General features: G+C 26.4%; 52 protein-coding genes and 2 pseudogenes (1 of these 54 running past the window's edge). 25 read left to right on the top strand and 29 right to left on the bottom strand.

Features of this window, described 5'->3' with window-relative positions; all coding sequences use genetic code 11:
- On the bottom strand, positions 1–486 hold the 5' portion of the coding sequence (locus NGI68_RS16030) for a group II intron maturase-specific domain-containing protein (protein ID WP_251862448.1). Its footprint begins 66 nt before the window's first position; only the first 486 of its 552 coding nucleotides appear in the window; its start codon is at positions 484–486; the stop codon falls past the left edge of the window.
- Positions 474–611 carry a hypothetical protein gene (locus NGI68_RS16025; protein ID WP_251862447.1) on the bottom strand — a complete coding sequence of 46 codons (138 nt, stop codon included), beginning with the start codon at positions 609–611 and terminating at the stop codon, positions 474–476. The genes NGI68_RS16030 and NGI68_RS16025 overlap by 13 nt, the downstream gene beginning before the upstream one ends.
- Positions 612–1,448: 837 nt before the next feature.
- Here NGI68_RS16025 and NGI68_RS16020 point away from each other — a divergent pair.
- From NGI68_RS16020 to NGI68_RS15990, 7 genes are all read left to right on the top strand, one after another.
- Positions 1,449–1,652 (top strand): BhlA/UviB family holin-like peptide, encoded by a 204-nt coding sequence (locus NGI68_RS16020; RefSeq protein ID WP_251862446.1) that lies wholly within the window; start codon positions 1,449–1,451, stop codon positions 1,650–1,652.
- A gap of 109 nt (positions 1,653–1,761) precedes the next feature.
- Complete coding sequence (locus NGI68_RS16015; protein ID WP_251862445.1) at positions 1,762–3,123, top strand: TULIP family P47-like protein; 1,362 nt, start codon at positions 1,762–1,764, stop codon at positions 3,121–3,123.
- 90 nt (positions 3,124–3,213) lie between these two features.
- Positions 3,214–3,420 carry a hypothetical protein gene (locus tag NGI68_RS16010; RefSeq protein WP_251862439.1) on the top strand — a complete coding sequence of 69 codons (207 nt, stop codon included), beginning with the start codon at positions 3,214–3,216 and terminating at the stop codon, positions 3,418–3,420.
- A 153-nt stretch (positions 3,421–3,573) separates the two neighbouring features.
- Entirely contained in the window at positions 3,574–5,355 is a 1,782-nt protein-coding gene (locus NGI68_RS16005; RefSeq protein WP_251862444.1) for a TULIP family P47-like protein, read from the top strand.
- A 44-nt stretch (positions 5,356–5,399) separates the two neighbouring features.
- The gene (locus NGI68_RS16000; RefSeq protein ID WP_251862443.1) at positions 5,400–6,857 is read left to right on the top strand and encodes a TULIP family P47-like protein; all 1,458 of its coding nucleotides are present in this window, start codon (positions 5,400–5,402) and stop codon (positions 6,855–6,857) included.
- 95 nt (positions 6,858–6,952) lie between these two features.
- Entirely contained in the window at positions 6,953–12,019 is a 5,067-nt protein-coding gene (locus NGI68_RS15995) for an RHS repeat-associated core domain-containing protein (protein WP_251862442.1), read from the top strand.
- Positions 12,020–12,583: 564 nt separating this feature from the next.
- A complete protein-coding gene (locus NGI68_RS15990; RefSeq protein ID WP_353505415.1) occupies positions 12,584–12,691 on the top strand; it encodes an RloB domain-containing protein in 108 nt (35 codons plus the stop codon).
- Positions 12,692–13,051: 360 nt separating this feature from the next.
- On the opposite strand, the gene NGI68_RS15985 is transcribed toward NGI68_RS15990, so the two are convergent.
- The 5 genes from NGI68_RS15985 to NGI68_RS15965 all read right to left on the bottom strand — a co-directional run bounded on the left by NGI68_RS15985 (position 13,052) and on the right by NGI68_RS15965 (position 22,002).
- Entirely contained in the window at positions 13,052–18,097 is a 5,046-nt protein-coding gene (locus NGI68_RS15985; RefSeq protein ID WP_251862441.1) for an RHS repeat-associated core domain-containing protein, read from the bottom strand.
- 43 nt (positions 18,098–18,140) lie between these two features.
- Entirely contained in the window at positions 18,141–19,922 is a 1,782-nt protein-coding gene (locus NGI68_RS15980) for a TULIP family P47-like protein (protein ID WP_251862440.1), read from the bottom strand.
- A 153-nt stretch (positions 19,923–20,075) separates the two neighbouring features.
- Positions 20,076–20,282, bottom strand: coding sequence for a hypothetical protein (locus NGI68_RS15975; RefSeq protein WP_251862439.1), 207 nt, complete (start codon positions 20,280–20,282; stop codon positions 20,076–20,078).
- A gap of 90 nt (positions 20,283–20,372) precedes the next feature.
- Complete coding sequence (locus NGI68_RS15970) at positions 20,373–21,689, bottom strand: TULIP family P47-like protein (RefSeq protein ID WP_251862438.1); 1,317 nt, start codon at positions 21,687–21,689, stop codon at positions 20,373–20,375.
- A gap of 109 nt (positions 21,690–21,798) precedes the next feature.
- Positions 21,799–22,002 carry a BhlA/UviB family holin-like peptide gene (locus tag NGI68_RS15965; RefSeq protein WP_251862437.1) on the bottom strand — a complete coding sequence of 68 codons (204 nt, stop codon included), beginning with the start codon at positions 22,000–22,002 and terminating at the stop codon, positions 21,799–21,801.
- Between the two features lie 1,036 nt (positions 22,003–23,038).
- Between NGI68_RS15965 and NGI68_RS15960 the strand changes: the two genes are divergently transcribed.
- Positions 23,039–24,079 carry a replication initiation protein gene (locus tag NGI68_RS15960; protein WP_251862436.1) on the top strand — a complete coding sequence of 347 codons (1,041 nt, stop codon included), beginning with the start codon at positions 23,039–23,041 and terminating at the stop codon, positions 24,077–24,079.
- A 142-nt stretch (positions 24,080–24,221) separates the two neighbouring features.
- Here NGI68_RS15960 and NGI68_RS15955 read toward each other — a convergent pair whose 3' ends face one another.
- The 7 genes from NGI68_RS15955 to NGI68_RS15925 form a co-directional block, all read right to left on the bottom strand.
- Positions 24,222–24,449, bottom strand: coding sequence for a hypothetical protein (locus NGI68_RS15955; RefSeq protein ID WP_251862435.1), 228 nt, complete (start codon positions 24,447–24,449; stop codon positions 24,222–24,224).
- Positions 24,436–25,323: a ParM/StbA family protein gene (locus NGI68_RS15950; RefSeq protein WP_251862434.1), complete on the bottom strand. Its 888-nt coding sequence runs from the start codon at positions 25,321–25,323 to the stop codon at positions 24,436–24,438. Before NGI68_RS15950 ends, NGI68_RS15955 begins: the two co-directional genes overlap by 14 nt.
- A gap of 668 nt (positions 25,324–25,991) precedes the next feature.
- Positions 25,992–26,453, bottom strand: a complete 462-nt coding sequence (locus tag NGI68_RS15945; RefSeq protein ID WP_251862433.1) for a nucleotidyltransferase substrate binding protein — start codon at positions 26,451–26,453, stop codon at positions 25,992–25,994.
- Positions 26,440–26,757: a nucleotidyltransferase domain-containing protein gene (locus NGI68_RS15940; RefSeq protein ID WP_251862432.1), complete on the bottom strand. Its 318-nt coding sequence runs from the start codon at positions 26,755–26,757 to the stop codon at positions 26,440–26,442. The genes NGI68_RS15945 and NGI68_RS15940 overlap by 14 nt, the downstream gene beginning before the upstream one ends.
- Positions 26,758–27,189: 432 nt before the next feature.
- Positions 27,190–27,618, bottom strand: a complete 429-nt coding sequence (locus tag NGI68_RS15935) for a hypothetical protein (RefSeq protein ID WP_251862431.1) — start codon at positions 27,616–27,618, stop codon at positions 27,190–27,192.
- A gap of 12 nt (positions 27,619–27,630) precedes the next feature.
- Complete coding sequence (locus tag NGI68_RS15930) at positions 27,631–28,650, bottom strand: replication initiation protein (protein WP_251862430.1); 1,020 nt, start codon at positions 28,648–28,650, stop codon at positions 27,631–27,633.
- A 524-nt stretch (positions 28,651–29,174) separates the two neighbouring features.
- Positions 29,175–29,384, bottom strand: coding sequence for a replication initiation protein (locus NGI68_RS15925; protein WP_251862429.1), 210 nt, complete (start codon positions 29,382–29,384; stop codon positions 29,175–29,177).
- Between the two features lie 504 nt (positions 29,385–29,888).
- Here NGI68_RS15925 and NGI68_RS15920 point away from each other — a divergent pair.
- From NGI68_RS15920 to NGI68_RS15915, 3 genes and pseudogenes are all read left to right on the top strand, one after another.
- Entirely contained in the window at positions 29,889–30,419 is a 531-nt protein-coding gene (locus NGI68_RS15920; protein ID WP_251862428.1) for a sigma-70 family RNA polymerase sigma factor, read from the top strand.
- Positions 30,420–30,559: 140 nt separating this feature from the next.
- Positions 30,560–30,628 carry a YvrJ family protein gene (locus tag NGI68_RS17170; protein ID WP_353505414.1) on the top strand — a complete coding sequence of 23 codons (69 nt, stop codon included), beginning with the start codon at positions 30,560–30,562 and terminating at the stop codon, positions 30,626–30,628.
- A 49-nt stretch (positions 30,629–30,677) separates the two neighbouring features.
- Positions 30,678–30,794, top strand: a pseudogene (locus NGI68_RS15915) (DUF2922 family protein); the annotation flags it as partial.
- A gap of 56 nt (positions 30,795–30,850) precedes the next feature.
- On the opposite strand, the gene NGI68_RS15910 reads toward NGI68_RS15915, so the two are convergent.
- The 7 genes from NGI68_RS15910 to NGI68_RS15880 all read right to left on the bottom strand — a co-directional run bounded on the left by NGI68_RS15910 (position 30,851) and on the right by NGI68_RS15880 (position 36,082).
- Complete coding sequence (locus NGI68_RS15910) at positions 30,851–31,078, bottom strand: hypothetical protein (protein ID WP_251862426.1); 228 nt, start codon at positions 31,076–31,078, stop codon at positions 30,851–30,853.
- Position 31,079: 1 nt separating this feature from the next.
- Positions 31,080–31,565 carry a DUF3990 domain-containing protein gene (locus tag NGI68_RS15905; protein ID WP_251862425.1) on the bottom strand — a complete coding sequence of 162 codons (486 nt, stop codon included), beginning with the start codon at positions 31,563–31,565 and terminating at the stop codon, positions 31,080–31,082.
- On the bottom strand, positions 31,562–31,786 hold the full coding sequence (locus NGI68_RS15900) for a DUF3791 domain-containing protein (protein ID WP_251862424.1): 225 nt from the start codon (positions 31,784–31,786) through the stop codon (positions 31,562–31,564). Before NGI68_RS15900 ends, NGI68_RS15905 begins: the two co-directional genes overlap by 4 nt.
- Positions 31,787–32,074: 288 nt before the next feature.
- Positions 32,075–33,466 carry a DNA-binding response regulator gene (locus tag NGI68_RS15895; RefSeq protein WP_251862423.1) on the bottom strand — a complete coding sequence of 464 codons (1,392 nt, stop codon included), beginning with the start codon at positions 33,464–33,466 and terminating at the stop codon, positions 32,075–32,077.
- Positions 33,467–33,875: 409 nt separating this feature from the next.
- On the bottom strand, positions 33,876–34,148 hold the full coding sequence (locus NGI68_RS15890; protein ID WP_251862422.1) for a phage holin family protein: 273 nt from the start codon (positions 34,146–34,148) through the stop codon (positions 33,876–33,878).
- Positions 34,149–34,333: 185 nt separating this feature from the next.
- Positions 34,334–35,071: a hypothetical protein gene (locus NGI68_RS15885; RefSeq protein WP_251862421.1), complete on the bottom strand. Its 738-nt coding sequence runs from the start codon at positions 35,069–35,071 to the stop codon at positions 34,334–34,336.
- A gap of 108 nt (positions 35,072–35,179) precedes the next feature.
- Positions 35,180–36,082: a hypothetical protein gene (locus NGI68_RS15880; protein WP_251862420.1), complete on the bottom strand. Its 903-nt coding sequence runs from the start codon at positions 36,080–36,082 to the stop codon at positions 35,180–35,182.
- Between the two features lie 423 nt (positions 36,083–36,505).
- Between NGI68_RS15880 and NGI68_RS15875 the strand changes: the two are divergent.
- The 4 genes and pseudogenes from NGI68_RS15875 to NGI68_RS15860 all read left to right on the top strand — a co-directional run.
- Positions 36,506–37,426 (top strand): annotated as a pseudogene (locus tag NGI68_RS15875) (cation:dicarboxylate symporter family transporter); the annotation flags it as partial.
- A 359-nt stretch (positions 37,427–37,785) separates the two neighbouring features.
- The gene (locus NGI68_RS15870) at positions 37,786–37,920 is read left to right on the top strand and encodes a YvrJ family protein (RefSeq protein WP_251862419.1); all 135 of its coding nucleotides are present in this window, start codon (positions 37,786–37,788) and stop codon (positions 37,918–37,920) included.
- Positions 37,921–38,087: 167 nt separating this feature from the next.
- The gene (locus NGI68_RS15865; protein ID WP_251862418.1) at positions 38,088–38,309 is read left to right on the top strand and encodes a DUF1659 domain-containing protein; all 222 of its coding nucleotides are present in this window, start codon (positions 38,088–38,090) and stop codon (positions 38,307–38,309) included.
- Positions 38,310–38,332: 23 nt separating this feature from the next.
- Positions 38,333–38,560, top strand: a complete 228-nt coding sequence (locus tag NGI68_RS15860; RefSeq protein WP_251862417.1) for a DUF2922 domain-containing protein — start codon at positions 38,333–38,335, stop codon at positions 38,558–38,560.
- A gap of 84 nt (positions 38,561–38,644) precedes the next feature.
- On the opposite strand, the gene NGI68_RS15855 is transcribed toward NGI68_RS15860, so the two are convergent.
- The 8 genes from NGI68_RS15855 to NGI68_RS15820 all read right to left on the bottom strand — a co-directional run bounded on the left by NGI68_RS15855 (position 38,645) and on the right by NGI68_RS15820 (position 47,235).
- Positions 38,645–39,907, bottom strand: a complete 1,263-nt coding sequence (locus NGI68_RS15855) for an MFS transporter (RefSeq protein WP_251862416.1) — start codon at positions 39,905–39,907, stop codon at positions 38,645–38,647.
- The gene (locus NGI68_RS15850) at positions 39,900–41,219 is read right to left on the bottom strand and encodes a radical SAM/SPASM domain-containing protein (RefSeq protein WP_251862415.1); all 1,320 of its coding nucleotides are present in this window, start codon (positions 41,217–41,219) and stop codon (positions 39,900–39,902) included. The genes NGI68_RS15855 and NGI68_RS15850 overlap by 8 nt, the downstream gene beginning before the upstream one ends.
- 390 nt (positions 41,220–41,609) lie before the next feature.
- A complete protein-coding gene (locus NGI68_RS15845; RefSeq protein WP_251862414.1) occupies positions 41,610–41,825 on the bottom strand; it encodes a hypothetical protein in 216 nt (71 codons plus the stop codon).
- 412 nt (positions 41,826–42,237) lie between these two features.
- The gene (locus NGI68_RS15840) at positions 42,238–43,011 is read right to left on the bottom strand and encodes a hypothetical protein (RefSeq protein WP_251862413.1); all 774 of its coding nucleotides are present in this window, start codon (positions 43,009–43,011) and stop codon (positions 42,238–42,240) included.
- A 174-nt stretch (positions 43,012–43,185) separates the two neighbouring features.
- A complete protein-coding gene (locus tag NGI68_RS15835) occupies positions 43,186–43,947 on the bottom strand; it encodes a hypothetical protein (RefSeq protein WP_251862412.1) in 762 nt (253 codons plus the stop codon).
- 135 nt (positions 43,948–44,082) lie between these two features.
- Positions 44,083–45,273 carry an ABC transporter permease gene (locus NGI68_RS15830; protein WP_251862411.1) on the bottom strand — a complete coding sequence of 397 codons (1,191 nt, stop codon included), beginning with the start codon at positions 45,271–45,273 and terminating at the stop codon, positions 44,083–44,085.
- A 2-nt stretch (positions 45,274–45,275) separates the two neighbouring features.
- A complete protein-coding gene (locus tag NGI68_RS15825; protein ID WP_251862410.1) occupies positions 45,276–45,962 on the bottom strand; it encodes an ABC transporter ATP-binding protein in 687 nt (228 codons plus the stop codon).
- Positions 45,955–47,235, bottom strand: coding sequence for an efflux RND transporter periplasmic adaptor subunit (locus NGI68_RS15820; RefSeq protein WP_251862409.1), 1,281 nt, complete (start codon positions 47,233–47,235; stop codon positions 45,955–45,957). Before NGI68_RS15820 ends, NGI68_RS15825 begins: the two co-directional genes overlap by 8 nt.
- A gap of 227 nt (positions 47,236–47,462) precedes the next feature.
- On the opposite strand from NGI68_RS15820, the gene NGI68_RS15815 reads away from it, so the two are divergent.
- The 10 genes from NGI68_RS15815 to NGI68_RS15770 all read left to right on the top strand — a co-directional run bounded on the left by NGI68_RS15815 (position 47,463) and on the right by NGI68_RS15770 (position 57,518).
- Positions 47,463–47,810 carry a hypothetical protein gene (locus NGI68_RS15815; protein ID WP_251862408.1) on the top strand — a complete coding sequence of 116 codons (348 nt, stop codon included), beginning with the start codon at positions 47,463–47,465 and terminating at the stop codon, positions 47,808–47,810.
- A 61-nt stretch (positions 47,811–47,871) separates the two neighbouring features.
- Positions 47,872–48,420, top strand: a complete 549-nt coding sequence (locus tag NGI68_RS15810) for a stage II sporulation protein M (protein WP_251862407.1) — start codon at positions 47,872–47,874, stop codon at positions 48,418–48,420.
- A 34-nt stretch (positions 48,421–48,454) separates the two neighbouring features.
- On the top strand, positions 48,455–49,051 hold the full coding sequence (locus NGI68_RS15805; protein WP_251862406.1) for a hypothetical protein: 597 nt from the start codon (positions 48,455–48,457) through the stop codon (positions 49,049–49,051).
- A gap of 15 nt (positions 49,052–49,066) precedes the next feature.
- Entirely contained in the window at positions 49,067–49,840 is a 774-nt protein-coding gene (locus tag NGI68_RS15800; protein ID WP_251862405.1) for an ABC transporter ATP-binding protein, read from the top strand.
- A complete protein-coding gene (locus tag NGI68_RS15795) occupies positions 49,833–50,513 on the top strand; it encodes a permease-like membrane multi-spanning protein (RefSeq protein ID WP_251862404.1) in 681 nt (226 codons plus the stop codon). The genes NGI68_RS15800 and NGI68_RS15795 overlap by 8 nt, the downstream gene beginning before the upstream one ends.
- Positions 50,514–51,791: 1,278 nt before the next feature.
- Entirely contained in the window at positions 51,792–52,223 is a 432-nt protein-coding gene (locus NGI68_RS15790) for a tyrosine-type recombinase/integrase (protein WP_251862403.1), read from the top strand.
- 156 nt (positions 52,224–52,379) lie between these two features.
- A complete protein-coding gene (locus tag NGI68_RS15785; RefSeq protein ID WP_251862402.1) occupies positions 52,380–53,462 on the top strand; it encodes a tyrosine-type recombinase/integrase in 1,083 nt (360 codons plus the stop codon).
- Positions 53,463–53,466: 4 nt separating this feature from the next.
- On the top strand, positions 53,467–55,332 hold the full coding sequence (locus tag NGI68_RS15780; protein ID WP_251862401.1) for a tyrosine-type recombinase/integrase: 1,866 nt from the start codon (positions 53,467–53,469) through the stop codon (positions 55,330–55,332).
- Positions 55,322–57,157 carry a tyrosine-type recombinase/integrase gene (locus NGI68_RS15775; RefSeq protein ID WP_251862400.1) on the top strand — a complete coding sequence of 612 codons (1,836 nt, stop codon included), beginning with the start codon at positions 55,322–55,324 and terminating at the stop codon, positions 57,155–57,157. The genes NGI68_RS15780 and NGI68_RS15775 overlap by 11 nt, the downstream gene beginning before the upstream one ends.
- Positions 57,138–57,518 carry a DUF6262 family protein gene (locus NGI68_RS15770; RefSeq protein WP_251862399.1) on the top strand — a complete coding sequence of 127 codons (381 nt, stop codon included), beginning with the start codon at positions 57,138–57,140 and terminating at the stop codon, positions 57,516–57,518. Before NGI68_RS15775 ends, NGI68_RS15770 begins: the two co-directional genes overlap by 20 nt.
- Positions 57,519–57,671 lie beyond the last annotated feature (153 nt).

Here is a 57,671-nt window from a genome sequence, read left to right as displayed (position 1 = left end):
ATTATTTAGAGTAGTTTGTAAAATAGGACTATTAGCTATACGCCAGTATCCTTTTCGGGTATTGGCATATTTTATTGCTTTATAATGATTAAAACCTAATTGCTTTAAATTTATATATCTGGTTTTAACCTTTTTCCATTGTTTCCATATACACATTCTTAATCTTTGTTTAGTCCATATTTCAAAGCTTTTAATTACTCCATTACAGTTTGCTATTCCATAATAATTTATCCATCCTCTGTTCAAAAGATTAAGTTTTCTTATTCTTTCCCTTATAGTAAATGGTTTTGACCTACTAGTTATTTTTCTGACTCTATCTTTATATCTATTAATTGCTTGAGTGGATACTCTAAGCTTAGCCATATATCTAGCCCAGTAGAATGAAAATCCTAAAAATTTTCTTCTCCATGGTCTATCCACTTCACTTTTGTCTTTATTTACTTTTAATTTAAATTTATTTTCAATAAATAAAGTTATACTTTCCATGACTCTATTTCCTGCTCTTTGGCTTTTGACATAGATATTACAATCATCAGCATATCTGCAACTGTCATTCTATCAATACCTGATTTACCTTTGTTGGCAACAACCTTTTTATAGGCTAATTGCATATTTTATCTTGATAATATCCTTTCTAAGGAACCATATTCAAACACATTGGTTTCTCCACTTGTAATTACCGTAGTTACTCTATGCGCTCCGCACTTATCCTTAGATTCCATCTCACAATGGACACCCTTGTCATTAGCTAGTGGTTCCCACTACTAAGCCCACAACGGACTTTCACCGTCAAGTTGTTGCCCATGCTAGGCACACTAAAAAAGGGGCTATCGCACTAAAAAATTAGTGCGATAGCCCCTTTCACTTATTATAGTATAAAAAAATATATATTTATATATATTTTTTTACTAGGTAAATATTACAAGAATGTCCTTAATAATGTACACTTTAACATAATAATTGTTTACTAGTAATTACTATTTATATATTGACATTATTCTAAAAAAGTATTTATAATTATAATACAAGATAATAATCAGAATATTATAAATATTAACAATAACCATTTATTTCAATGTAATAAATGAAATAAAAACAATCTTTTCATAAGCTTGTATAATTTATGAATATCCTTATTAAGTTAATTTAGCATAAATGAAAAAATATCATTACTCTACATGACAGACTATTCTTTTTTATGACAAGTGTAAAATTACATTTAGCTCATTAATTCTTACTAGTTAATTCCTAATTTCTTAGTTGTGATTCAGATATAATTTTAGTAGTATTCCCTGTTATATAATAGAACCTTTCTTTTTAGATTCTAGTGCAGATGTAGCCTTTTATAATAAAGTGGTTAGTGATAGAATTGCTAACTCAATAGTTAAAGGAATTACAGGACAAGCAGTTAGCAAATAAGTAAATATGACAGAGGAGGTGATTATATATTGGAAGATCAAATATTAAAAATAATAGCATCTCAAGGAGCATTTGCAATATTATTTTCTTATTTATTATTTTATGTATTAAGAGAAAATAGCAAAAGAGAAGAAAAATATCAACAAAATCTAGAAAAATTTTCAGAATGTATGAAAAAAATTGAAAATGATATAGAGCATATAGAAGAAATTGTGGATAAGCACATAGGATAAATTTTAATTATTTAAGTTTAGACCTTTATATTGATTAAATAATTATTATTTAATTGAATCTTTATAATTAATATCTATATAAAAATATTAAAAAGGAGTGATTTATAATATGGACACAAAAGGTTGGGATGTTATTTTTGCTTGTTCTGTGGATGTAGCTAATAAACAGTTATCAAAGCATATGCAACAAGCAAATCTTGTTTTTACCTACGAAGATGATAATATAAGTATAACAGGAACATTTGGGATATGGGAAATTATCACAGGTGGTTCTGCAAAGTTGTTGCATTTTCAGACACCAATAACACAAGGAACAATTCATATAAAAAAAACTAATGCAGATCTAGATATATCAGGCATTTGCCCTATTATGGAACTTCAATTAGACTTTATTCAAAACTCCTCTTTACCAAATATGAGAAATTTACAATTTAATTTTAAAGAAACAGGATTGGCACCTGGAGATACAAAAAGTGGTGCTGTTACTGTGGTTAATCCAGATACCACTGGTAAAATCTCTTCAAATATTATTGAAGTAGGATTAGTCCATAACTATTTACCAAAAATATTTATTAATAATAAAGATAATTTATCTTATGTTTTTGCTGAAATGAATTTAGTTCCCCCCTCATCATCAAGTTGGCTGGCACCTAAAAAATTTGATTATATGTATGGGGCATCGGAAACAGGTAAAGATGTAATATGTATCTTAACAGTAACTAAAGATAGAGATATTTCACAATTATCTCATAGTATAGATGGAAATTTACTTGATAACCAACATGATATGTTTATTTTAACATCTGATGGAATGTTTTTAGAACATATTATTTTACCTACACTTCCAAATGTTTATGGGAATGGAGCTACGGCAAGTAATTTTATATATGAAGGAAAATCAAATACATCTGGAATTATTAAAAATAGAGGAAATCTTAATTGTAATACTGTTAAAGTAGGAGCAATTTATTATTATCCTAAAATAACTTCTTTATCTATACATGTGGAAAACAACAAAATTGTTACCTCTGCACAGGGGAAGTGTGATATTTCAGGACTTGATGGTGCTTATATTTCATTTTCTATAGATGGAAAAAATGAATTTAAATATGATAATAGTTCGAATACAATAACATTTTTACCTGATAATAATCCACATGTAACTTCTTCTAAACATATACCTACCGAAGAGGAGATAGGTATAGATATTGGTGCAGCGATTCTAGCCTTCTTTACTTTTGGTGCAACAACAGTAGTACTACCTACTTTAATAGGTATTGCAGAAGGAGTATTACAAGGTGTTACAGATTCCATTAAAGAAGATGTAAAAAATGAGCAGTCTATACAATTTACTAATAATTTTTTTACATCAGATAAAATAGTTGTGAAATGGAATGGTGTAGATGATTTTATAATTCAAGATTGTGGATTAAGCCAATCTTTTTATGCTCGTGGTAATTTTAATCTTTAAGAAAATAATACCTCTTCTTCAAGAAAAATAACAATTCCTGAACTTGGAGGAAGTATAGAAGTAGTATCCTATTATGATGAACCCATTAATATGGGTTATCACAGGGATGGAAGGGTAGAGATAGGTGATTCATCTCATGTAAGAATAACACTGGCTTATATTAGTTGGGATGATTATAACATAGCACATATAGGATATATAGAATCCTCAATAACGTTACACACATCTTCACATGAGGGTATTCTACAAATGAATTCAACTGATGGTAAAATACAAATAACTTTAAAAAGAGAGTAATATATTACAATACTAAAACTTGTATCAGAAATACAATATATTAAAATATTCTAAAATTAAATATGGTATTTCTGTTCATTATAAACTTATTTTAAAGGTTACTATAATTATCTATATTCAAAAATAATTTATTTTTATTAAGGAGGAATTTATATGAATAATGTTAATAATGTTCAATTTGATTTGTTTGGTTGGGATACAGTTCAAGGTATTTCTTTCTCTGAGGTCAATAGAGCAATTGAAACTCTAGGTTCAACGCCAAAGGATTTTGATTACAAATTTTACAAGAATAATGATCCAAAAACTAATGATTTAAGAAGATCTATTAATGGAGAATGGTCTCCTTGGAAACTCACACTTAGTGGTGATGGTAAAATCTTATCACTTCAATGTCCAATTAAATCTGGAAGTTTTTATATGAAAACTGTTGATGGAGGTATTAACCTTGATTTTGCCAATGGGGATTATGTAAATATAGAAGTTAGACTAGAATATATTAATAGTTCTCAAATAACTCATCAAGATCCAACATCAAAACCTAATACAGGACAGCAAAAAGATCTTATAGTAAAAAATACCAGTGATGATCAACATGTTAATGCAGTAAGTATAACTGGTTATAACTTCTCTTCTTTCACAGATGAAAATTCATATGGGGACTCATTAATAGCTAAGAGTACATGTAAAGGTTCATTTGAAAGTTGGTTTAATAATAAAGAAAATTTAGAAAAATTTAAGCATGTTTTTGCAACTATCAGTGTAAATACAACAGCAAATAAAGGTCAATTTCAATGGTTGAAGCCAACAGATGTTAGTTATGCAGTATCAACTGCAGAAGATCTTGATAAAAGTATATTTGGTATTTTGTGTATGACAGAAAATCGTACTGCTTCTCAGTATCATGAAATTGATCACCGATTGCTTGAAAATATAAATGGAAATTCCGCATTTGGAATTCAATCAGATCGATTTTTAGAAAAGTGGATTTTACCAGGTTTATTAGCAATGCTTCCAGGAACTACACCAGATGATTATGAGTTGGATGGATTATCTTACACAAATAAAAATCAAATAAGATGGGGTACTTTTAAAAATGAAGATGGAGATACTGTACCAGCAACTATTGATAGTAAAAAATTAATGCTTGGACTTTATGGTAATAATATTAGATTCGATGTAGTGGATCTTAGGTGGGAAGCCAGAGATGGAATAACTGTCCATGTTAATTATACTGAATCGTATAAATTGGAATTAAAGAGCGGAATAGATAAAAATGGGAAACCTTATAAAAACATTGTGACAGCCAAACCAGTTTATGATAAGCCAGTGCTTACTATGTCCTATACTGTTTCAGATGCATTAAAATACAAAGAGTTATTTACTTCAATTGGTGTTGCAATAGTAGGAGCCATTGTTGGAGGAGCTATTGGAGGTCTAGCTGATGGTATAGGTGCAGCAGTGTCAAAAAGTATAGGTGAAGTTGCTGGTGCTGGTGAAAGAGCTACAGTAGAATTAACAGAATTTGTTACTCCTGAGGCTATAAGTATAGGGGAAAGAACTGCTATTGATCAAGGTTTAGAAGGAGAGATAACTGCAATTGATGATTTAATTGAACAGGGTGCAACTAGTACTGAAATGCTAAATGCAATTGCCACCAAACCAACTAGTTTTTGGCAACGCTTAGTTAATAATAAATGGAAAACTTTAGGTTCTATTATAGGGGGAGTTGTTGGTGCAGCTGCTGGATCTACTTGGCAAATCATTGATTCTTTGGCACAAGAGAATTTCTCAGATTTACCAACTTTAGATGAATTTACTGCCAATTGTGTTGAAACTGTTAAGTGGCCAGATAATAGTGGATTTGAACTACAGTCTGTTTCTCTAAGCGATGGAGGATTTAGACTTGGTGGTAAATTGACAAAAACCTCCGAATAAAAAATTATATTGTCTACATTATATTAAAAAAGGAGATGATTGAAATGAGTTCTCATCACACAGATACTTTAAATTGGGATACGGTGTTTGCTATACCTATTTCAAAGGTGAATGAAGCAATAGTCCATCAACATACGTCACCTAAAAGTTTTAATTATATAAGCAAAAGTAATGATAAAATTAATGGTAATTTTGGAGATTGGCAAATTGTAAAAGGAGGAGATGGATCTTTAATTTATTTTTCTATCCCAGTAAGCAATGTTGTTGGAGAGAGTCCTTTAGTTGGAGGTTTCGCTTGGGAAAGATTTTCTTTAACAGTAGAAGTTAAACTAAAATTTTTAGAAGAACAGATGGGTGAAGATAGTAAAATGCATCTAAAAATAAGATCACAAGGTTCTAACAATGATCCCGTTGCAAGTACAAAAGGCATAACTATAGAAAAGAATACCGTAACAGGTGAAAATATAGAACCAACAGGAGATTGTGTAGATATGCTTGGTACTGAAGGAACAGAATCTATTATTTCAGAGTTTATTAGCTATTGGTTAAATGATAATATAATTGAATTTGACCACATATTTGCTACTGTTAACTTAAATAATTATATTGATAAAGATGCAGAATGGGCTTGGTGTAAGCCAACAGATGTAGATTATGCTTATGTAGATAGAGACACTGAGGAGAGCTTACTAGGTATTCTATGCATGACAGGGGGAAGAAAAGTAACGGAAAGTAATCTACAACAAATTGATCCATATGTTATTCCTGAAAAAAGCATAGCTGGATTTATTATAGCAGAAAAACGAATATTACAAGATTTAGTACTACCTACACTTCCCATGAAGTGGAAGAAATCATCTGTAGAGGATTATGAGATTGTAAATGATGCTGATACAGATACAGGTAAGTATCAATACGTACTACAATTAAAGGAAGGAAAAAATATTGAATTGGATCCTATTTCACATGCTGGATCAACCTATACTCCTTATATGAAAAAAATGAAAATTGCTCTTGAAGAAGATCAATTAATCTTTGAATCTTATACTGAGACCAATGTGGGAATGGGAGTTACAGCTTGGTGTCGTACTACTCATTGGTACACAATTTCCCTAAATACAGATAAAAATGGTAAGCAAACTTTAATTTATGAAAAACACAAAGATCCTACTGTTGAGCATGGTACATCCACAAGTAGTACAACAGAGGTTTTAGAAGGACTAATTATTTTAGCTGGGGTCATAGCTACATTTATTTTAGGTCTTTTAACAGATGGGGTTGCATTTGTAGTAGGAGCTATAATAATTGGAATTTTAACAGGAGTTGCAGCAGCTTCTCCAAAGATTATTGAAATTGCAAATAGTGATATATCCCCTGATATTGATTTGATGATAACTAATGCTACTAGCCCAATCCAATGGAATGGCAGTGGAGTGTTTAATTTAAATTACGCAGGACTTGCAGGACCACTACAATTAGGAGGTATGCCTAATTTTAGTTAGCTATTCAAATAATTGATTTTTATAAATGTGAAGTTAATCACTTATAAGTGATTAACTTCACATAAATAAGATTTACTATAAAAGGAGGATTTATAATGACTAATTCCAGTTTTAAATCAGACGTTTTTTCTTTTTCTAATTATACTCGTGGATCTGTAGATAACCGTACAGGTTCATATAATTTTGTTCTACCTTTAGCAAGATTAAAAGGAAATAATCAAATGGGCCCTACTATAGATTTATCTTTGAAATATAACTATATTTTTAATAAGGATAGTGATGAGGGTTTTGGAGCTGGATGGCATCTAGGCCTTACAAAATATATTAGAGGTTCTTCCCAGTCTACACTCTATCTTAAAGATGGAAGAACTATTTATTTAAATGAAGCTTCTAATGGAACAATTACTATTAATACTGTTACTTTAAATGATTTTAAATTCACTAAAAATGGTGACTCTCAATATAAAATTGAATATAAAGATGGTTCAAAAGAACTTTTGAGTAGTTTACCACAAGTGGGGCAAGATGGAGTATTCTACTTAACAAAATTAACTAATGAAGCTGGATATGGGATGTATTTTAGCTATGAAAGATTAGGTGGAGATCAATGCAGGCTTTATCAAGGTAGAAATGCCAATGACAATAAAGCTGATGCAACTGGTGAAGGTGGTGAAGTATTATTAAGCTTTGATCTGGATCCTAATAATGGATATGTTATAAATATGAATTTATTTCCACAACAAGACAATTTAAAATCAACACTTAGTATGACTAAAAATCAATATGGATATTTATCTTTTTGTACCACACCTGACACCAAGGACTTAGGTAATATTTATATGTTTAACTATATTTCTAAAGGAGATAAAAATGAATTTTCTTTACTTTCTCAAGTAAGTAATTTAGGGAAATATAAAGAAGAAATAACCTATAATAAGCAAGCATCTTTACCAGCTAACGGTCCATATAAATATTTTCCAGCAGTTAGTAGTTATAAGTTTACTATGTTTGCTCCAGAAGATAACATATACACAGAAAGACATGATTATGAATACACACCTAATAATTTTACGGGATATACTTCTGGTGCTACATGGGATTCAAGTGATGCTGTAATAGATAATAGTTATTTAAGGAATTCAAATTTTAACTATGGTACTACAGAAAGCCTATATGTTGAGGAAGTTTTACAATTAAAAAAGACACAAACATATAATAAATTTCATTTATTAATTCATGAAGAAATTGATTCATTGGATGGGAAATTAATAACACATAATTATACTTATTACGCTGATACAGCAACAGAATATAAAGATCAAGTATCCCAATACACCTGTTTAAAAAAGAAAGAAACCCATTATACAGATAACACCGATTTAAGTTATGTGAAAATATATACAGAGATAACAGATTATGAATATGATGAATATGGTAATATTCTCAAAAGCCTTGCACCATTTAGAACAAAAGAGTACACCTATGTGGATCCACCTTTAGGTTTAAATCCATTTGTACGACATATCTCCAGTATTAAAGAATACAATAAAGATGTAAATAACTCAAGGGTAACGGAATACAATTATAAAACCCTATTTAAGTTGGGAAGCCCATTTACCATGACAGTAATAGATAAAATTAAAGAAGCAAAAGTAATAAATGGAGTGAAAACTTATTTTAGAGAGACAGATTTAGATTATATAGAAAATGTTCAATACCCAATTGATTATTTACCTAGATTACAAAAAGTATTCTTATCTGGGAAACAAGTATCAACACAAGCAATTAATTATGATAACACTGTTGATGGTGAATTAAAAATTACAACAGAAATTACCACCACAGATAATAAAACTTTAAAAACAATTAAATCTATTTCTACTTATACAGGTTTAACTACTTTAGATGTAGATCCTACAGGAGTAAAAACAAAATATTCTTATGATTCAATGGGAAGAATATTATCTATTACAACAGGATATGGGACAGGAAATGCAGTTACCACAAATTATAGCTATAACTATAGCGATGATAATAAGGGAATAGAAATGGTTAAAGAAACCCATCCTGATGGTATAGTAAAGGAAACATATTTAGATGGATTTAATAACGAATGTTTAATTAAAATTAATAACGAAGTAAGTACTAGAAAATATTATAATACTTTAAACCAATTATTATTAGAATCTGTATATGATACTAATGTTTCTTCTACAGAACAAGGGGAAAAAATTAATACCATCAGTACAAATAAGTATTACTATGATAAATGGGGAAGAAATAATAAGGTTGAATATAGTAATGGCACTGTATTTCATTCAGATTATAATATGATAGATTCTATAGCTACTGAGTATTTTGATTATGGAATCCCAAGGAATCAATCAGGAAACTATGCAAAACATATAGTTACTTATGATACATTAGGTAGGATCATTTCAGAAAAGTATTCAGTTGGAAAAGACGTGATATTGAAGACAATTAATAATATATACGATGAATTTAATAATTTAGTAAAACAAACTATTACTACAAAAAATAGTAATTTTAAACCTTTAATAAGGCAATATACCTATGATGATTTTGATAGATTAATAATTTTAAAAGAAGGAGAAGATGGTAGTACAAATCCTAGAAAAATTTCCTATGAATATTCACAATATACAGATGAACCAATTAAGACTTCCATATCTGTAAATGATAAAGTTATTGGCACTAGAAGATATGATGGATTAAATAGACTTATAGAAGAAAAAATTGGAAATAATAAAGCAGAAACATATGAGTATGATGAAGGATACTTACAACCTAAAACAATGATAACATCAAAGAATAAGGAAATATCATATAAATATAGAAATGAACTGAATTATGTTCCAGATAGAGTTGAAGTGGATAATTTAAAATATATATATTCTTATGATATTCAAAATAAATTAGTCAATAGGCAGGATTATATGAATACTACTAATGATGTTAAAACTAATACTAGTAGTACTTACATCCCTCATTATAATTCAAATCATAATATAATTGGAGAGACCTTTGTTATGGACGGGAAAACATATAGTTCCAACTATGAACGTGGAAATTTAGGAACTATAAATAGTATCATAAATCCTAATGGTATGAAGAAAATTTATGGATACAATGAAAAAGGACAACTTATTCAAGTAAAAGAAGATTCATTAACAACTACTCTTTCTTATATAAATGATTTCCCAAATGAAGTGAATTTCAGTTTAAATAATGCTAATATTAAATGCAGTTTTGGTTATGATGAACTGGGGAGAGAAACTGTTCGAACATATAGGAATACTAATGCTGGCCAAAATTTCAGTGGAGATATTTTCATAATATATAATGAAGATGGTAAAATTTCAGAGAAACACATTGAGTATGGTCCTCGAAGTTATGCTTATTACTATGATTATGACATATTTGGAAGGTTAATTTCAGTAAACACAGATGATGATTCAAGTACTTTTCCTAAAGATCAATATTCCACTAATATTAAAAAGTTTGAATATACCTATGATGATTTTGATAATATTGTGTCTGCTACAACCACTTTTACAGATGAAAGTACTAATACAGCTAATTTTACTTATGATAGTATAAATCCTTGTAAATTATTAAAGGTTGAAAACTCAAAATCTAATTATCCAAAACAAATAAATTTTCAATATGATGATGCGGGTAATATTATATCTATGGGAGAAAGAAAATTCGATTACGATGATTTCAATAAACTTTACAGGGTAAATTCAAATTCAGACTCAGGTAGTTCATATTATAAAAATGATTATAATGGAAATCAATATAAGCACGAGTATTTTGCAGCTAATGGACAAAAAGAAGTAAATAATACTACATTATATACTGGTGATAAATTATTTACATCTATTGATGAAAATATGGATAGTATAAGAAATGTTACTTATGGACTTCCATATTACACTATATCTGAACCTAGTGAAGATTCATCAGAGATTGAAACTTATTCATTCTTAGTATCAGATGCTTTAGGAAACAAGTATGGTGAAATAAGTTTAGGTGATATTACAGATAATAATTATTTTTATTTATACACTCCATATGGTTATTCATTTTATGCCCAGGAAGATAAAATACAATATGCAGGAGAAAGACTAGATTCAATTAATAACTTATACCACTTAGGGAATGGAGAAAGAGCTTATGATCCTATATTAATGAGATTTTTACAGCCGGATAATCTTAGTCCCTTTGATGGTGGGGGTATTAATCCTTATGCTTACTGCTTAGGAGATCCAATTAACTTTACTGACCCTTCTGGGCATATTAGCTTTAGCACTACAATGAGCTGGGTAGGTATAGGACTAGGAGCTATTGGAACAATAGCATCTTCTATAGCAACCTTTGGTATTGCAGCGGCGGCTGCAGGCGGAATATTGGCTGCTCTTAATACAATAGGTGGCGTGGTTGCAGCAACCAGTATAGTATTAGACTTAGCTTCAGTTGCTACAGGAGCTGCTTCTCTAGCAATTAGCGGTAGCGATTCTGAAACATCTAATAATTTAAGCATAGCCTCTTTGGCATTAGGATTAGGAGCATTTGTTACAGGAACAGGTGTTCCAGCAGGTATGGTTACTCGTTCACGTATGATTTCTAGTAATCGTATCCTTTCTGGAACCTTTGACAGTATAGATTATACAATTGGAGACATGAATGCTTTCTATACAGCAACATTCAGGCCAATAAATCCAGGATTAGAACCAGGATCCCTTGTTACATCACATGGTAAATATCTTAAGATAACATCAATTTTGGAACCAGAAATACCAAGTATAATGTATCCAGGTAAGCTTAAAACTAATTTTCTTGATCCTTATGAGTTTGCTAGACAATTACAATCACTTCCAGGATATAGTTCCGAAGGTCCTCTTTATCTTATATCTTGCAGTGCAGGTGTAGGAGGGAATTTTTCAAATGCTCAAAAAATAGCTAATGCTTTACAAAGACCAGTTTATGTATTTCCAAATAAACTTACTTATATTGCTCCAAATATGCGTCGTATAACCCAAGGACCCTTTAATCTAAGACGTGTAAATGAGACATTAAACTTTATGGGTTTGCCGACATTTAGTAAAATAAAGCGTTTTGAACCTAAACTATTATAAAGATTTATATAAAAGTTATTTTAAATATTAGAAAATAGTAACTAGTTTAACTAACTTATAAAGATTCTTTATTAACACAAAAAAGCATCCTAATATTTTTATAATATAGGATGCTTTTTATAATAAAAACAATCTTATTTATATGTTTTTTATTATAAAATTTTTTATTTATTCCTTAAAAATATTTATTACCATATTATTTACTTAAATTTTAGAAAATAGTAAAATTCCTAATTGAGCTTTAAATGTTGCTACTTCATACGGAGTAAATGCCTCAGAAAAAATTAATATTTTAAAAGCGATGAGTTTTGTAAGTTTTTTTATAAATAAATCTCATGAAATACAGCAAGGAAAAATTGTTCCAAGAATACCTTTTAAATTAGATAGAAGTTATATAAAAATAAGGCTCAGCTTGTGTTTTCAACCCATGATACTAATCTTTTAGATAGAAACATTTTAAGAAGGAATCAGATATGGTTTACTGAAAAAAAGAAGGTAAAAGCACAGATTTATATTCATTATATGAATCTAGATGATTAAGAAAAAATGATAAAATAGAATAAAATAATACTTAGGATTTCAAATCCTTGTTTTGAATTTTGGTATCTATTACATTTTGAATATACTACAGCTAACTTAAAAAATTATAGTTCAGTAATAACTACAATATAAATGTAAGGGATTTTATAGAAAGTAATCCTTATACTAATATTTGTGATTTAGTTGGATATATAGATAAATTAGGTAGCAAATATAACAATAAATGTACTGGTTCTATGTTTCCTACATTCCTAAAGCTTCATAAATAAGATCCATGTGGGATTACATTAATTTTCAAGAATTTAAATAAACAAGGAAAAGTCATAGAATATACTAACCCTATCTTTATTAGTATATCTATAACTTTTTTATTTAATATAAAACTGTTTAAAAATTTTCATCCTCATTTTAAAGAATAAGTAAAATATTGTTATAGTTATCTTTCTATAATAGGTTTGTTTTACTTATATTAGATTTTTAATTTAATAATTTTTATACTATACTAATTGTAGTATTATTACGTGGTATAGGATCAAAACGTTGTAATCTAGAGATTCCTGGATAACCAAAACTTCTTATTGAATAGTTGTTTCCTATCATAACTGGTGTAGTAGTTCTAGTATATCTATTTAAAAATGCATAAATTGAATATTGTGAAATATTAGCGATGGTTTGAGCATTTTCCCCTCCGCCACAGGACATAAGATAAACGGGACCTTGATAATTATCTCCTATAAGGGTTGTTAACTCATTAGCAAACTTTTCAACAGTAAGTCTTCTATACTTTCTCAAAACTGAATGAATTCTTCCAGGCCTGCCATGGGCAGCAACCCAAGGACCTGGTGTTAAGTCTAATGATATTCTTACGCTGTCGTTTGGTGTAAATAAGGGCGAATAATATCTTGAAAATGTTTTACTTCTTACAGTTATATTTTCTAATTCTCCATAAAGAATGTTCCCTGTAGGTTGCTCAGGAGTAGAAGATGATCTTAACATTCTACTTATACGTGCACTTCCAAATGTTCCTACTGCAGAACCTATACCAGTGATAAATGATCCTAATCCTAATGCAAAAGAAGCTATACCTAAATTATTAGCTGTTTCAGGAACGCTAACTTTTTCAGAAGCAATTAAAGTGGCAAGGGAACCAGTTTCTAGTAGTACAGAAATAGCTCCTAGTTTACCTCCAACTGTTCCAAGGGCAGCTAATACTCCTCCTGCTGCAAATGCAGTAGCACCAAAAGTGGCTATAGAGGCTAATAATCCAATAGATCCAAATACAATGGCTGCAATGCCCCAACTGCTAATATGCCCAGAAGGGTCAGTAAAGTTAATTGGATCTCCTAAGCAGTAAGCATAAGGATTAATACCCCCACCATCAAAGGGACTAAGATTATCCGGCTGTAAAAATCTCATTAATATAGGATCATAAGCTCTTTCTCCATTCCCTAAGTGGTATAAGTTATTAATTGAATCTAGTCTTTCTCCTGCATATTGTATTTTATCTTCCTGGGCATAAAATGAATAACCATATGGAGTGTATAAATAAAAATAATTATTATCTGTAATATCACCTAAACTTATTTCACCATACTTGTTTCCTAAAGCATCTGATACTAAGAATGAATAAGTTTCAATCTCTGATGAATCTTCACTAGGTTCAGATATAGTGTAATATGGAAGTCCATAAGTAACATTTCTTATACTATCCATATTTTCATCAATAGATGTAAATAATTTATCACCAGTATATAATGTAGTATTATTTACTTCTTTTTGTCCATTAGCTGCAAAATACTCGTGCTTATATTGATTTCCATTATAATCATTTTTATAATATGAACTACCTGAGTCTGAATTTGAATTTACCCTGTAAAGTTTATTGAAATCATCGTAATCGAATTTTCTTTCTCCCATAGATATAATATTACCCGCATCATCATATTGAAAATTTATTTGTTTTGGATAATTAGATTTTGAGTTTTCAACCTTTAATAATTTACAAGGATTTATACTATCATAAGTAAAATTAGCTGTATTAGTACTTTCATCTGTAAAAGTGGTTGTAGCAGACACAATATTATCAAAATCATCATAGGTATATTCAAACTTTTTAATATTAGTGGAATATTGATCTTTAGGAAAAGTACTTGAATCATCATCTGTGTTTACTGAAATTAACCTTCCAAATATGTCATAATCATAGTAATAAGCATAACTTCGAGGACCATACTCAATGTGTTTCTCTGAAATTTTACCATCTTCATTATATATTATGAAAATATCTCCACTGAAATTTTGGCCAGCATTAGTATTCCTATATGTTCGAACAGTTTCTCTCCCCAGTTCATCATAACCAAAACTGCATTTAATATTAGCATTATTTAAACTGAAATTCACTTCATTTGGGAAATCATTTATATAAGAAAGAGTAGTTGTTAATGAATCTTCTTTTACTTGAATAAGTTGTCCTTTTTCATTGTATCCATAAATTTTCTTCATACCATTAGGATTTATGATACTATTTATAGTTCCTAAATTTCCACGTTCATAGTTGGAACTATATGTTTTCCCGTCCATAACAAAGGTCTCTCCAATTATATTATGATTTGAATTATAATGAGGGATGTAAGTACTACTAGTATTAGTTTTAACATCATTAGTAGTATTCATATAATCCTGCCTATTGACTAATTTATTTTGAATATCATAAGAATATATATATTTTAAATTATCCACTTCAACTCTATCTGGAACATAATTCAGTTCATTTCTATATTTATATGATATTTCCTTATTCTTTGATGTTATCATTGTTTTAGGTTGTAAGTATCCTTCATCATACTCATATGTTTCTGCTTTATTATTTCCAATTTTTTCTTCTATAAGTCTATTTAATCCATCATATCTTCTAGTGCCAATAACTTTATCATTTACAGATATGGAAGTCTTAATTGGTTCATCTGTATATTGTGAATATTCATAGGAAATTTTTCTAGGATTTGTACTACCATCTTCTCCTTCTTTTAAAATTATTAATCTATCAAAATCATCATAGGTATATTGCCTTATTAAAGGTTTAAAATTACTATTTTTTGTAGTAATAGTTTGTTTTACTAAATTATTAAATTCATCGTATATATTATTAATTGTCTTCAATATCACGTCTTTTCCAACTGAATACTTTTCTGAAATGATCCTACCTAATGTATCATAAGTAACTATATGTTTTGCATAGTTTCCTGATTGATTCCTTGGGATTCCATAATCAAAATACTCAGTAGCTATAGAATCCATCATATTATAATCTGAATGAAATACAGTGCCATTACTATATTCAACCTTATTATTTCTTCCCCATTTATCATAGTAATACTTATTTGTACTGATGGTATTAATTTTTTCCCCTTGTTCTGTAGAAGAAACATTAGTATCATATACAGATTCTAATAATAATTGGTTTAAAGTATTATAATATTTTCTAGTACTTACTTCGTTATTAATTTTAATTAAACATTCGTTATTAAATCCATCTAAATATGTTTCCTTTACTATACCATCAGGATGGGTTTCTTTAACCATTTCTATTCCCTTATTATCATCGCTATAGTTATAGCTATAATTTGTGGTAACTGCATTTCCTGTCCCATATCCTGTTGTAATAGATAATATTCTTCCCATTGAATCATAAGAATATTTTGTTTTTACTCCTGTAGGATCTACATCTAAAGTAGTTAAACCTGTATAAGTAGAAATAGATTTAATTGTTTTTAAAGTTTTATTATCTGTGGTGGTAATTTCTGTTGTAATTTTTAATTCACCATCAACAGTGTTATCATAATTAATTGCTTGTGTTGATACTTGTTTCCCAGATAAGAATACTTTTTGTAATCTAGGTAAATAATCAATTGGGTATTGAACATTTTCTATATAATCTAAATCTGTCTCTCTAAAATAAGTTTTCACTCCATTTATTACTTTTGCTTCTTTAATTTTATCTATTACTGTCATGGTAAATGGACTTCCCAACTTAAATAGGGTTTTATAATTGTATTCCGTTACCCTTGAGTTATTTACATCTTTATTGTATTCTTTAATACTGGAGATATGTCGTACAAATGGATTTAAACCTAAAGGTGGATCTACATACATATACTCCTTTGTCATTATGGTATCACCATATTGTTTTAATACATTCCCATATTTATCGTATTCATAATATGTGTTCTCGTTATAGTCCTTAGGATTATTCACATCGGTTTTATCTACATAATATGTTATTTTATGAGTTAAACAAGTGTATCTTTGGTCTTGATCTTTATATTCCTTTTTTGTGTCATCATAATAAAGATAAGTATGGTCAATTGATTTCCCATCCAATGAATCAATTTCTTCATGAATTAATAAATGAAATTTATTATATGTTTGTGTCTTTTTTAATTGTAAAACTTCCTCAACATATAGGCTTTCTGTAGTACCATAGTTAAAACTTGAATTCCTTAAATAACTATTATCAATTACAGCATCACTTGAATCCCATGTGGCACCAGAAGTATATCCCGTAAAATTATTAGGTGTGTATTCATAATCATGTCTTTCTGTGTATGTGTTATCTTCTGGAGCAAACATAGTAAACTTATAACTACTAACTGCTGGAAAATATTTATATGGACCGTTAGCTGGTAAAGATGCTTGCTTATTATAGGTTATTTCTTCTTTATATTTCCCTAAATTACTTACTTGAGAAAGTAAAGAAAATTCATTTTTATCTCCTTTAGAAATATAGTTAAACATATAAATATTACCTGAGTCCTTGGTGTCAGGTGTGGTACAAAAAGATAAATATCCATATTGATTTTTAGTCATACTAAGTGTTGATTTTAAATTGTCTTGTTGTGGAAATAAATTCATATTTATAACATATCCATTATTAGGATCCAGATCAAAGCTTAATAATACTTCACCACCTTCACCAGTTGCATCAGCTTTATTGTCATTGGCATTTCTAATTTGATAAAGCCTGCATTGATCTCCACCTAATCTTTCATAGCTAAAATACATCCCATATCCAGCTTCATTAGTTAATTTTGTTAAGTAGAATACTCCATCTTGCCCCACTTGTGGTAAACTACTCAAAAGTTCTTTTGAACCATCTTTATATTCAATTTTATATTGAGAGTCACCATTTTTAGTGAATTTAAAATCATTTAAAGTAACAGTATTAATAGTAATTGTTCCATTAGAAGCTTCATTTAAATAAATAGTTCTTCCATCTTTAAGATAGAGTGTAGACTGGGAAGAACCTCTAATATATTTTGTAAGGCCTAGATGCCATCCAGCTCCAAAACCCTCATCACTATCCTTATTAAAAATATAGTTATATTTCAAAGATAAATCTATAGTAGGGCCCATTTGATTATTTCCTTTTAATCTTGCTAAAGGTAGAACAAAATTATATGAACCTGTACGGTTATCTACAGATCCACGAGTATAATTAGAAAAAGAAAAAACGTCTGATTTAAAACTGGAATTAGTCATTATAAATCCTCCTTTTTTAATATAATGTAGACAATATAATTTTTTATTCGGAGGTTTTTGTCAATTTACCACCAAGTCTAAATCCTCCATCGCTTAGAGAAACAGACTGTAGTTCAAATCCACTATTATCTGGCCACTTAACAGTTTCAACACAATTGGCAGTAAATTCATCTAAAGTTGGTAAATCTGAGAAATTCTCTTGTGCCAAAGAATCAATGATTTGCCAAGTAGATCCAGCAGCTGCACCAACAACTCCCCCTATAATAGAACCTAAAGTTTTCCATTTATTATTAACTAAGCTTTGCCAAAAACTAGTTGGTTTGGTGGCAATTGCATTTAGCATTTCAGTACTAGTTGCACCCTGTTCAATTAAATCATCAATTGCAGTTATCTCTCCTTCTAAACCTTGATCAATAGCAGTTCTTTCCCCTATACTTATAGCCTCAGGAGTAACAAATTCTGTTAATTCTACTGTAGCTCTTTCACCAGCACCAGCAACTTCACCTATACTTTTTGACACTGCTGCACCTATACCATCAGCTAGACCTCCAATAGCTCCTCCAACAATGGCTCCTACTATTGCAACACCAATTGAAGTAAATAACTCTTTGTATTTTAATGCATCTGAAACAGTATAGGACATAGTAAGCACTGGCTTATCATAAACTGGTGTGGCTGTCACAATGTTTTTATAAGGTTTCCCATTTTTATCTATTCCGCTCTTTAATTCCAATTTATACGATTCAGTATAATTAACATGGACAGTTATTCCATCTCTGGCTTCCCACCTAAGATCCACTACATCGAATCTAATATTATTACCATAAAGTCCAAGCATTAATTTTTTACTATCAATAGTTGCTGGTACAGTATCTCCATCTTCATTTTTAAAAGTACCCCATCTTATTTGATTTTTATTTGTGTAAGATAATCCATCCAACTCATAATCATCTGGTGTAGTTCCTGGAAGCATTGCTAATAAACCTGGTAAAATCCACTTTTCTAAAAATCGATCTGATTGAATTCCAAATGCGGAATTTCCATTTATATTTTCAAGCAATCGGTGATCAATTTCATGATACTGAGAAGCAGTACGATTTTCTGTCATACACAAAATACCAAATATACTTTTATCAAGATCTTCTGCAGTTGATACTGCATAACTAACATCTGTTGGCTTCAACCATTGAAATTGACCTTTATTTGCTGTTGTATTTACACTGATAGTTGCAAAAACATGCTTAAATTTTTCTAAATTTTCTTTATTATTAAACCAACTTTCAAATGAACCTTTACATGTACTCTTAGCTATTAATGAGTCCCCATATGAATTTTCATCTGTGAAAGAAGAGAAGTTATAACCAGTTATACTTACTGCATTAACATGTTGATCATCACTGGTATTTTTTACTATAAGATCTTTTTGCTGTCCTGTATTAGGTTTTGATGTTGGATCTTGATGAGTTATTTGAGAACTATTAATATATTCTAGTCTAACTTCTATATTTACATAATCCCCATTGGCAAAATCAAGGTTAATACCTCCATCAACAGTTTTCATATAAAAACTTCCAGATTTAATTGGACATTGAAGTGATAAGATTTTACCATCACCACTAAGTGTGAGTTTCCAAGGAGACCATTCTCCATTAATAGATCTTCTTAAATCATTAGTTTTTGGATCATTATTCTTGTAAAATTTGTAATCAAAATCCTTTGGCGTTGAACCTAGAGTTTCAATTGCTCTATTGACCTCAGAGAAAGAAATACCTTGAACTGTATCCCAACCAAACAAATCAAATTGAACATTATTAACATTATTCATATAAATTCCTCCTTAATAAAAATAAATTATTTTTGAATATAGATAATTATAGTAACCTTTAAAATAAGTTTATAATGAACAGAAATACCATATTTAATTTTAGAATATTTTAATATATTGTATTTCTGATACAAGTTTTAGTATTGTAATATATTACTCTCTTTTTAAAGTTATTTGTATTTTACCATCAGTTGAATTCATTTGTAGAATACCCTCATGTGAAGATGTGTGTAACGTTATTGAGGATTCTATATATCCTATATGTGCTATGTTATAATCATCCCAACTAATATAAGCCAGTGTTATTCTTACATGAGATGAATCACCTATCTCTACCCTTCCATCCCTGTGATAACCCATATTAATGGGTTCATCATAATAGGATACTACTTCTATACTTCCTCCAAGTTCAGGAATTGTTATTTTTCTTGAAGAAGAGGTATTATTTTCTTAAAGATTAAAATTACCACGAGCATAAAAAGATTGGCTTAATCCACAATCTTGAATTAAAAAATCATTTACACCATTCCATTTAACAACTATGGGGGCTGAAGACGTTAGTTTTTCATTGGCAGTTCCGTATTGCTCATTTGCCACAGATTTAGATATAGCATCTGTGATTACTGAAGTTGCAACATCCACAACCAGTGCAATGATTCCTCCTCCAATAGCTGCAAATAGATAATCATACCAAGGTACATGTTTATCATAATCGTTTGATGGATTAGTATCTTTTAAAAATTTTATTGTATTAGATTGTGTATCATATTGTAATTCATTTTTTACCGTTGTAGAAAAAGTAACATAAGCATCTAATAGTCCTGTAATATCGAACTCCCCATTTGCAGAGCTAACAAGCTTATTGTTTTCTATATTAATTGTTAAAGATGTTATTTTAGGATAATAATTAATAAGACCTACTTTAACGGATGGGCAACTAAGATTTCCTTTATTCTTAATGCTACCGGATGTATTTGATTTTGGAACATATATAAAATTACTTGCTGTGGCTCCGTTTCCGTAAGCGGATGGAAGCATAGGTAAAACCATATTTTCTAAAAACATACCATCAGATATTAAAACAAACATATCATGTTGTTTATCAAGTAAATTTCCATCTATACTATGTGGCAACTGTGAAATATCTCTATCTTTTGTTACTGCTAAGATACATATTACATCTTTACCTGTCTCCGATGCCCCATACATATAATCAAATTTTTTAGGTGCCAGCCAACTTGATGATGAGGGGGGAACTAAATTTATTTCAGCAAAAGCATAAGATAACTTATCTTTATTATTAATAAATATTTTTGGTAAATAGTTATGGACTAATCCTACTTCAATAATATTTGAAGAGATTTTACCAGTGGTATCTGGATTAACCACAGTAACAGCACCACTTTTTGTATCTCCAGGTGCCAATCCTGTTTCTTTAAAATTAAATTGTAAATTTCTCATATTTGGTAAAGAGGAGTTTTGAATAAAGTCTAATTGAAGTTCCATAATAGGGCAAATGCCTGATATATCTAGATCTGCATTAGTTTTTTTTATATGAATTGTTCCTTGTGTTATTGGTGTCTGAAAATGCAACAACTTTGCAGAACCACCTGTGATAATTTCCCATATCCCAAATGTTCCTGTTATACTTATATTATCATCTTCGTAGGTAAAAACAAGATTTGCTTGTTGCATATGCTTTGATAACTGTTTATTAGCTACATCCACAGAACAAGCAAAAATAACATCCCAACCTTTTGTGTCCATATTATAAATCACTCCTTTTTAATATTTTTATATAGATATTAATTATAAAGATTCAATTAAATAATAATTATTTAATCAATATAAAGGTCTAAACTTAAATAATTAAAATTTATCCTGTGTGCTTATCCACAATTTCTTCTATATGCTCTATATCATTTTCAATTTTTTTCATACATTCTGAAAATTTTTCTAGATTTTGTTGATATTTTTCTTCTCTTTTGCTATTTTCTCTTAATACATAAAATAATAAATAAGAAAATAATATTGCAAATGCTCCTTGAGATGCTATTATTTTTAATATTTGCTCTTCCAATATATAATCACCTCCTCTGTCATATTTACTTATTTGCTAACTGCTTGTCCTGTAATTCCTTTAACTATTGAGTTAGCAATTCTATCACTACCAACTTTATTATAAAAGGCTACATCAGCTCTAGAATCTAAAAAGAAAGGTTCTATTATACAACAGGGAATACTACTAAAATTATATCTGAATCACAACTAAGAAATTAGGAATTAACTAGTAAGAATTAATGAGCTAAATGTAATTTTACACTTGTCATAAAAAAGAATAGTCTGTCATGTAGAGTAATGATATTTTTTCATTTATGCTAAATTAACTTAATAAGGATATTCATAAATTATACAAGCTTATGAAAAGATTGTTTTTATTTCATTTATTACATTGAAATAAATGGTTATTGTTAATATTTATAATATTCTGATTATTATCTTGTATTATAATTATAAATACTTTTTTAGAATAATGTCAATATATAAATAGTAATTACTAGTAAACAATTATTATGTTAAAGTGTACATTATTAAGGACATTCTTGTAATATTTACCTAGTAAAAAATAAAAAAGGGGTATATTAAATATTCCTTTAATGTTAAATTTCTATATATCATAGAATATATTAAAATCATTAATTTTAAAGAGGTACCCATTTTAATGATCTATAAACATAATTTTTTATAGAAGTTTATATATAAATTTTATGTACTATAACAACAACCATCCTTTGTTGTGGATGTTTTATACTTGTTTTAATCTTGTTTTATACTTGTTTTCCGTTATTTGAAAGCCAGTGTTTTCAGGGGCTGTAGCATTTGAAAAACGACATATTGAATGCTAATGACGACAATTTGAATGTTAAGCACGACACATTGAATGCTTTAGACGACAATCTGAATGTTAAAAGACGACATATTGAATGCTAATAACGACAATTTGAATGTTTAAAATATTAAAATTAAATTTTATAACAACGACAGATTGAATGCATATAAAACGACATTGACAACATAGACGTTAAACATATAATATATATTATGAGGTGTTTAAAATGGGAAAGGGATACAATAAAGAAACTGCATTGGTATGCAAGCATAATAATCTTATTAACGCCAGTTATAAATTAAATTTAGGAGAGCAAAAGATTATATTAGCAATTTCATCTATGGTAAATCCAAAGGATGAAGAATTTAAAGATTATTACCTATCCGTTAATGAATTTGCAAAATTAATGAATATTAATTTAAGTAAGAACACAGCTCTTTATTCTAGATTAAAAAGAAAAAGTTCCATGCTTTTAAGTAAAAGAGTAACTATTCATGAGCCTGATGGAGATCTACAAAGTACCTGGTTTGCCAGTATAAAGTATTTTGATAAAGAAGGTAAAATGGCTTTTTGCTTTGCTCCAAGATTAAAAAAATATTATCTACAATTACAACAATATACTAAATACAGACTTAAAAATATTTCCAATTTAAATAGTGAATACAGCATAAGGGTTTATGAATTATTAAAGCAATATGAAAAATTAAAAATTAGAATAATGGATATGGATGAATTTAAAAATGCTATAGGATTAGATAAGGAGCAATATCCTAGATTCTATGATCTAAAGAAAAGAGTTCTATTAGTTTCTGAAAAGGAACTTAAAGAAAAAACTGATATAAGTTTTGATTTTGAAGAAATTAAAGTAGGCCGGAAAGTAACAGGTATAAAATTTTATATAACTAAAAATAAAAAAGATGAAATATTAGATGAAATGGCAATATCTTTAGAGGATAATTCTATAGATGATAAATCTTCAGTAGAGAAAGATTACATAAAAAAGGTTAAGGACATATTTCATGAGGACATAAGGACTTCTGATATAATTAAAATATATAATATGGCTAAGGGGGATATTTCATTAATTAAGGAAAAATATGAAATATCTAAAAAATATGAAATAAACAGCATTGTAGGCTTTATGTTAAGTGCTTTAATGGATGATTACCCAGAAAATATTCCTAGCCCTAAAAAGGACACCTTTAATGATTTTGAGCAAAGAACCTATGATTTTAAAAAGCTTGAAGAAAAGCTTTTGGGAATTTAATAAAAAAGCCATAGAATATCCTAGTAAAAATGAATGTAGGTATTCTATGACTTTTATTTATATACTCAAAATTATCTAAGAAAAATACATATATCCGTTAAATTTATATATATTCTTAATATCTATTATGGTATATATACATTTACAGATTCAAAATATTATCTACTTCACTTTTTACATCCAGATCTATGGCTCTTTCAGATTCTTTAAGATTTTTTTCATCCTTTGGTATTTCTATATTTTCAGTGTCCTTATTAATTAAGTATGTAAGATACATTGAAAAATTACCAGAGAACATTTTTTCGCACTTAATTTGAGCCCTTTCAAACACCTCTTCATCAATACTAATATTTTTTCTAATTCTCGCCAAACTTTTCCACTCCTATCTTATAAAAGGCCTTTGAATTAATATATATAGTATCTTTATCTAAATCCTGTTTTAAATATTTAGAAAGCCTTAAAGCTCCTCCCCCCACATAAATATGTTTACTTATATTATATTCCTGGATACCTTTTAATCTATTAATTACTAAATTTGTATGTTTTTCTAATACGTCATCTATTAAATTTTCTATGTTAATTGATTCATTGTTACGTACTATACTTTTACTGTCTAATATATCATCCACTTTAAGAAGATCATAACTTACTCCATATTCACTTTTTATCTTTTGAACTAAAGTATTTCCCATAACATTCATACCTAGCTCTAAAGTATCTAACTTTCTAAGCTTTTTATTATTAAAGTAACTTATATCTACAGTAAAGCCACCAATATCTATAACACAGGTATCTCCATTTAATTTATTTGGTTCTAAAAGAAGTATTCCTGCAGATTGTGGAAATACAATAACATCTGTTATAGTAAATCTTTTTGGAGTTTCATTTAAAGATAATGTAACCTTTTTATTTTTTAATTCACTAATCAATTCATCCTTTTGACTTTGATAATATTGGGCTGGAAGGCCTGTAACTAATTTAATATCATCTACATTATCATTTTTCATAGCCTTTGCTATGGCAGTATAAAGACATAATTTAAAATTAAGAGAATGTATTTTATTTATATCCGTAGCATAAAGTCCATTATTTTCTCCTATGGTATAGTTTTTGCCATTATACTCTACTTTAATACTATTAGATATGTCTAATACTTCCTCTTCTATGGTGGATTTAAAACTAAATTCTAAATCTTTTCCGTAAACTTTTGTATGGGAATATCCTACATCTACACCTAATATCATAATATTACCTCCTGCACACGTTGTGTGTATAATATACACATGTTATGTGTATTAATTTATTTTTTTCATTATATTTATATTATATCATACACATATTATACTTACAACATGTGTATGATGTGTGTATCCCAAATAATGGAATAAACCTGGAAATAGCTTATTTTTTATCCAAAAATCTTTACTATTCACCTGGAAATAAATAACATATATTTCCATAAGTAACGAATTTTAAAATTTAGGGAATATGAGGATTTTATATAAAAGTTTAAAAATAAATGGATAACTAAATATGTAAGACATAAAAATCCATATACAGTTTAAAGCACCTCTTTATTAGAATTAAATAAACCCTTTCTAGCCTTAAATTTAATTTTAAGTCTTCGCTTTAATGTACTAATATAATAAAATTCAACCTTAAAATACTTGTCTTGGGCATTTTTTGTTTTAAAAAAAATATCCATATAACCTAGTTATATGAACAACTGGCTTTCCGTTGAAAGTTTTAAATTTTACCTATAATTTTAAAGGTGTTACTTTAAAATTATAAAGTAACACCTTGGTAACTATATTATTTAATTAGCTTTTATAATAATAAGATTACTACTGTGGTTTAGTAGTAGCTTTTGTACTTTAATTATATTTTTCACTATTAAAAAGTTATGTTTAAATTATAAAATCTCTTCCATTTTATTTAATAATTTTTCTAAAAGATTAACATGATTTGATTTTATACTATTATATATTTCTATAGCTGTACTTTCATCATATACATGGGAAGTTTTGTTTCTATCTATCATCATATTTATCCATGGATCCCCATCTTCTATAATTCCATATTTAAATGCTGCTCTTATTGTACTTCTTGGACTTTTAGCTTCTTCTATACCTTCGTATTCTAGATAAAGCTTCATAAGCTTCCAGCTTTGTTCAAAGGTAAATTCAAATCTTTGAATAACACCATCTATAAGTAGAGAGCCCAAATTTTTAATTTGGTGCGAATCACTTACTCCTACGTTAGTAGGAGTTTCCTTAACAATATCATTTTCTACTTTCAAGTCAGTGCTTTCTTTCAATTTTTTAAAAGCTTTTTTAAAATCCTCTAGTCTTTCTTCTAATCTATTTTCTAGCATATATTAAAATACCATCCTTTTCTATATTGTTTTTAAGGCCCTCTTTAGATATTTTATAAAAATATACTATGTCAAAATCAAGGGGTGTATCAATTTCCTTAAGGCTATCTTCTAAAAGATTTATCTCTATGTTTTGTATGTCCTTACCATATATACAAATATCTATATCAGAAGTTTTTTTATAATCTCCTCTAGCACGGGATCCAAAAATAACTGCTTTATTTATTTTAGAATTTTTTGATATAATATTTTTTATATCTTCAAATAGTTGTAAACTGATTCCCATTTCATTGTGGTCTTTCATAAAATTCACTCCTAAAAATTAGAAAACATTAAAATCACATTAAAGTCCATTAATTAAATCATATTTATATTATATCATACACACCTTATACTTAAAACTTGTGTATAGTATAAATATGTAAAATAATGGATATGCTGCAGATATTATTTTTATTACCTATAATTTAAAACACAATATGTAATATAATTAATGTATTCATTTAATGCTTTATCAATTTAATACGTTAGTTCACCCCCCCCCCGTCCTTTTTACAGCACTTTTTATATTTTGAAAAAACACCTTTAAAACATAGCAATATAAATATGTTCTTATCCGTGAAAATTTCCACAAATAGTAAAATAGTTACAAAGGTGTTACTTTAAAATAACACCTTTGTAACTATTTATTATTAAATATCTGTTTTAAATTGAATAGAAAAAAGTTAAAAATATTTTATATAACAAAATATTTTGTTATAGCCTTATAAAAATCTTTTGATATTTTAAATCTATAAGTATCTCCATTACTCTCTATGGATTCTATAAATATAAGATTGCTTTGTTTTTTAAAGTTTATATCCTTCATATAATCTATTCCTGTTAAAATTTCCATACGAATGGACATTAATAAGTTAATATCATTAACTATGGGATCAATATTTAAATCAATAGTTAATTTCTTTTTATCTAATTTTCTTAATATTAATTTTAATATCATTAAATGCTTTTCATTTACTTTTTCTACAAATTTTAAATATATCATGGTATAAGGATCTTCAATAAAATCAAATATTAAAAATGGAATTTTACTTTTATCAGTTAATGCACCGTTATTAAAATTTATTTCATCTAAATCTCTTTTTTTAAATTCTTTATCTTCCATAATACTCTCCTTTTACTCTTTCCATCCTAATAATTGACTTTCCAGCTTTTCAAAGTTATAACTTCTTTGGGGAAATTCATTAAATCTATCTACTTTTTTAATTTTTTCTATAGGCTTATCATAATTAATTAAAACAGCTTTTATAAGCCATCCTACTATATTTTTTATAGGCTTTCTATTAAACTCAGCACTGTTATATTTTTCTTTTATTAAATCAATATTTCCCCCTGCAGCGTCATATATTTGTTTAGCTTGAAGGCTAGTTATTTCTTCATGAAGTATTGATTTTACTTCGTTTATGTAATTAAAATCCTTATCTTCTTCTAAAGATAGAACTCTTTCTTTTTTAGCTTTATTATCCTGATTTGACTTAATTAAAAATTTAATAGAAGTTACTTTTCTTCCTGTTTTTATTTCCTCAAATTCAAAACTTATATCAGTTTTTTCCTTAAGTTCTTTTTGTGCCTGTAATATTATTTTTCTTTTAAAATCAGCATACAAAGTATAAATTTTTTCTGCCTTTAAAAGTTTTCTTAATTCTTCAATTTCAATGTCAATATATCCTTGTTTCTTAAATTTATTACATTTTAAAATTTCATATATACGAGGAGAATATTTACTTTTCATACTTAAAATATTAGCTAATTGGTATTGAGTAAATTTTTCTTTTAATTGAAGCATATAAGGCTTCAAATCTGGATTAAACTTAAGGGTTACCATCCCTGTACCTTTTTCATAAATAACACCACTTACCCATGCAGTTTGAATTATTTTATTTCCCTCTTGGATTTCAAAAACTTTTTTCATTAGCTCTTTAGTTATTTTAGGTATTTCAGTATATTTAGTTTTAGTTTCAATTCCTAATAATTTCATGAAATCAGCTATCTTAAATAAATAAGGCTTAAATTCCTCATCATTAGGTTGAACCATACTAGCTAAAGTTAATATGATTTTTTGTTCCTCTAAGCTTAAATCATAATTACAATTCATAATAAAATAATTTGATTTAGTTACTAAATAATTTTTATCCATACAACCACCCCATAAGAATATGTTACTAATGAAAGATTATTATGTCAATAAGTATGTTGTAGTCATATTTAGGTACGAAAAGGTCATATTTAAATCAAATTTCGGTACGTAAAAGTCATGATTAGGTACGGAGAAGTCATATTAAATCCACTTTTCAGTACGTAAAAGTCATACTTAGGTACGAAAAAGTCATATTTGAAATTTTAAACCATTGATATGACTAACTTAGAGGCATGTTCAAATCACTTAAAACAATAGTTATTAAAACATATAAAACAACTACTGTCCTTAAGTAGTCCTATATATATTTTTTTCTCTAAATTATTGAAATTTATCTCTTTATCATTTAAACTTGTAATATACATAATATCACCCATTTCTGTATAGTTTATACAACTTTCCCTTTGCTACATCATATATCTGTTTTGCTTGAAGGCTTGTTATTTCTTCATCTAATATTGATTTTATGTAAAATTTTATGTATATTACCTTTCGACTTTCTTTTAATTATTCATAATCAATAATCAAATCAGTATTTTTATTAAATCCTTGGTTTTAAATTTATATTCTTTAAAATCAGTATCATCTTTTTTTATCATACTAGCTAAAAGTCTAATTAATTTTTGCTCTATTACAGTTAAAGTATAAGAGGCTTCAATCAATCTATTACTTTGATATACCCAGTTTTTTAACTTCACTATCAAAAGGTTGCCTTTTAATTTTTTTACTATCATTAAGTTACATTTAATCTTTAAAATTTGAAAGCCTTCATATTACTAGTCTACAGCCTTCCGTAAAACTATTAAAACTATAGTTATAAAACAATATAAAACTACTACTGTGTTTTAGCAGTAGTTTTTTCACTATCATTTACTCCCTTTTATTAAAAACATTCAATATAATCTACAAGCTTTTTTATATATTTTTTAATTATAGTTTTACTATAAATCCTTTAATTTTAACTTTATTTTTTACTATGAAAGCCTGGCCTTTTAATTCTATATATAATTTTACTATCAAAAGATTATATCTAAATCATTTTATTATTAAATTATCTTCAACCATAAAAAATATATAGACAATTCAATAAAATTTCCTCTCTTTACTATTTACCAAGAATTTCAACTTACTGAACAAAGTTAATTAAATCTAGTAATATGAATACCTTTCTTTCCTTTCATTTTCTATATATTACATGTATAATATTGGTAAATACACTTTAGGATGGTGATAACTTAATGTATCAACTTGTTAAAAGGTACAGGCAGGGAGAAACATATATTTTAAAAGATATTATAGAAATATTCATACCTATAATATTAAAAGAAGTATCTAAATATAAAATAAAATGCTACGATTATGAGGATTTAGTTCAACATGGATATTTATCAGTTATAAAGGCAGTTAATATGTATAGGGGTAATGGAGATAGCTTTAAATTTTATTGTATTAAAGCTATAAAGCAAAACTATAGAGCCCTTTTAAAAGGGGAAATAAAACATCATAGAGAAATACCAGAGGAAAAGGATATATACCCTTATGAATTCACTATAGAAGATGAAATATTAGCCTATGAAAAAACAAAAGAGCTATATAAGGCTTTAGACAGGCTAAATAAAGAGGAAAGAATTATAATAGCGGATTTTTACCTTAAAGATAAAACTTTGCAGATAATGGCTGAGAATAGCAATAAAAGCTATAACCATATAAGATATGAAAAGGATAAAATAATAAAAAAACTACAAAATGCTTTAAAAGGGCATATATAAAAATGAGTAGAGATATAAATGATTTTACATTTCATATAAGGAAAATATTTTACAAAACATAAAAATTTATAAAAAGCATTTATATAATATATTTAATTTTTCCTATTTAAAATTAATTCTCTACTTAGGGTGGTGGAAAAATGTATGATAATTTAGGATTTCCCATAGCCATTAGTGTATATCTTTTAGTTAGAGTCGAAAAAAGATAGATGATTTAATTAAAGCTTTTAACAACTATACTAAAAGATAATAACTATTTGTGGAAAAGCTATAGTGGATGAAAACATATTCCAAACTAAAAATGGAGATCTTACAAACTTAAAAGCTGCTAGAATTATAACTACAGATACAGAAGAAATTGAAATAGAAGAATAAATAAAAGCTCTCACTATTGTGGGAGCTTTTTAAAAGATTTTAAGTTTAAACTGTTATCATATATTTTTTTCACGCTCTAATTCATCATACAAATAATTAATACCTTCATACCATAATTTTGTATCTTCTTCTTCTAGAGCTGCATAAGTTTTTGAATTATAAAACTCTAATAAAGCCTGCTTTTGAGATATACCATGATTTTTAGCAAATCTTTGTGACACTTTTGAAGCTTTTAATGGAATAAATATGTGTACATTATCTTGAGTTATTTTAGGTAGTGTCATATTATACCTCCTCATATCTTATAAAATTTAAATACTTTAAAGATTCTTTTGTATGAAAGGAAATTTGGTCACTTAATTTATAAGTCCTAAGTTCTTTAATAGCCGTATTAAAATCCATAAATTTGTTTTCAAAAGCATTTAAACAGGCATACACTCTATCATCTGCCACAGATCCTTTTACTATATCATAATTATGAGTATATCCTTCCTTCATTCTATTATCTAAAACAAATTGAAGCCAACTTTTGCTAGCCCCATTAAATTCTTTAATATTTAATGTATCTTCATGAAATACATTCTCATGTATTTCATATACACTTATAATTCCCATCTTTACATTTTCTCTTTTACTTTTTATTTTAGCCCATTTTACTGATTGATCATAGCTTGTAGTAGTATAAAAACCATATCCAAAATCTAAAGTTCTAGTAGATTTCATAATTTTAGGATCCTCTACTATTACATTACTTCCATGATAAAGTATCATAACTTATAACCTCTATTCTTTAAATATATTTCTATTTCAGATAAAATATAATCCTTACCCTGAGTATGAAGTAAATCATAGCTATCTATTAAAAAATCAGTAACTCCACTTTGGAAAAATAAATTTGCTACATCCTTTCCTTTCATTTTAAATTTAACCTTAAAATTTTCTATACAAAAGGATATAAATTCAAAGACTTTCTCATTACTAGTTAAATTCATAATCTACACCACCCTTTTATAGAATAGTATTAGCTATAAATAATACTATATCAAAAAATATATTTAAACTAAAGCCCCATAATATTTTATAAAATTATCTCCCATTTAGAATTATTTTAATGTATTTTCCCTGTTATATTGTACCACTATAGTTTTCCCTTAGTTATACTCTTAATTTCTTGATTAAGTATTAAAATTATAATAAAAACCCTAAATAAAAAAACTTAAAAATTAAAAAGGGAGACCCAGGCTAAAGCCCCATAATATAATACGAACGTTTCATGCAACTCATAAAAATAAATGGCCATAAGATCTAATTATTGTGCTTTTATTTAAATTTAATTCTCTTGCTACTTCTGCTTTATTAAAACCTTTATTTATTAATTGTTTTATTTTATTCTCTTTATTTAGTTTTTCCTGCTGTCTTTTAGTTACCCCCTTTTCATTTCTTCTTTTAGCTTTTTGTCTTATTTTATTTTTCTCATTATCTCTTCTTCTAATTTCTTTTTTACTTATTATGATTTCAAGAGTTTTCATTTCTTTATCCAATATATTAAGCTTTTCTATTAAAGTTTCATTTTTATAATTATATCCTGCACGTTTATATGTACCACTGGGTCTATCTTTAATCCAAGCATTATAGGCTTTTTCAGCAGACTTTGTTGCCCTTTCTAGTTCTCTATAATCTAAAGGTACTTTGAATCCATTATTAAATTCTAGTGTGTTTTGGAGAGCTTTTTCTTTATTAGCCTCATAACAACAGCTCCAATATCTATATAAAAAACACATAAATTCCCTTTGGCCAGATTTAACTAAAGAACCATTTTCATTTCTACAATAGCCTTGTCTAATTTTTTGAAGAGCTACTATATCTCTAAGTCTTCCATAATGAAGACTATATACTGTTAAAAGGTTAACTAGTTTTGATTTTCTCCCCTTGTGTTTACAATGTGGATTTTTAACATAAGGCGTTAATACTGGAAGATAGTTTTCTTGTATTTCCCTTAATATATATCTATCTTTATTATAAACTATAATATCCACATTTTTACCACTTTTTTGATTTATAGATCCAGCTAGCCTCATAACCCTTGAACTATCTATAGATTTTTCATCTGCTCCTATATCTTTAAGTTCTTTTAGAAAATGCTTTTGTATTGTATTCCAAAGGGGTAGAGCCTTATAGGGAACAGGTTCAATTAACCAATATATAGCTATTCCTCTACCTGTTAATACTATAAAGTTTGCCGGTGGAACTTTATTTTTAAAATAATCCTGTTCTAGTTGCCATATTATCTGCTCTGGGTTTAAATTTTTAAAATTTTCTAAAGAATAGTAATCTAAATCTATGTATAATGAATTTAATTTTCTTATATTTTCAATACGTCTAAAAGGTTTATAAAAGGAATTGGCACTTAAATATATATTTATTCCATCTGTATTGAGTATTTTACCTATATTATCTTTTAATTCATCCTTTGAATAATGATGCTGTATCCATTTATCCTGTTTTTTTACAGCTATAGTTATAAATCCATCATCCTTTTCATGGAGCATGCTTATATGTTTTTCTGCTTGTCCAATATTGTAAAGTACATTATTTATAGAAATTTCTACTGTGGTTAAATTTTTAACTATATTCTGCAAATAATATGTACTTATATCAGTAGCCAATTGCATAAGATCATCCCCTTCGTTTTACATAAATTTTGTCATATATTTGAGCTAAATTATAACATATTAGCATTAGTATAAATAGATTCTTTATAGTTTTGTTAACATATTGTCATAATATAAATTTATAAAGTCTTTTTTAGATAAAAATTATTGTTTATCATTGTATTATACTGAGTATTATTTAAAATATTTTATAATAATTCAATATATTTTAATTAGGAATTCTCTAATATAAAAAGTAAGATTAAAAATAATATATTTTTAATCTTACTTTTTATAAGTTATCTTTTATAAAATTTATATCATCTAATTATTATAATTTTAATTTTGTATATATGAATTTTCTAGTTTATCAATTTTATTAAAAAGGGTTAAAAAGTACTAATTAAGAAATTAAGGATATCTATTTATTTTACATTTGTTCTGATTTTTTCTTTTTTGTATTTTGTTTTATTAATTGATTTGTATAAACTGCAGCTCCAGTACATAATACTCCTTGTATTATTGATTCCATTTTTAAACCACTAATAATCATTGAAACTATTATTGAAATTACTAATAAAATCCAAGGGATTGTCCAATCCTTTATTTTATTAATATCCTTTAACATTTTACCTAGTATGTATAATACGGGTATTAATTCAAGTTCCTTATCTATTATATAGTTTATTAAATTAATTTCCATAATTTTATACTCCTGTCTCATATTGTGAAAAAAGTACACTATATAGAATAATAGCTATTTTACAGGATACGCTAACTTTTACAACTCCCATTTACTAATAAATATAAAATATACAAATTTATTGTAAGATTGTTTTTATTTCATTTATCATATTACAATAAATGTTAATATTATTAATATAATGATTATAAATCGTTGTATCTCTTTATACTTATAGATCTTCCAAGTATAAAAGCAACACCTAATTTACTTACTAAAAAATAACATCTATTTTCTTCACAATCAGAACCTTTTTCAGCCAAACCTTTATTAACCAAATCATCCCACTTTTCATCATTTGAGCTACAATAAAATTTATTTCTATAAGGTTTCTTTTCATGGTTAAGACCTAAAGCATGTTTCATTTCATTTATTTGTTCCTCAGAAACTTCAATTTTCTTCTTAACTATCTTTAAATACTTATCTAATTCACTTTGTATTATATAATAATTTCCAAGTTGTTTCCCAGCTGGTACAAGTATTCCATTCTTTATATCAGTTCTAAGTTTTGTTACTTTTATTCCTTGGTTATGTTCTATGTCTTTTAGTGTATAGACTGTTTCCCCTAGCATTGTTGTTGCCATGCGCTTCATTTTTAACTCTCTATCACAATATTCTATTATTGCTTTAGAGTGTAAATTCCTAATGTTATTTAATAATTCTTGTTTAATTTCATTTTTAGTTTTATCATTACTTGTACCATAGTAATGCATTTTATTATCATATTTAAATATAATATCTAGCTTATCAATTATCCCTATTTCTAAAGCTTTAATAATCCAATTCATATCATCAATCATATTTGCTTGATTTTTATATTGTTTTTTTAAGTTGTTATTTTTAATTAATTTGATGTTTTTAAAATCTATAATTTTATTTTCCAAAATATCACCCCTTGTAGTTTACAATTATTTCATACTGTGTTATAGTTTCTTCAAATTAAATTCCTTTATTATATGAATATTACTAAAAATTTTATTTACAGGGTTAGTTTAATTTCCAAATAAAGATTTTAATGCACGTCTAATTTGATTTAAATTATTATTAAACCAACATTTAAATAAGTTAAGTGCATAAATATTGATCATTTCATGTTCAAGAATATTTTCTGATCCAGCTATGAAAGAAAAATAATGAGCACCAAAATCTATTACAGCATTATTCATTTGATCTTCATTAAGATCTTCTGGTTTAACTGATATATTAATATAATCTCCATGTGAAAATTTATAAGTATCATTATCAAAACTTAATATACCTGATTCAATTGGACATTTAACCATTATTTTTGTATCATATACATATAATATTTGCCAATTATCCCAGTTTCCTGTAATATTGCATCTTTGATCTTCTTGATTAAAAGTTTCCGAGGTTAAATTTAAAAATATAATTTCCTCATTAACTTTTTCAATAAATAAAGGGTTTAATACACCTTTTATTTTATCTAAATTATTATTGAACCAATCTTTAAATAAGGAAATTATTGTACTATTCATAATTTCATGTTTAAGAATATTACCTACTCCAACTGTAAAAGAAAAATAATGAATACCAAAATTTATTACAGCATAGTTTATTTGATCTTTATTAAAATCACCTGGTTTAACTGATATATTAATATAGTCTCCATGTGAAAATTTATAAGTATTATTATCAAAACTTAATATACCTGATTCAATTGGACATTTAACTATTATTCTTTTATCATATGTAGATATTATTTTCCAATTACCCCAATTTCCTGTAATATTGTATTCTTTACCTCCTTGATTAAAAGTTTTGGGGCTTAAATCTAATGCTATAATTTTCTTATTAATTTTTTCTAGGTCTACGTTAATATCTATTTTAATTATTGGTTTATATTCAGTTGTAGTATAAACAGTTTTATTCATTATAAATTCATCCTCCCATATAAAATTATTGAAAAAACATACTATAATAATAACTTCACTTTTATTTGTTTTAGAGAATATATTAATTTTTACAATTCCCATTCATTAATAAATATTTATTAGCATTATTTCAAATGTTTAGAATATTATTAATTTTATTTTTTATTATAATTATAATTACTTTCTTTTAACAATGTCAATATATTAACAATATTCATTTAATAATAATTATTATTAATATATTGATATTATTGAAATTAATGGATGAATAGCCCATTATAGATTTGATGTTATTAATATTAGTTAGTCATTAATTCACTGAAACTAATGGTATAAATTATCTTTACAAGGTCATAAAAATACCACCAGCTTAGCTGGTGGATTCTTATTGTACTTCTTGGACTTTTGGCTTCTTCTATACCTTCATTAATTGTAGGTATATCAAATGTAGGCGATATAAAAAAAGTTGGAAAACTTGGAGGTAAAACACTTATATACTTCGAATTTGTTACCACTATTGCAATTTGTATTGGTTTAATAATAGGTAATTTATTTCATCCAGGAACTGGTATAAACATGAATTCACTTGTAAAAACGAATATTTCAAGTTATATAAATACTGCCTCAAGTGTTCAGAATCATAGCCTAGCCAACGTATTTACAAATATTGTTCCAACCAATATATTCCATTAATTAGCCAATGAAGGCATGCTTTCAATTATCTTCTTCTCAATTATGTTTGGTTTAGGAATTGGAGTAATTGGAGAAGCCGGAAAACCAGTCATATCTTTTTTTTAAGGAATTTCTCAATCAATGTTTTGGATAACTAATCAAGTAATGAAAATTGCTCCTTTTAGTGTATTTGCATTAATTGGTATAACAGTATCTAAGTTCGGTCTTACAGCACTTATTCCACTTGCTAAATTAGCTATAACTACTTATGGAGCTATGATATTTTTTGTAATTGTTATATTAGGATTAATAGCTAAAATAATTCATATAAATATATTTCTATTTTTTAAAATTTTAAAAGATGAATTAGTTCTCTCTTTTAGTACTGCTAGTTCTGAAGTGGTTCTACCAAAGCTCATAGAAAAAATGAATAGATTTGGATGTCCAAAATCAATAGCTTCATTTGTTATACCTACAGGATACTCATTTAATTTAGATGGATCTACTTTATATGAGTCTATAGCTGCACTTTTTATTGCACAACTATACGGAATTCACTTACCATTGCTTACCCAAATAGATCTAATGATTGTATTAATGGTTACTTCCAAAGGTATAGCAGGTGTACCTGGAGTTTCATTTGTAGTTCTTTTAGCTACACTAGGTTCTATTTGTTATAATTTTATCTATAATAATATATTTTTAAAATATATTTCTAATTAATTTATATAATTCAGATTTATCCATATTAATACTTGTATTATTAGGTTAATTTCTAGCAACTTTACCTACTAGAAGAAGTATATTTTTTAGTTTCTCATTTAAATGATATGAAAAGGATAAAATAATAAAAAAACTACAAAATGCTTTAAAAGGGCATATATAAAAATGAGTAGAGATATAAATGATTTTACATTTCATATAAGGAAAATATTTTACAAAACATAAAAATTTATAAAAAGCATTTATATCATATAATATATTTAATTTTTCCTATTTACAATTAATTCTCTACTTAGGGTGGTGGGAAAATGTATGACAACATAGTAAATCTTATAAGTAATTTAGGATTTCCCATAGCCATTAGTGTATATCTTTTAGTTAGAGTTGAAAAAAAGCTAGATGATTTAATTAAAGCTTTTAATAACTATACTAAAGGATCATAACTAGCTACAAATCACAAAAAGAAAGGTCTTATTTAGGATCTTTCTTTTTTTATTGTAAAAGAATAAATTCTAGGAAAGATAAGTTAAAATTTAAAAATTATCTGCTACACCCCTTCTTTAATCATATATATAGGTGAAATGAAAATTAAAAATAAGGAGGTAATATTATGGCAGCAAGCAAAAATCTTTTAGAAAGAAGTCTAGCTATATCTTATGAGGATGGACTAGATGAGAAAGGAAAGAATATCATAAAGAAATCTACCTACAAAAATGTAAAGTTTGATGCAGAACCAGAGGCTCTTATGACAGTGGTAGATTCCATAGAGCCATTAATGCCAGAGGGTATATCAGAAACCACAGTATTAGAAAACTATGCATTATTAAAATAATAAAAGGAAAGGAGCTGTAAAATATGAGTACGAAGAAGTATCTAAATTTAGTGTTTAGAACTGCAGAAAATACTAGTTCAACCCTAAGAATTCCAAAGGTTAAAGAAGATGTAACAGAAGAGGAAATAAAAAGTTGTGGTAAAGCTATAGTAGATGAGAACATATTTCAAACTAAAAATGGAGATCTTACAAGCTTAAGAGCTGCTAGAATTATAACCACAGATACAGAGGAAATTGAAATAGAAGAATAAAAAAAAGCTCTCACATTATATTGTGGGAGCTTTTCAAACTAATACTTTCATATGCACTAATTAATAGTTAATAAATGAAATGTACTAAGAAATTTTATTATATTCTAAATCATTTTGAAAAAAATTTTTCAATAATAATATTGTTAAAACCAATATTATAACGGCAATAAGCAAACATATAGATGTAGAAAAATTATCAAAAAGTAATCCAAAAATAATTTGTCCTAGGGGAACAGCAATGGTTCCAAACATATTAAAAACACAATTAACCCGGCCTAATAAATTTATAGGCGTTTCCTTTTGATAAATTGTAGTAAGGGCTAAGTTTCCAGTAGATGATACAATTGATAATAAAGAGCTGATTATTATTAAATTTATATATGGAATAAAATTAGATTTAAATAACTTAATATAGAAAGTACTATTAACTATAGATAATATAAAAAATAATATGCCTATACAACATATCTCTAAGAATAATATTTTATCTAATTTAAATTTCTTAGATAAGATATTGCAAAGTATTGGTGCTAAAAATATGGATAAGATTGATATTGAGTTTAATATTCCTAACTGAGAATCTGATACAGATAAATTTATTTTACCCATATAATTGAATCCAATTGAGACTATTGGATTATATACAAAATTTATAACTAATGCAAGGATAGCAATATTAAACAATATTGATTTATTTTTTAAAAATATAAAACCTTCTTTAAAATCTTTTATAAATTGGTTTGTAGTAATTTCCTTATGAATATAATTTTTAGGAATATTAATAAATACTTCACTTATAGAAGATATAAGAAAGCAAATAGAGTTTAATATTAAAATTATTGAAATCCCATACATGCCAAATAAATAACCTGCTATCAAAGGCGCAATAAAACTAGCCATGCTTCTAAATATGTTATTAAATCCATTGGCACTTATTAAAAATTCTTCTTCAATAATACATGGAATTATTGTGCTTATAGCTGGATTAAACATTGCTGATATTATTGAAAGAATTATCACAAGTAAATAAATACTAGAAATATTTAAAGAATTATTTGCATAAAAATATAAATAATATCCTCCCAATATAAGAAAATTTATAAAATCTAATGTAACTATTAATTTTTTCCTATCACTCCAGTCTACTAATACCCCAGAAATTGGAGTTAATATCAATGTGGGAATAATAGAAATAGCTAATACTGATGCAAATTTAGCAGCAGATCCAGTTATTTTTAAAACATAAAGACATAAAGAAAATTCTAAAGCTTGTGTTCCTAATAGTGATGTGAAATTTCCTAAAATTAAGAGTATAAAATTTTTATTCTTTAATAATGCATTATTCATTATAGCTACTGCTTAAGGTGTTTTTAAAATTATCATAAGAAATATGTAATTTTTCTTTTAAACTCATAACTCTAGGATCACAACAGGGTTTATTATTATATAATCTAGCAGAAGGGCAGCCCCCCTTACACATAGGTACTAAATTACAGGTTGAACATTGTTGAGGAATATCCAATAAAAGCCATTTACAGCGTTCACTATTTATTGATATTTCATCATCAAAAATACTACCAATTCTTTTTTCTTTAATTCCTATGAAATCCCAACATGCATATAAAAAACCTTCTGGATCTATAACAAAGGAATTATTACATACAGCTGTACAGAACACAGAATTATGCATAGGATCTAATTTATATATTGAGTCTATAGCTCCTTTATTATACAATTTATTAATTAAAGTAGCCTCAATATTATCAAATTCTTTAGCATTAATGCAATGTTTTTCTTCTACATTACAAAAGTCAGTATTTTTAACTACTATTGGATGAAAATTTATTTTAACCTTATTTCCTAAGTTTGTATAATCTATTAAGTAATCAATTAACTTATGCATTTCCATTATGTTTTTTTTATCTATATTCACTCTAATTATAATATTAAGAATATCATTAATATCATTAATATTTTTAATAATAATATTAAAACTATCTTCATTATTTTTTAATCTTCTTCTTTTATTATGCATAATTCTTAATCCATCAATAGTAATCTGGACATGATTAATCTTACATTGATGTTTTAATATTTTAGCTGTATTTACATCCAGTAATACTCCATTAGTAACAATTGAAGAAGAATATTTTATATTATATTTATTACATAAAAGAATTATTTTACAGGATATTTTTTTTAACAATTCTATACAAAGTAAAGGTTCTCCGCCATACCAAACTAAATTAATTTCTTTTAAATTATTTTTAATAATTTTTTTATTTATAAAAGTAATCAATTTATGAATAACATTATTATTCATAAATTGATTACTTTTAGCCTCATAACAATAAGAACATATCATATTACAGGACATTGTGGGAGCTATTGTAAGATTTAGAATGGAATCATCAAACCTGTTAACTCTCTCTTCAACACATAAACGTTTAAATTCATCAATATTATGATCTACAATAAATCCATTCTCTTTTAAAAAGATTATATCTTTATTATTTTTATCATATTCTGATTCTATATTATTATATAAATCTTTTAAATCCAAATTCAGCACTCCTAAGGCTGTAGAATATGTATTAAATATTAAAGTTTTACCATGAGATTCTTTTATTAATATATTATAAATTGATTTTTTAAACATCGGTACTCCTCCCAAATAATTGAAATGAGGTAATAAAGCATATTTATAATTATATACTTTACTACCTCCTGTCCCATTAACCTATTTGAACGCCACAAGTTCTATTGCTATCAACATTTGGCTTTAAAATTAACATTTTAATTCCCCCCTTTTAAATAAATAGGTTAATAATTAGTTAACTAATTATTTGAATATTCTGATATAATTAAAGCAATAATAATCCTTTTTTATATAAAAATCAATATATTTCGATAAATTTTTCCATAAAATAAAATAATTAATTCACAATATAACTATAAATTTTATTAATAATGCTTATAAAAAAACTACCCATAAAATAGGTAGTTTACTTAAGTTTTATATATAATTAATTATCTATTATATATTTTTTTAACGCTCTAATTCATCATACAAATAATTAATACCTTCATAGCATAATTTTGTATCTTCTTCTTCTAGAGTTGAATAAGTTTTTGAATTATAAAACTCTAATAAAGCCTGCTTTTGAGATATACCATGATTTTTAGCAAATCTTTGTGACACCTTTGAGGCCTTCAATGGAATAAATATGTATACATTATCTTGAGTTATTTTAGGTAGTATCATATTATACCTCCTCATATCTTATAAATTTTAAATACTTTAAAGATTCTTTTGTATGAAAATCCATAAATTTAAGCTAGAGCCTCATAATATAATACCAACGTTTCAGTAAACACTATAAAAATACCTACAGATAAAGAGATTATATTTTTATATCTATATTTAAAATTTCAATAAGAGCAACAAGTCTAAAGCCCATTAGTATAATAGTGAAATTTCAGTTTACACTAAATAATTCTATGTATGTAAATTAATTGATTAAAGTATATAATATATTACTAACATTTCATGCAACTTTTATATAAATAAATATCTATAACTTTCAGTATTAGTATAACCTACTATGTTCTTATTAAAAAAGGAGTACCAGGCTAAAGCCCCATAATATAATACGAACGTTTCAGTAAACACCATATTAATACTTATTATTTTTCACTCTAGATATTACACTAACATTAATATCTAATATTCTAGATATTTCCCTTACTCCAAATCCTTTGTTTAATAATTCTTTTATTTTATTCTCTTTATTTAATTTTTCTTGTTGTCTTTTAGTTAACCCATTTTCATTTCTTCTTTTATTTTTTTCATTATCTCTTCTTCTAACCTCTTTTTTACTTATAATAGTTTCAAGAGTTTGCATTTCCTCATCTAATATATTAAGCTTTTCTATTAAAGTTTCATTTTTATAATTATAACCACCACGTTTATATGTACCACTAGGGCTATCTTTTAGCCAAGATTCATAGGCTTTTTCAGCGGACTTTGTTGCTCTTTCTACTTCTTTATAAAAAGGTACTTTAAAGCCATTATTAAACTCTAATGTGTTTTTGAGGGCTCTTTCTTTATCTGATTCATAACAACAGCTCCAGTATCTATATAAAAAACACATAAATTCTCTTTGGCCATATTTAACTAAAACTCCATCTTCATTTCTACAATAGCCTTGTCTACTTTTTTGAAGAGTTACTATATCTCTAAGTCTTGCATAATGAAGACCATATAAAGTAAAAAAGTTAACTATCTTAGTATTTCTTCCCTTAGATTTGTGATATGGATTTTTAACATAGGGAGTTAATACTGGAAGATACTCCTGTTGTATTTCCCTTAGTATATATCTATCTTCACTATAAACTAAAATATCTGTATTTTTGCCACTCTTTTCATTTATTGATCCAGCAAGACGCATAACTCTTGAGCTATCTATAGACTTTTCATCCGCTCCTATGTATTTATATGTAAATTTACCTATATTTTTGTTTTTATTTCGCGAAATTTACTATTTAGTTAAAATTATTTTAGTTATACTTCATAATTTTAACTAAATAGTAAAGGAGTATATTTTATACTCCTAACTTAAAATTTATCTATTATATTTTTTTATAAATTCAAGTAATGCTATAGCTATAAGATCCTTTTGTGATTCATTTCTTTTTTTGCAGAATTCTTTAAAACCATCTAGCACATATTTATAGGTTTTAAAACTTCTACTACATATTTCACCCTTTAAATCATAATTTTCAAGATCAATTTTAGGAATTTCAATAATATTGTCTTTTCTATTTTCATCTTCTCTATATTTATTAAAAAGTAAATTAATCTGCTGTTTAATCATTTCAATATCACTTTTCATATTTTTAAATTCGTCTAACACTAAATGTGTGGTTACTTTTGGTGACTTAGGTAACACCCCTTCAATTCCTTTTATTTCAATGAAATCACTTTCCTTATCATCTAAATCATTAAAAATTACTTTTGAGTTACTCTCTAGTTTATTAATAGTATCTTTGGTTCTACTTTTAAATTGATTATTGGAGTTAATTTGGTAACTACTTAGAGTTTCATCATAGTTACTTTTAGGTTCCTTTAGTGTTTCTTTATACTGTGTTGTTATTTCTTCTAAATTATTTTGGTGTTTATTTTGAGTTACTTTAGTGTTACTTTCTATATTAATATCATATCTTTTAGTACCATTATTATATTTTATAGGTGTATCCTTTATTTTCTTTTGCCAAGTTCTAGCTGACATATTATATTTATCTCTTAAAAAGTTATCTCGCCTATTACCTTTAAGGCCATTTTCATTAAGGGTCTTTGCTATATGAATTAATTCTTCTAATTGCATTTTCCCACCTCACTATAATAGTTACTTTATAGTTACTATTTCTATTTATTTATGTTTTTTCCTCTAATATAAAAAGTAAGATTAAAAATAATTTATTTTTAATCTTACTTTAATGTACTTCTTTTAAAATTTACATTACTTGTAAATTGCTTTTATAGGATCAAGTCTTGAAGCTTTTGATGCTGGAATTATTCCAAATATTATACCTATTAATATAGATGTTATTGATGATCCAATAAAAATTTTAAAAGTAAATATTGGTTTCAATGGGCATATTAGTCCAACACTTTTAGATAAGCCATATCCAATAATAATACCTAATAGTCCTCCTAGTAAAGTTATTAATATAGATTCTATTAAAAATTGTGATAATATTGTTTTAGACTTTGCTCCAATTGCTCTTCTTATTCCTATTTCCATTTTTCTTTCTGTAACTGACACATACATAATATTCATAACACCTACACCTGAAACAAAAAGAGATATTCCAGATACAACTGCTATAAATCCTGTTATTCCACCAATTATAGACTGAAATGCTTTTGTCATAGCTTGTGGATCAGCCTTTACATACTCCCCATTTATATCTGGATGTAATCTTTCCAATTCTTCTTTAATATCTTTAAATACATCATCTAATTTATATCCTTCTTTAACTTTAGCTTTTATACTCATAATTTCATTTTCTGACTTAAAAGATTCTTTTAAAAAACTTGGTATATAATCTGAACCACCTTCAAGAGAAGTAGGTAATGGATCTTTTATAATTCCTATTACTTCTAAATATACACCATTTAATTTTATAGCTTTACCTAATCCTTCTTCATAATTATCTCCAAATAATTCTTTTGCATGCTTTTCTGTTATTAAACTAACTGGATTTTCAAAATCATTATCATTTTTAGTTATACTTCTACCTGCTATAATATTTACAGATTGATTTTTATATTCTTTAAACATTAAATATGTACTTTTATCAAAATAAGTCGCTTGTCCTCCTAAATTTAAGAATCCCATAATGCCATCATTATCAGCAGCAATATCAGCAACTCCATCTATACTTTTTAATTGATTAAAATCACTTTTATCAAAAGGTTGTGAACTGTCACCAGTATTAATTTCTTTACTTTCAAACATTATACTTAATGAATTAACATCTGTAGTATTAACTGATTTAGAAACATTATTTTGTAAACCAGCACCTATAGATAAAATAACAACTTCTGTACTTATTCCTATAATTATACCAATCATAGTTAAAAATACTCTTATTTTATTGGCTTTTAAACATAAAAGAGCACTTCTTAATAACATATTAAAGTTCATAACTATAGTTCCTCCTCTTTAGCAAAGACACCGTCTTTTAAAAATACTAAATGTGAAGCATATTTCTTAAGATCTTCATCATGAGTAACCATAATTATAGTTTTTCCTTGCCTGTTTAACTCAATTAAAAGATTAATGATTTCTAATCCTGTTTTACTATCTAAAGCTCCTGTAGGCTCATCAGCAACGATAATATCTGGATCATTAACTATAGCCCTAGCTATAGATATTCTTTGTTGCTGTCCTCCCGATAATTGATTAGGAAAACTTTTACTCTTATCAAAAAGTCCTACTTTTTTAAGTGCTTCTTTTATAAGTTTTTCTCTTTTACTTTTACTATTAATACCCTTATATATAAGAGGCAATTCTACATTTTGAGAAATATTTAAGGATTCTATTAAATGAAACTGTTGAAATATAAACCCTATATTTTTATTTCTAAAATCTGAACGTTCATTATCAGTCATTATTGTAACATCGGTACCATTATAAATATACTTACCTTCATTAAATTTATCTAATAATCCTAAAACATTTAAAAATGTAGTTTTTCCACTTCCTGATTTACCCATAATAATAACAAAGGAACTTTTTTCTACACTAAAATCTAATCCCTTTAATATTTCAAACCTATTATTATCCTGTTGATACCACTTACGAAGTCCTTTAACCTTTATTAGATCATTCAACCTTGTCCCCTTCTTTCATAGTATCCTTAACTTCACGAACAATTTTATCATTAAAATTTACACCATTTTTAATTTGTATATATTTATCATTCCAATCGGATGCTTCTATTTTTTTCTTTTTTAAAAATCTATCTTTAACAACCCAAACATAACTTTTGTCCTTATTTTTAAATATGGCCGTTTTAGGAATCTTAGGAATATAATTTTTAGCTTTAGTTGATACTTGCACATGAAATCCTGAACAAATGTCTTTAATATTATCTATTTGGATAATAACTTCATAAGAATTAATTGTTGATAACTTTGGGGAACTACTTTGAGATCCTGATCCTTGCTGTATTGCTCCTTGAGATATTGTTACCTCCGGTGAAGGTTTTTTATCTATATTTTTAATCTTACCATTAATAGATTGTCCTGTTCCTAAAATGGATACTTTTACAGTTTGCTCTTCAGTTAATTTAAGTATATCCTTTTCCGAAACTCCACACACAACCTGCATATTTTCACTATCTAATGTTAATATAGGCTTAGAAGGTTCTATTTCACTATATCCACCAATTTTAACAACTCCATCAAAAGGTGCTTTTATGTATACATTACATTTATCATTAATATTCTTTATTTTATCATTTAAATGATTTTGTTGTTTAATATTATCATTTAGTTCACTCTGTAATTCATCCTTAGATTTTTCAGCTAAAACTTTTTGTTGCTCTAAGTCAGCAGTATCTATTTGTTCTTGTTTATCTTTATTTTGTAAAATTGATACTTTTTGTTCTTCTGTTTTTTGCTCTTGCCCCTTTTGTTTTTGTATTTCTTGTTTTTGTTGCTCTTGCTCCCTTTGTTTTTGTTGTTTTTGTTGCTCTTGCACCTGATTAGCCTTATCGCTAACCGAATTTAATTCTTTTTTAGTTTTATTATATTTATCTTTCAAAGTGTCTAATTCATATTCTAAATCATTTTTTTGATCAATAAATTGATTATTCTTATAACTAAATAAAATATCTCCTGCTTTAACCATTTGCTTATCTTTAACATTTATTTTATCTACAGTACCTTTAGCTGTATCTGCTTGCAGAACCACACTTTTAGAACTTTTAATTTCTCCCTCAAAAAATACATTTGGCGCTTCCTTTACTGTATATAAAGATACTTTCTTAGCATTGTTTTTAGTATTATTTTTAAGTTTATTTATTGTTATCACTGTAAAGCCTATTAAAGATATAGTTACAACTATAATCAGGCTAACAATGATAACACGTTTTTTTTTCATATGATCCCCCACTTTAAGCATTAATAATATGAGTATATTTAATACATACTTATATTATTCTACTTTATTCTACCAATTATTTCAATATTTTATTTAAATACTATAATAAAAAGATATTCACCTTTAATATACCTTTATTGACAATTAATGTGATTTTATGGTAATATTTTCATGGTTGTACAACCTAGGGGATATTTCCAAATTATTTTAATTGGGAGGACTAATACATGAAATCTTTAAAATCTAAAATTCAAACAGGGACATGCATGGGAGTTGCTGCCCTTTCATTAAGTCAAGTTTCAGGTTTAAATGCTATGTGGGCTGCTGGAAAAGCAACAACTAATCAAGTAGGAACTGCATTGATTGCTGCTGTAGTAGCTTGTGTACCTGGTGGTAAGATATCATCAAAAGCTGCTGTAGCAATTCAAGCACTTTTAGGTAAAGGAGCAAATGCTCTTTCTAAAAATTGGTACGATTTGCTTTGGTCAGTTACAGATATAGCACTAGCTTTTGTACCTGGTGCTGTGGCTGGGAAAATAATGTATCAATTAGTAAAGCTTATACCCCTACTTTAATTATTATGAATACTATTGCAGTAATATTACTGCAATAGTATTTTACTAAGGTGTGTTTTATATGTTTAAAAAAAAATACTTATTTATTTCTATTTTTATTGCAATTACCTTATTAGTTTTAGGATATAGTATATCTTCTAATTTATATACTTATCAAAATAAATTTATTCCTCAAAGAGGATATTTATCTTTCTTTCAAATTTTTATTAAAAATTTTTCATCCTGTATGTTGGTATTAATACTATCATTACTTGGTCCAATATCCTCATTAATTATAATGAATTTATTTTTTTCATTAGGGATAGGTATACATATGACTAAAATATCTTATTCAACTACGCTTTTTAAAACTTTAATAGGTTTTTTAGGGCATTCACTTGGAGAAATAATTGCACTGATTATTTTATTACTTATATCTATTCATATAACTATAGGTTGGATAAAATACTTATTTGGAAAAGATGGTATTATTCTAAAAAAATTATATAAATATTATTTTGTTGAAAAAATTATTTATATTATTACTTTTATTGCAATTATTTTATTATTGTCTTCTATTATAGAAGTTTACTGGTCAGCTCCATATTTCGAAAAATTATATATTAAATAGTAATTATATAAAAATTAATATTAGAGGTGAAAAAATGAATTTTGAAAATCAAATTGTAGCAGAATCTAATAAAGATTCTATAACTATTAAATCTATATTGTGCATTTTTATTTCAGCTCTTATTACATGTTCCATAGGTTCTTTTTTTACTAAATATTTATTAAGAGATGTAGATAAGCAGCAATCATTAATAAGTAATATATTAATTGTTTTTACATTAATACAATCAATTATTCAAATTATATCATTTATTATAACAATGTTAATATTTTATTATCTTCTAAAACTTATTTTAAATGGAATTGATTTTGGTTACAAAATTACTCCTAAAAAATTTATAAATATATCTGGATACTTTTGTTTAATTAAAGGAATAAGTGTTTTTATACTTACGTTAATTACGTCTTATATATATAATTATACAAATTTACCTTTTGAAAATATGATTAATAAATGGACGTATAATTCAAATATAATTAATATTATTTCTAATTTTATATTTTTAATTTTTATGTCTATATATTATGGGAATAAAATATTTAATAATAAAAATAAAATTAAAATTTCTTTAGCATTTTTAACTCCATATGTAATAATAACTATACTACCATTCTTTATTAAATTAATATAATTGGAGGATAAAAATATGTTTATTATAGAAACAAATAATTTAAATAAAGTTTATAAAAATGGAACTAAAGCTTTAAGCGATATAAATATACATGTTAAAAAGCGATCAATTACTGGATTAATAGGAGAAAATGGTGCTGGTAAAACTACATTAATGAATATACTAGTTTCATTAATAAATAAAACTTATGGAAATATAACCATATTTAACTTAGATTTAAATAATAAAAATATCTTATCTATAAAAAAAAATATTGGATTCGTAAGTAATGAAATACTTGCTTATGAACACTTATCTGTAATAGAATATTGGAATTTTATAGGTACTATTTATAAATTAAATAAAAATGATATAAAAAATAGAATAAATGATTTATTAGATGTATTAGATTTATCTAAAGCATCTAACAAACTAATAAGAGAATTCTCTAAAGGAATGAAACAAAAAGCTTTGATAGGAGGAGCATTAATACATAATCCTAAACTATTAATATTAGATGAACCGTTAGATGGTATAGATCCTACTTCCAAAATAGTTATTAAAAATATTTTAAAACAATTTAACCAAAATGGTGTATCTATACTTTTAAGTGCTCATGATTTATCTTTAATAAATGATTTATGTACAGATCTTATAATAATAGATAATGGAAAAGTTAAATTTCAAGATAATATACAAAAATTACATAATAAATATAAGGATTTATCCTTAGAAGAAATATTTATAAAAATAACTAACAAAACTGATAAAATTAATAAAAACTTATCATGGGGTGAAAATAATGATTAACATAATGATTAATGATATAAGAATATATTTTAGACAAGATAAAAAAACTTATATTTATTTCATAATAAAAGTATTGCTTTTCATCATTATGTTCATTAATATAGGGTCTAATTTAAAAAAATATTCTGATAATGTTTTTTTACTCTTATTTAGTGCAATATTATTTCAAGGTATCTATTCTATAAATATTTTATCAGTATCTAAACACGAAATAGATAACACTAAATTTTTATTTACACTGCCAATCAGTACAAAATTATTTATACTATCAAAAAATTCATTGGCTTTTATTATTTTGTTTATAGAATTTTTAATAATTGAACTAATATTTATATTAAATGGTCTTTTGCCCATAATACATATAAATAAATGTTTATCTTTTATTACTGCAATAATATTTGCTATATCAATATCTAATATATTATTCAAAATAGATCATAAAAGAGATGATATTAATGAAAACTCAACTATTAAATCAATACAAGAAGGTTTTAAATTTCTACTTACAGTATCAACATTTACAATATTAATACTATTTGTAGTATTAAATTCTTATATAAGTTTTATTTTAAAATTTGTTATAGCAATTGCTTTTTATATTTTCTCTTTTAGAATTCTTGAAAAAGATATTATACATCAAACAAAATTTATTGAAGAGATTGATTTAATATGATAGATACTATATTATGTTTAATTAATTTTTATAAAAATAAAAATTGTATAAATTCTAAAAACATATTTTTTATAGTATTAAATATAATTTTAGGTATAACATTAAATATTGCTACATTACTTTCATTTAATATATTAAAATTAGAAATTAATAAAAATAATAAAATATTAAGTGGATACTTTATAATTATATCAATATTTTATGTTTTATCTACAGTAAAAGAAAAAATTTCAAATCTAAAATGTATCAAAGATTTGTTTGTTTTGCCAATTTCATATGAAGAATTGTTCTTTAGTATATTTAGTTATCATTTTTTATCATATACTAATATTTTATATATGCATTTATATTTTATACCTATATATTTTCTATATAAATCATTTTCAAATTTCATCATTTTATTATTAATAAGCTTATTAATAGGGATTTTCGTAGAATTAATTACATTAATTCTATGTGAATTGTTAATAAGTATGTTGTATAGTACTCTTTTTACTTTTTTATCTATACTAACTGTTACACCAATAATATATGTTATTTACTTATACTACAATAACATTATTGAAAGCTTTTCAAATATCTATATTTTTAGTCCTCATATATTATTACTTATATTACTTATATTACTTATATTACTATATAAAATTTCAAAATATTTATTTTTCATTTATGAATTATTATTAAAAAAATATGATAATTAGGAGAAATCTATGAATAAGATAATTAATAAACAAACTAAAAAATCAAGACCAATAAAAACATTCATAATTCTTTACTCTTTTTTAATACTTACATTATTAACAACATTAGGCTATCTTTCATCTATTAAAAATACTGGACAAATTCCATCTGCTTTTATTTTAGCTATGTATTTATTAAAATTAATAGGCTTAATATTTTTAATTAAATGGAGAAAATTAGGCTTATATATCTTTTACATATCTTATATATTATTAATAATATACAACTTTAATCTTTCATTATTACCGAATATTATTATTGGAATAGGCGTTAATATCCTATTATTTTACATAGCATTAAAAAAACAATGGAGTTTATATAAATAATAAAATGCAATAATTAACTATTGCATTTTATTATTTATATATTAATTTTACTTAATATAGTTTTTGACAAACCGACGAAATAGGCCCTATCCATTGATATAATTAGGTTCATCTTAATTATACTAATGGATTTTTTTATTTTGTGCTTTTCAATTTGTCATAGTTTCTATTATAATATTATTATGACAAAGTTAACTAAGGAGGAGAATTTATGAATAACGTAGGTCCTATTAGGGATAAAAATAAAATTCAAGATGTGAAACTTTATCTTAAAGGAAAAAACTTAAGATCCTATACTATGTTTATTGTAGGAATTAATGTGGCCCTTAGAATTACAGATCTTTTAAGTTTAAAGTGGAGTGATGTTCTTAAGGAAAATAAGAAAACTTTTAAAGACATCGAAATATTTGAGGGAAAAACAAATAAACATAGAAAGATTAAACTAAATAAATCTGCCACAAAAGCTTTAAAGGAATTAATTGAAAATATTCCCTACATTAATATAGATGATTTTATATTTAAAAGTCGTGAAGGAGAAAATAAACCTATTACAAGACAGCAGGCTCTTAATATTTTAAAGGAAGCAGCCATTTCTGTTGGAGTTGAAGAAAATATAGGAACCCATTCACTTCGTTATCTGTAGGTATAATATATAATATGAATTACGTAAACCACGTTAATGACGGGGCTTTTTTTATACGTAAAATAATTATTAACCATAGTAATTCTATTACGTATACGATATAATCAAAGTAAATAAATCAATAAGAGATTTTAATACTAAATAAAAGGAGCTAATATGAAAGTTCAAATTGTTAGAATACCTAATAGTAATAAAAAATCATGGATGGTTATAGGAGACAATTTTCTACCTATAGAACCTATATCAGAGTTTATAAAGTATATGGAAAACATAGAATATTCACCTAATACAATACGTTCTTATACGTATCATCTTAAGCTCTATTGGGAATATCTAAGAGCTGCTAAATTAGAATGGACTAAAGTTCAATTAAATGAAATTGCTGATTTTATATCCTGGCTTAGGAACCCACAGTTAGGAGTACACTTAATCTATGAACAACAATCTAAAAGAAGTGAATCTACGATAAATGCTATATTAACTTGTGTATCAATGTTTTATGAATTTCACGAAAGAAATCATACTAGCGTTCAACATCTTAACATCAATCGTTATCAGAATGCACCCCATAAATATAAGGGTCTATTATACCATATCAACAAAGGAAAACCTGTAAAAAGCACTATGATTAAATTAAAAGTGCCAAAGAAAATACCTAAAACATTAACTAAGGAACAAATAATGCATATAATAAATGCTTGTAATTGTATAAGAGATAAATTTTTAGTAAGTTTAGTTTATGAAACAGGTATGCGTATAGGTCAGGCATTAGGCTTAAGGCATGAAGATATCCATTCTTGGGATAATACAATTTATGTTATTCCTCGTGACGAAAATATTAATAATGCTCGTTCTAAATCTAAAGATCAAAATATTATTCATGTATCTAAAGAGTTAATGGCATTATATACAGATTATATTGTTCATGAATTTGGTGAAACAGATAGTGATTATGTTTTTGTTAACTTATGGAAAGGGAATATAGGTGAACCCATGAAATATGAAACAGCAGTTGATATATTCAATAGATTAAGTAAAAAAATCGGTATCCCCATGCATTGGCATATGTTACGCCATACTCATGCTACTGAATTAATTAGAAATGGTTGGGATGCTGCATATGTGCAGAAAAGACTGGGTCATAAAAATATACAGACTACTATGAATACTTATACTCATTTAACAGACGAAGATATGAAAGAAGCATATAAAAAATATTCGGATAAGATAAAGAGGTAATTTTATGAATGTAGGAAATACATTAACTTTGTATTCAGAAGAAAAACAAAAAAAATTAATGGAAGAATTAAAAGACTTTTGGAAAGAAGATATATGGAATATTAATAATGCTCCTGTTAATCAAAACAAAAAAGCTCCATCTGATTATAAATTATCCTTTAAATGTAGAGCAAACAATCTAAAAATAGAGATAAAATATGCTTGTATGTATAAATTTAGAAATAATGAATGGGTTATTAGAAATACTTCAAGATTAAGTAATATTAAAATTATGGTTAAGTGGATTGATAATACCGAGAATAATATTAAATCATTTATGCTAAAAAATTTAAATGAATGGGAAAAATCATTGTCCAACTATTTAAAAGAAAATAATTTATTTAAACAATACAAAAAAGAAAGGATTGATGCTAATCAAAATAAGAGAATTTCAATTGGGGTAGATCCTACTATTTCAGTTTTACGTCAAATCTATCGTACAATTGTAGATGTATATGATGAAAGAACTGGATATGATAGAGATGTATGGGATTTAAGAGAATTAGGTATTGAAGTTGATAAATCAAGATCAGCTTATAAGTTAAACTTTTCTAAAATAACTCAATCATGGCTTAATAAAGCTGCAAAAAAATTTATGGCCTATAATTTAATTATTAATTCCCCTGCTCATTGTATGTATCATATACAAGGATTAAATTATTTTTCAGCATTTATTAAAGAGAAATATCCTCAAATTACTCCATTAGAAATTAACAGAAAAATTATTCTTAATTATTTATATTATCTTTATAATACTGACTTAGCTAAAACTACAAAACAACACCATATTATAAACATCAGAAGTTTCTTTGAAAAATGTAGTCAGGAACATTGGTTAGATATTACTGATAGCCGTTTAATATATAGTGAAGATATTCCACGTAGAGATAAAAATTTACCTCGTTATATTCCACAGAATGTTGTATTCCAACTAAATCAACATTTAGATTCATTACCTGAAGCTATAATTCGTATGGTATTAATTATTCAAGAATGTGGAATGAGAGTTACTGAACTTTGTAATATGCCCTTTAATTGTATTATGAAGGATAATTATGAAGATTATTTTCTTAGATACTATCAAGGTAAAATGAAAAAAGAACAGAGCATTCCTATTACTAAAGAAATATCCAAAGTTATTATGGATCAGCAAAAGTTTATAGTTTCTCGAAATTTACAATCATATGATCTACTTTTTTGTAGTGAAACCGGTGAACCTATAAAACAAAGATATTTCAGTACAATCTTAAATAAACTGGCATATGATAAAGGAATTAGTGATGATAAAGGAAATTTATATAGATTTGAATCTCACCAATTCAGGCATACAGTTGGAACTACAATGATAAATAATGGAGTTCCTCAACATATTGTTCAACGTTATTTAGGGCACGAAAGCCCTGAAATGACTAATCATTACGCTAAAATTCATGATATAACTATGAAAAAAGCATTTGAACAGTATCAAAAGAAAACTATAAACATACTTGGTGAAATAATTGAGAAAGAATCCTATGTTAACAATACAGATTTACAATGGTTAAAAAAGAATATATTAGCTCAAGCTTTACCCAATGGATATTGCTCAATGCCTACAGTTCTTGGGACATGTCCTCATGCTAATGGTTGTTTAACATGTGACAAATTTAGAACAGATATAAGTTTTTTAAGTCAACATAAATGGCAGTTAAATGAAACTAATAAAATAATATCTGAAGCTAAGAAAAATAATTGGCTACGTCAAATTGAAATGAACCACCGTGTTAAAAAAAATTTAGAAAAGATTATTGCTACATTAGAAAAGAAGGGAGTTATTGAAGGTGATAACTAGTTCAGTTGCATGGTCTAGAGATAAGCATCTAAATTTAAAAGATACCCTTCATGGTATGTGGAAAGAAGATATTTGGGTATTTCCTGATCCATACCATAAAAATGAAAAATGGCGTATTAAATTTTCTTGTAAATCTAATACAATAAATGATGAATTAAAATTTGCTTGTAGTTATAGGTTTAAAAATAATGAGTGGTCTCCAAAAACTAGACCATTAGCTACATTTATTCATAGGATAATCAAATGGCTTAATACACAAAGTAAAAATGATATAAGTTTAATGGATAAACCTTATGAGCAATGTATTATTTCACTTCGTACTTTCTTGATTAGTGAAGATAGATGGCATCCTAAAAACAGAGTAGTTATAAACAGTAATCAGGAATTAAAGACTTATGAAAAAGAAGATTCTTGTATATATATTTTCAAGGGAATTTATAGAGTACTGCAAGAATACTATGATGTAAGGACAGAATATGAAAAAGATATTTGGGATTTAAGAAAATTAGGATGTGAGATTAATAAAGCTAATTCACATTACACATTGAATTTTAATAAGATTCACCAAAAGTGGTTAAAGGATATTATAAAAATATATTTAAAGTATAACTTATCTAAAAATTCTGTAGCAAATACAATTAATAAATTAGTTGCTTTAAACCATTTTTCAGCTTTTTTATATGAAAATTATCCATTTATAAAAGCAGCTAATATTAATAGATCAGTAATTATAAAATATCTTGCTTATATATCAAGTAAGAACATATCATCTAATTCTAAAAATCAGTATGTTATAAGTGTTAGAAAGTTTTTAGAAATCTGTGGCAAGCAAAGATGGGGAAATATTACTTCAGATCCACTTATATATGATGCAGACCTTCCGCGGCGTACAGAAAAGCAACCACGATTTATACCTGAAAGTGTTCTAAAACAGCTTAATGAGCACTTAGAAGAATTACCTTCTTATATTATGAGAATGGTATTAATTATTCAAGAATGTGGTATGAGAATTAGTGAACTTTGCACAATACCATTTGATTGTTTAGAGCAAGATTTAACTGGAGATTGGTTTCTTTTATATTATCAAATTAAAACTAAAAATGAACATCGTATTCCTATAACAAATGAGATAGTGTCAATTATTCAAGAACAACAGCATGAAGATATAAAACAATTTACTAAAAAACCTCAATATCTTTTTTGTTATTTAAAAGGAAGAGCTATAACTAGACAGACATTTTCAAATGCCCTAAACAGAATGGCATATAATAATAAAATCTGTGATAATACTGGTGAACTTTTTAGGTTTAAATCACATCAATTTCGTCATACATTAGGAACTCGTATGGTAAATAACGGTGTACCTCAATATATTATACAAGGGTATTTAGGCCATAAATGTGCCAAAGCTACCAGTAGATATGCACATATTTTAGATCAAACATTAAAAAAACAATTTGCAGAATTTAAAGGTAAGATGGTTGATATAAATGGTAAAATAATTGATGACAATTCTTCACCAGATAGTATTGAACTGCAGTGGCTTAAAAAGAATGTACTGATTCAAACATTACCTAATGGATATTGCTGTTTACCAGTATCATCACAAGAATGTCCTCATGCTAATACATGCCTAACCTGTACTCATTTTCGTACTGATCTGTCATTTTTAGATATGCATAAAAAACAGTTAAAATCTACAGAAAAAATATTAAAAGAATCTAAAGATAAAGGATGGCAGCGAATATTAGAAATGAATGAAAAAATCAAAGAAAATCTACAACATATTATTTTAACATTAGAAGGTGATAAAAATAACACATAAACGTAATATTGAAGGATTAATTAAAAGTGCCCAAAAACGGCGTGATGAAGCATTAAAAAGAGCTGATGAAGGAATTAAGAAATTGATTAAGGAAGAAAAACCTATTAACTTTAAAACAGTGTCTGAATCATCTAATGTTTCCACAGCATGGCTTTATAAACAGTCTGAAATTATGGAAAGAATTAAAACCCTTCGCAGTCAGCAAAAAGGAAAAGCTATTGCAAAACCTCGAATAAAAACAAGTGATGCTTCGAAAGATACAATGCTTACAACTTTGAAAAATAGAGTTAAACAACTTGAAGAAGAAAATAAAGAGCTTAAGAAACAGATTGAGGTTTTATATGGACAGATATATAAATAATTAAAAGTATGATTAACTTAAAAGAGATGGTAATTATATATGAGAAAAGGTAGAAAATATGAGGATTAATTCCTTGATTTTCTACCTTTTTCAATATGTTTCATGAGCCTTGTTTTTTTATCTAATCATAAAATGTTAATATTGTAATCCAGT

Origin of the sequence: Clostridium sp. Marseille-Q2269, assembly GCF_943736985.1 — a bacterium.
Classification (GTDB): Bacteria; Bacillota; Clostridia; order Clostridiales; family Clostridiaceae; genus Clostridium_F.
This window is presented reverse-complemented; position numbering and strand designations above follow the sequence as displayed.

Coding starts and splice junctions, on each gene's coding strand:
- NGI68_RS16025 (WP_251862447.1), bottom strand. CDS start 611: ATGCAATTAGCCTATAAAAAGGTTGTTGCCAACAAAGGTAAATCAGGT.
- NGI68_RS16015 (WP_251862445.1), top strand. CDS start 1,762: ATGGACACAAAAGGTTGGGATGTTATTTTTGCTTGTTCTGTGGATGTA.
- NGI68_RS16010 (WP_251862439.1), top strand. CDS start 3,214: ATGGGTTATCACAGGGATGGAAGGGTAGAGATAGGTGATTCATCTCAT.
- NGI68_RS16005 (WP_251862444.1), top strand. CDS start 3,574: ATGAATAATGTTAATAATGTTCAATTTGATTTGTTTGGTTGGGATACA.
- NGI68_RS16000 (WP_251862443.1), top strand. CDS start 5,400: ATGAGTTCTCATCACACAGATACTTTAAATTGGGATACGGTGTTTGCT.
- NGI68_RS15995 (WP_251862442.1), top strand. CDS start 6,953: ATGACTAATTCCAGTTTTAAATCAGACGTTTTTTCTTTTTCTAATTAT.
- NGI68_RS15985 (WP_251862441.1), bottom strand. CDS start 18,097: ATGACTAATTCCAGTTTTAAATCAGACGTTTTTTCTTTTTCTAATTAT.
- NGI68_RS15980 (WP_251862440.1), bottom strand. CDS start 19,922: ATGAATAATGTTAATAATGTTCAATTTGATTTGTTTGGTTGGGATACA.
- NGI68_RS15975 (WP_251862439.1), bottom strand. CDS start 20,282: ATGGGTTATCACAGGGATGGAAGGGTAGAGATAGGTGATTCATCTCAT.
- NGI68_RS15970 (WP_251862438.1), bottom strand. CDS start 21,689: ATGGACACAAAAGGTTGGGATGTTATTTTTGCTTGTTCTGTGGATGTA.
- NGI68_RS15960 (WP_251862436.1), top strand. CDS start 23,039: ATGGGAAAGGGATACAATAAAGAAACTGCATTGGTATGCAAGCATAAT.
- NGI68_RS15950 (WP_251862434.1), bottom strand. CDS start 25,323: ATGATATTAGGTGTAGATGTAGGATATTCCCATACAAAAGTTTACGGA.
- NGI68_RS15945 (WP_251862433.1), bottom strand. CDS start 26,453: ATGCTAGAAAATAGATTAGAAGAAAGACTAGAGGATTTTAAAAAAGCT.
- NGI68_RS15940 (WP_251862432.1), bottom strand. CDS start 26,757: ATGAAAGACCACAATGAAATGGGAATCAGTTTACAACTATTTGAAGAT.
- NGI68_RS15935 (WP_251862431.1), bottom strand. CDS start 27,618: ATGGAAGATAAAGAATTTAAAAAAAGAGATTTAGATGAAATAAATTTT.
- NGI68_RS15930 (WP_251862430.1), bottom strand. CDS start 28,650: ATGGATAAAAATTATTTAGTAACTAAATCAAATTATTTTATTATGAAT.
- NGI68_RS15925 (WP_251862429.1), bottom strand. CDS start 29,384: ATGATAGTAAAAAAATTAAAAGGCAACCTTTTGATAGTGAAGTTAAAA.
- NGI68_RS15920 (WP_251862428.1), top strand. CDS start 29,889: ATGTATCAACTTGTTAAAAGGTACAGGCAGGGAGAAACATATATTTTA.
- NGI68_RS15910 (WP_251862426.1), bottom strand. CDS start 31,078: ATGACACTACCTAAAATAACTCAAGATAATGTACACATATTTATTCCA.
- NGI68_RS15905 (WP_251862425.1), bottom strand. CDS start 31,565: ATGATACTTTATCATGGAAGTAATGTAATAGTAGAGGATCCTAAAATT.
- NGI68_RS15900 (WP_251862424.1), bottom strand. CDS start 31,786: ATGAATTTAACTAGTAATGAGAAAGTCTTTGAATTTATATCCTTTTGT.
- NGI68_RS15895 (WP_251862423.1), bottom strand. CDS start 33,466: ATGCAATTGGCTACTGATATAAGTACATATTATTTGCAGAATATAGTT.
- NGI68_RS15890 (WP_251862422.1), bottom strand. CDS start 34,148: ATGGAAATTAATTTAATAAACTATATAATAGATAAGGAACTTGAATTA.
- NGI68_RS15880 (WP_251862420.1), bottom strand. CDS start 36,082: ATGAATAAAACTGTTTATACTACAACTGAATATAAACCAATAATTAAA.
- NGI68_RS15870 (WP_251862419.1), top strand. CDS start 37,786: ATGTATGACAACATAGTAAATCTTATAAGTAATTTAGGATTTCCCATA.
- NGI68_RS15865 (WP_251862418.1), top strand. CDS start 38,088: ATGGCAGCAAGCAAAAATCTTTTAGAAAGAAGTCTAGCTATATCTTAT.
- NGI68_RS15860 (WP_251862417.1), top strand. CDS start 38,333: ATGAGTACGAAGAAGTATCTAAATTTAGTGTTTAGAACTGCAGAAAAT.
- NGI68_RS15855 (WP_251862416.1), bottom strand. CDS start 39,907: ATGAATAATGCATTATTAAAGAATAAAAATTTTATACTCTTAATTTTA.
- NGI68_RS15850 (WP_251862415.1), bottom strand. CDS start 41,219: ATGTTTAAAAAATCAATTTATAATATATTAATAAAAGAATCTCATGGT.
- NGI68_RS15845 (WP_251862414.1), bottom strand. CDS start 41,825: ATGATACTACCTAAAATAACTCAAGATAATGTATACATATTTATTCCA.
- NGI68_RS15840 (WP_251862413.1), bottom strand. CDS start 43,011: ATGCGTCTTGCTGGATCAATAAATGAAAAGAGTGGCAAAAATACAGAT.
- NGI68_RS15835 (WP_251862412.1), bottom strand. CDS start 43,947: ATGCAATTAGAAGAATTAATTCATATAGCAAAGACCCTTAATGAAAAT.
- NGI68_RS15830 (WP_251862411.1), bottom strand. CDS start 45,273: ATGAACTTTAATATGTTATTAAGAAGTGCTCTTTTATGTTTAAAAGCC.
- NGI68_RS15820 (WP_251862409.1), bottom strand. CDS start 47,235: ATGAAAAAAAAACGTGTTATCATTGTTAGCCTGATTATAGTTGTAACT.
- NGI68_RS15815 (WP_251862408.1), top strand. CDS start 47,463: ATGAAATCTTTAAAATCTAAAATTCAAACAGGGACATGCATGGGAGTT.
- NGI68_RS15810 (WP_251862407.1), top strand. CDS start 47,872: ATGTTTAAAAAAAAATACTTATTTATTTCTATTTTTATTGCAATTACC.
- NGI68_RS15805 (WP_251862406.1), top strand. CDS start 48,455: ATGAATTTTGAAAATCAAATTGTAGCAGAATCTAATAAAGATTCTATA.
- NGI68_RS15800 (WP_251862405.1), top strand. CDS start 49,067: ATGTTTATTATAGAAACAAATAATTTAAATAAAGTTTATAAAAATGGA.
- NGI68_RS15795 (WP_251862404.1), top strand. CDS start 49,833: ATGATTAACATAATGATTAATGATATAAGAATATATTTTAGACAAGAT.
- NGI68_RS15790 (WP_251862403.1), top strand. CDS start 51,792: ATGAATAACGTAGGTCCTATTAGGGATAAAAATAAAATTCAAGATGTG.
- NGI68_RS15785 (WP_251862402.1), top strand. CDS start 52,380: ATGAAAGTTCAAATTGTTAGAATACCTAATAGTAATAAAAAATCATGG.
- NGI68_RS15780 (WP_251862401.1), top strand. CDS start 53,467: ATGAATGTAGGAAATACATTAACTTTGTATTCAGAAGAAAAACAAAAA.